Source organism: Arenibacter echinorum (genome assembly GCF_003259375.1).
In the GTDB taxonomy this organism is placed as follows: domain Bacteria; phylum Bacteroidota; class Bacteroidia; order Flavobacteriales; family Flavobacteriaceae; genus Arenibacter; species Arenibacter echinorum.
In genome coordinates this window covers 346,028-393,363 of the sequence record NZ_QLLN01000006.1, presented here as the reverse complement: position 1 = coordinate 393,363, position 47,336 = coordinate 346,028, and the positions used below count along the sequence as shown (strand labels likewise).

32 protein-coding genes and 1 pseudogene (1 of these 33 cut by a window edge) are annotated in these 47,336 nt (G+C 38.5%); 24 read left to right on the top strand and 9 right to left on the bottom strand.

Translation table 11 applies throughout. The annotated features are described in order from the left end of the window. Window positions 1-1,628: Ig-like domain-containing protein (locus LV92_RS17270; RefSeq protein WP_211323010.1), on the bottom strand; the 1,628-nt coding region annotated here is incomplete at its 3' end. A gap of 822 nt (window positions 1,629-2,450) precedes the next feature. Here LV92_RS17270 and LV92_RS17265 point away from each other — a divergent pair. The 4 genes and pseudogenes from LV92_RS17265 (at window position 2,451) to LV92_RS17250 (ending at window position 8,750) form a co-directional block, all read left to right on the top strand. Next, window positions 2,451-3,584, top strand: a complete 1,134-nt coding sequence (locus LV92_RS17265) for a DegT/DnrJ/EryC1/StrS family aminotransferase (RefSeq protein ID WP_111624833.1) — start codon at window positions 2,451-2,453, stop codon at window positions 3,582-3,584. Further along, window positions 3,581-5,535, top strand: a pseudogene (locus LV92_RS17260) (polysaccharide biosynthesis protein). The gene LV92_RS17265 and the pseudogene LV92_RS17260 overlap by 4 nt, the downstream one beginning before the upstream one ends. A 57-nt stretch (window positions 5,536-5,592) precedes the next feature. Next, window positions 5,593-6,351, top strand: a complete 759-nt coding sequence (locus tag LV92_RS17255; protein ID WP_245946425.1) for a polysaccharide biosynthesis/export family protein — start codon at window positions 5,593-5,595, stop codon at window positions 6,349-6,351. A gap of 23 nt (window positions 6,352-6,374) precedes the next feature. After that, window positions 6,375-8,750, top strand: a complete 2,376-nt coding sequence (locus LV92_RS17250) for a GumC family protein (protein ID WP_111624831.1) — start codon at window positions 6,375-6,377, stop codon at window positions 8,748-8,750. A gap of 1 nt (window position 8,751) precedes the next feature. Here LV92_RS17250 and LV92_RS17245 read toward each other — a convergent pair whose 3' ends face one another. Together LV92_RS17245 and LV92_RS17240 are read right to left on the bottom strand one after the other, a co-directional pair. Then, window positions 8,752-9,492, bottom strand: coding sequence for a tyrosine-protein phosphatase (locus LV92_RS17245; protein ID WP_111624830.1), 741 nt, complete (start codon window positions 9,490-9,492; stop codon window positions 8,752-8,754). Between the two features lie 130 nt (window positions 9,493-9,622). Continuing rightward, entirely contained in the window at window positions 9,623-10,363 is a 741-nt protein-coding gene (locus tag LV92_RS17240; RefSeq protein WP_111624829.1) for a tyrosine-protein phosphatase, read from the bottom strand. Window positions 10,364-10,775: 412 nt separating this feature from the next. Here LV92_RS17240 and LV92_RS17235 point away from each other — a divergent pair, with 412 nt between their 5' ends. Both LV92_RS17235 and LV92_RS17230 read left to right on the top strand, forming a co-directional pair. Continuing rightward, the gene (locus LV92_RS17235; RefSeq protein ID WP_245946424.1) at window positions 10,776-12,086 is read left to right on the top strand and encodes a phosphoribosylamine--glycine ligase; all 1,311 of its coding nucleotides are present in this window, start codon (window positions 10,776-10,778) and stop codon (window positions 12,084-12,086) included. A 36-nt stretch (window positions 12,087-12,122) separates the two neighbouring features. After that, complete coding sequence (locus LV92_RS17230) at window positions 12,123-12,584, top strand: GNAT family N-acetyltransferase (RefSeq protein WP_111624828.1); 462 nt, start codon at window positions 12,123-12,125, stop codon at window positions 12,582-12,584. Window positions 12,585-12,621: 37 nt separating this feature from the next. Here the strand turns inward: LV92_RS17230 and LV92_RS17225 are convergent, their stop codons facing one another. Beyond that, window positions 12,622-13,890 (bottom strand): MFS transporter, encoded by a 1,269-nt coding sequence (locus LV92_RS17225; RefSeq protein ID WP_111624827.1) that lies wholly within the window; start codon window positions 13,888-13,890, stop codon window positions 12,622-12,624. A gap of 105 nt (window positions 13,891-13,995) precedes the next feature. After that, a complete protein-coding gene (locus LV92_RS17220) occupies window positions 13,996-14,574 on the bottom strand; it encodes a PhnA domain-containing protein (RefSeq protein ID WP_111624826.1) in 579 nt (192 codons plus the stop codon). A gap of 204 nt (window positions 14,575-14,778) precedes the next feature. On the opposite strand from LV92_RS17220, the gene LV92_RS17215 reads away from it, so the two are divergent. Beyond that, window positions 14,779-15,132 (top strand): pyruvate kinase, encoded by a 354-nt coding sequence (locus LV92_RS17215; RefSeq protein WP_111624825.1) that lies wholly within the window; start codon window positions 14,779-14,781, stop codon window positions 15,130-15,132. A 199-nt stretch (window positions 15,133-15,331) separates the two neighbouring features. Here LV92_RS17215 and LV92_RS17210 read toward each other — a convergent pair whose 3' ends face one another. From LV92_RS17210 to LV92_RS17200, 3 genes are all read right to left on the bottom strand, one after another. Continuing rightward, complete coding sequence (locus LV92_RS17210) at window positions 15,332-17,530, bottom strand: xanthine dehydrogenase family protein molybdopterin-binding subunit (RefSeq protein WP_111624824.1); 2,199 nt, start codon at window positions 17,528-17,530, stop codon at window positions 15,332-15,334. Window positions 17,531-17,562: 32 nt separating this feature from the next. Then, complete coding sequence (locus tag LV92_RS17205; protein WP_111624823.1) at window positions 17,563-18,027, bottom strand: (2Fe-2S)-binding protein; 465 nt, start codon at window positions 18,025-18,027, stop codon at window positions 17,563-17,565. Between the two features lie 317 nt (window positions 18,028-18,344). Then, on the bottom strand, window positions 18,345-18,941 hold the full coding sequence (locus LV92_RS17200; RefSeq protein WP_111624822.1) for an RNA polymerase sigma factor: 597 nt from the start codon (window positions 18,939-18,941) through the stop codon (window positions 18,345-18,347). 110 nt (window positions 18,942-19,051) lie between these two features. Between LV92_RS17200 and LV92_RS17195 the strand changes: the two genes are divergently transcribed. The 8 genes from LV92_RS17195 to LV92_RS17160 all read left to right on the top strand — a co-directional run bounded on the left by LV92_RS17195 (window position 19,052) and on the right by LV92_RS17160 (window position 31,886). After that, complete coding sequence (locus LV92_RS17195) at window positions 19,052-20,218, top strand: FecR family protein (RefSeq protein ID WP_111624821.1); 1,167 nt, start codon at window positions 19,052-19,054, stop codon at window positions 20,216-20,218. A gap of 170 nt (window positions 20,219-20,388) precedes the next feature. After that, window positions 20,389-23,775 (top strand): SusC/RagA family TonB-linked outer membrane protein, encoded by a 3,387-nt coding sequence (locus tag LV92_RS17190; RefSeq protein ID WP_111624820.1) that lies wholly within the window; start codon window positions 20,389-20,391, stop codon window positions 23,773-23,775. 15 nt (window positions 23,776-23,790) lie between these two features. Then, window positions 23,791-25,296, top strand: coding sequence for a RagB/SusD family nutrient uptake outer membrane protein (locus LV92_RS17185; protein ID WP_111624819.1), 1,506 nt, complete (start codon window positions 23,791-23,793; stop codon window positions 25,294-25,296). 186 nt (window positions 25,297-25,482) lie between these two features. Beyond that, window positions 25,483-27,033, top strand: a complete 1,551-nt coding sequence (locus LV92_RS17180; RefSeq protein ID WP_211323009.1) for a sulfatase family protein — start codon at window positions 25,483-25,485, stop codon at window positions 27,031-27,033. Window positions 27,034-27,103: 70 nt separating this feature from the next. Next, a complete protein-coding gene (locus LV92_RS17175; RefSeq protein WP_245946423.1) occupies window positions 27,104-28,678 on the top strand; it encodes a sulfatase family protein in 1,575 nt (524 codons plus the stop codon). 13 nt (window positions 28,679-28,691) lie between these two features. Beyond that, window positions 28,692-30,095: a sulfatase gene (locus tag LV92_RS17170; protein ID WP_111624817.1), complete on the top strand. Its 1,404-nt coding sequence runs from the start codon at window positions 28,692-28,694 to the stop codon at window positions 30,093-30,095. A 628-nt stretch (window positions 30,096-30,723) separates the two neighbouring features. Then, on the top strand, window positions 30,724-31,092 hold the full coding sequence (locus LV92_RS17165; RefSeq protein WP_111624816.1) for a hypothetical protein: 369 nt from the start codon (window positions 30,724-30,726) through the stop codon (window positions 31,090-31,092). A gap of 158 nt (window positions 31,093-31,250) precedes the next feature. Further along, window positions 31,251-31,886 carry an MCP four helix bundle domain-containing protein gene (locus LV92_RS17160; RefSeq protein ID WP_170126349.1) on the top strand — a complete coding sequence of 212 codons (636 nt, stop codon included), beginning with the start codon at window positions 31,251-31,253 and terminating at the stop codon, window positions 31,884-31,886. A 531-nt stretch (window positions 31,887-32,417) separates the two neighbouring features. Here LV92_RS17160 and LV92_RS17150 read toward each other — a convergent pair. Continuing rightward, window positions 32,418-33,017: an RNA polymerase sigma factor gene (locus LV92_RS17150; protein ID WP_111624814.1), complete on the bottom strand. Its 600-nt coding sequence runs from the start codon at window positions 33,015-33,017 to the stop codon at window positions 32,418-32,420. A gap of 123 nt (window positions 33,018-33,140) precedes the next feature. On the opposite strand from LV92_RS17150, the gene LV92_RS17145 reads away from it, so the two are divergent. From LV92_RS17145 to LV92_RS17105, 9 genes are all read left to right on the top strand, one after another. After that, window positions 33,141-34,292, top strand: coding sequence for a FecR family protein (locus tag LV92_RS17145; RefSeq protein WP_111624813.1), 1,152 nt, complete (start codon window positions 33,141-33,143; stop codon window positions 34,290-34,292). Between the two features lie 202 nt (window positions 34,293-34,494). Then, window positions 34,495-37,875 (top strand): SusC/RagA family TonB-linked outer membrane protein, encoded by a 3,381-nt coding sequence (locus LV92_RS17140; RefSeq protein WP_245946422.1) that lies wholly within the window; start codon window positions 34,495-34,497, stop codon window positions 37,873-37,875. A gap of 51 nt (window positions 37,876-37,926) precedes the next feature. Next, window positions 37,927-39,453 (top strand): SusD/RagB family nutrient-binding outer membrane lipoprotein, encoded by a 1,527-nt coding sequence (locus tag LV92_RS17135; protein WP_211323008.1) that lies wholly within the window; start codon window positions 37,927-37,929, stop codon window positions 39,451-39,453. Between the two features lie 494 nt (window positions 39,454-39,947). Beyond that, window positions 39,948-41,189, top strand: coding sequence for a selenocysteine synthase (locus tag LV92_RS17130; protein WP_111624811.1), 1,242 nt, complete (start codon window positions 39,948-39,950; stop codon window positions 41,187-41,189). 250 nt (window positions 41,190-41,439) lie between these two features. Further along, window positions 41,440-42,690: an amidohydrolase/deacetylase family metallohydrolase gene (locus LV92_RS17125; protein WP_111624810.1), complete on the top strand. Its 1,251-nt coding sequence runs from the start codon at window positions 41,440-41,442 to the stop codon at window positions 42,688-42,690. 40 nt (window positions 42,691-42,730) lie between these two features. After that, entirely contained in the window at window positions 42,731-44,362 is a 1,632-nt protein-coding gene (locus tag LV92_RS17120) for an aminotransferase class V-fold PLP-dependent enzyme (RefSeq protein ID WP_111624809.1), read from the top strand. A 47-nt stretch (window positions 44,363-44,409) separates the two neighbouring features. After that, window positions 44,410-45,651 carry an amidohydrolase/deacetylase family metallohydrolase gene (locus LV92_RS17115; protein WP_111624858.1) on the top strand — a complete coding sequence of 414 codons (1,242 nt, stop codon included), beginning with the start codon at window positions 44,410-44,412 and terminating at the stop codon, window positions 45,649-45,651. Window positions 45,652-45,905: 254 nt separating this feature from the next. Further along, window positions 45,906-46,382: a RidA family protein gene (locus LV92_RS17110; protein ID WP_111624808.1), complete on the top strand. Its 477-nt coding sequence runs from the start codon at window positions 45,906-45,908 to the stop codon at window positions 46,380-46,382. Between the two features lie 35 nt (window positions 46,383-46,417). Beyond that, window positions 46,418-47,336, top strand: partial view of an RraA family protein gene (locus tag LV92_RS17105; RefSeq protein ID WP_111624807.1) — the 5' portion only. Its footprint extends 8 nt past the window's final position; 919 of the gene's 927 nt are visible here — the first part of the coding sequence; its start codon is at window positions 46,418-46,420; its stop codon lies off the right edge, out of view.

The following is a 47,336-nucleotide window of genomic DNA, read 5'->3' as shown; positions in this document are numbered from 1 at the left end:
AAAAACTCTTCTAGATTGGTATAGCCATCTCCATTCCTGTCTTTTTGGCCATCGCTGCTGTCCTTTGGGTCGAGGTTGTTCCCAAGTTCCCAGTTATCGTCCATGCCATCCTCATCGGTATCCGTATAGGCTGTACCCCCAGCTATATTAGGGTACGATCCTGATGAAGTAAGAGTTCCTTTACTGTTTTTGTAATTGTCTATAATCCTTAGGTCCACCGCGTCCTTTGTGGGCAAACTAGCGCCTACGTGAGAAAGTATATTGGTTTCTACCGAACTGGCAGGTTTGGCAATTGCAGTAAGTCCAGAAGTGGCAAAGGGAGTAGTCTCTATATATGCGTCGACCCTACTTTTGTTAAGATTCGCCCCTGATGGTATGATATTACCAGATATGTAGGCATAAGTCCAGCTATCGGGTACACCTGGGTCAGCTTCACTTGCCCCTATCATGTCGGAAGCACTACTTCCTATATCATTTGAATATTTGTATTTATTATTTAGAATCGTATATTTTTGTCCGTTGGATGGATTGGTGGCAGCTAACCCAAATCCATATATAAGGTTGTTCACCATTTCAAACTTGAATACTCCTTCTTCTCCATAATTTGCCCTTATTGACCTTTCTGTATTATGGGCAAAAAGATTTTGATAAAATGAAACATTACGGATATTTTTATACAATAGAATCCCATAACCACATTCCGAAATAATAGAATTTTGGACTGTTACATTACTTACAGCAGCACCAGAACCAGCACGCATATTAAAATTCTCATCATCACCCCAAGATAACGAGCAATGATCAATTATTACATTTTCAAGCGTTCCGTTCCATGATGTAATTGAAAAAACATCGTCACCGCTTACCGTAGATGCCCCTAATCTAAACCTAATATATCTTATTATTACGTTGCTATCTTCGACCTGTATCATCCCGCCCCTTATCAATATACCTCCACCTGGGGCGGTTTCCCCTGCAATTGTCAAATTGCCATGCTTTATATATATAGGATCCGTTAATGATATGGTACCCCCAACCCTAAAAACTACTGTTCTGGTTCCATTAGCTTCCAATGCAGCCCTTAAACTCCCTGAACCGCTATCCTTCAAATTAGTGACGAACAGGACTTTGCCGCCCCTTCCGCCAGTTGTGTTCTTTCCAAATCCTTCGGCTCCCGGGAATGCCTTTAATACTCCCATCTCCACAGGTTCTTCCGTAGTAGGGGTTTTGTTGGTCACAGTTACGGTAACCGATCCGGTTTCTGTTGTAATAGTATTGTCTGGATTGGTAACAGAAGCGGAATAATCGAACTCATCGCTGCCTGTTTTGTCGGTATCGGGAGTGTAGGTTATGGTATTATCTTCATTAACGACCGCTGTACCCATTTTAGGAGGAGTTACCTCGGTAATGGCCACTTTTTCAGGTTTTTCAAAAGTATCATTACTTAAAGGAGAAATAACAATTGGATTGTTGGCCAGTGTAACAACCACATCATTTACCAAAAAAGATTGTGGGTTTTCTATTACATATTCTGCCAATAGATCGGAATCCTTATTACAGGAAGAACTTAAGATTAGGGCAGAACATACTAGGGTCACTTTTAAGAGTTTCGTGGGGTGAAATTTCATAAGTTAGGACATTAATTTAATTGTTACATGCTTGGGTTGTGCAATATTATTTATTTTTACCACATCATCGGCAAAAGACCTACTATTTTCGATGAAATGCACAATTCTGTTGCAATGATGGTGTTACGTTTGCTTTTCGTAGTTTGGATTTTTGAAAGTGATATTTTCGATGAAATGCACTTTTCTTTAAGATATTTTAATATTTCTAACACCTAGTCAATATTTTTTAGAAGGTTTCCGTTCAAATTGTCCTACCAGTTTAAAACTTATTATGATGTAGTGGTTGCGATCTGTATTTCTGTATTTCTGTATTTCTGTATTTTTATTGAACTTTTGTGCTTAGGTATTAATTGGCCAATTTTTTTACAAACACAGGAAGTGTAAGTATTTAAATTATTCATCAATACGGATATGACAGGTTAATCCGATTTAATTAATGATTTAGTGTCTTATTTTTTAAACGTAACAAGAAAAAATAGGATTGGTGCGGGAGTTATTATGATATGATACCAATTAATTTGAACCAGCCGGCCTTTAGTAAAGCCAATTGGATTGACATAAGTAGTTCTCAAAAAATTTTGGTTTAGAAAATAGTGGGATAGTACCAATGCAGTTTCTGAAATCTAAAGTTTAAAGGTCAGACAAATGTTGTAGCTTATTAAAAGTGACAGTGGATGAAGGGTTGATATTTGGGTTGAATTTTGTTTTTAGGGTAGTTAAACGATATTTTTTATTCTTAAACGAAATTAAAAGCTATAATGATTTATTACCAAAAAGTATATTTATTTTTGCTGAAGAGATTTAAATAAACCCTAAATTTTAATGACCATTACTACTTCGAAAATTTGGCTTTCCTCTCCTCATATTGGGCAAATGGAACAGCATTATGTGAACGAGGCTTTTGATACCAATTGGGTAGCGCCTTTGGGACCCAATGTAAATGGGTTCGAAGCTAGCATTGAAAACTATTTGGATAACGAGGTAAATGTTGCAGCTTTAAGTTCAGGCACAGCGTCCATCCACTTAGGTTTGGTATTGCTTGGGGTGTCTAGAGGTGATGAGGTAATTTGTCAAAGTTTTACTTTTTCCGCTTCAGCCAATCCAATTTGTTATTTGGGAGCCAAACCAATATTTGTGGATAGTGAGAAGGACACTTGGAATATTTCACCTGTTTTGCTGAAAAAAGCTATAGAGGACAGGATTTCAAAAGGTAAAAAACCAAAGGCCATTATTGCGGTCCATCTTTATGGAATGCCCTATAAGGTTAATGAGGTAAAGGCTATTGGTGAACAATATGGTATCCCTGTGTTGGAAGATAGTGCAGAAGCCTTGGGGAGTACCTATGGAGGTGTGAAATGTGGCAGCTTCGGAGATATTGGTGTATTGTCTTTTAATGGAAATAAAATAATCACCACTTCTGGGGGTGGAGCCTTGGTTACAAAGAATAAGGAATACAAGGAAAAAGCCGTCTTTCTGGCCACTCAAGCTAGGGATAATGCCCCACATTACGAGCACTCAGAAGTTGGTTATAATTATAGAATGAGCAATGTGCTAGCTGGAATTGGAAGAGGACAAATGGAAGTTCTGGACGACCGAGTGGCAGCCAGAAGATCTAATTTTGAATATTATAAACTAAAATTGGGGCATATTTCAGAAATTGAATTTTTGGAAGAAATGCCAGAAATGTATTCCAATAGGTGGCTTACCTGTATTTTGACACCATCTGTACAAATTCGTGAAAAAATACGCCTAGCGCTGCAGGAAGTTGATATAGAATCCCGACCTTTATGGAAGCCAATGCACTTACAGCCTATATTTGAAAATTGTGATAATTATGTTGATGGCACTTCTGAAGATTTGTTTGACAGAGGTTTATGTCTTCCCAGTGGTTCCAATCTGCAAATAGGCGATTTGGACCGAGTAATAGAAGTAATTAAAATAACAATGACCAAATGATACAACACTACTTAACCAATAGGGCACAAAAATATACTTCCAAATGGATCGTATTGGTGATCGATTTAATGTTGGTGTCCATAACCTTTGTGTTTTCCTATCTTATCCGTTTTAATCTCACTCTTAACTTTGATAGTGATAAATTGCTATTGCAGCTGCCTATCATTATAGCAATTGGTGCAATATCTTTTTTAATAACCGGTTCTTATAAAGGGGTAGTGCGGCATACTGGGGTTCGGGACGTTTACAATATCTTTAATGCCATTTGTTTGTCCAGTATCATAACTATTTTTATGGTTATCCTTAATCGGGAGATGGACTATATGGAGGGTTTTACTGTACCCTTATCTATTATAATTATACATAGTCTATTAAATTTTATAGCATTAACAATATCTCGATATGTATTTAAGACGGCTTATTACAACTTTGTGAAGCAGTTTAAAATCACTAAAAATGTTATTATTTACGGCGCCGGGGAATCTGGTATCCTAACCCAAAATGCCTTGACGGGCCACAGTGGTAGTATTTCCAAAGTAGTGGGTTATATTGATAAGGATTATGAAAAAGTTGGTAAAAATATCAATGGGGTACGAGTATATGGTCCAGAGGTACTTACAGACTATTTTATAAAAAGCAATGATATATCCGAGATTATTTTTCTATACAGAATATAGATCACAATAAGCTGAGACAATTGGTAGAAGAATTAGTGGATTTCCCGGTGCAAGTAAAAATTGTACCTCCTATTGAAGATTGGATCAATGGTGAGCTAAAAATATCCCAGATCAAGCAGGTACAGATCGAAGACCTTTTGGATAGAGTACCTATAAATATCAAGAATAAGAGAATAGCCAATGAACTTAAGGATAAGGTGATCGTTGTTACTGGTGGTGCAGGTTCAATTGGTAGTGAACTGGTAAGGCAGATTGCCAATTGCGAATACAAATCTTTAATTGTTATTGATCAGGCCGAATCTGCTTTGTACGACTTGCAGCAGGAATTAAAGCAGAACGGGTTCCATAATTTCATTCCAATAGTAGGGGATATACGGGATAAAAACAGAATGTCTTCTATCTTTCAGGAATATAAGCCCAATATGGTGTTCCATGCGGCAGCCTATAAACATGTGCCGCTTATGGAGTATAATTCCTATGAGGCCATTAAAATTAATGTGGCAGGTACTAAAGTTATCGTGGACCTTTCATTGGACAATAATGTGGATAAATTTATTTTTGTTTCCACAGATAAAGCGGTTAATCCAACCAATGTAATGGGAGCCACTAAGAGGATAGCAGAAATGTACATTAGCTGTGCCGAACAATACAAGAAGACGAAGTTTATTACCACAAGATTTGGTAATGTTTTGGGGTCCAATGGTTCCGTAATTCCTCTGTTTAAAAAACAAATAGAGAAAGGTGGCCCATTAACGGTTACCCATAAGGAAATTACTCGGTATTTTATGACCATACCTGAGGCTGCGCAGTTGGTTTTGGAAGCAGGAGGAATGGGTCAAGGGGGTGAAATATTTATATTTGATATGGGTGATTCTGTAAAGATTTTTGACCTTGCGAAAAATATGATCAAATTATCTGGGCTCAAGTATCCTGAAGATATCGATATCAAAATTACGGGACTTAGACCTGGGGAAAAATTATATGAGGAACTTCTGGCCAATGGGGAAGATACGATGCCTACATATCATAAGAAAATAATGATCAGTAAGTCCAGGGAACTGTTTTATGAGGAGACCAAATCCAAAATCAATGAATTATGTGTTTCTAACATGTTTTTTAATGAGAACACGGTGAAGTTGATGAAAGAGATTGTACCTGAATATGTTTCAAATAATTCAGAACTTTGTAAACTGGATAAAAAAGAATCCAAACCCGTTGAGGAAGCTGAGGTTGCAGCCCATACAATCCTTACAAAGAAAATTTTACAGTCCTAAATTTTCATTATACTTGTATTAGAAATCCGCTAAATTATGTTTAAAAACACGAAAATTATGGGCTTAAGAGTTTTTGCCTTAGTTGTATCTACAGTATTAATATCCTCCTGTGGGTCTAAAAAAGATGTGGTATATTTTCAGAATGCCAGTGCTTTTGAGACCATAGTCAGCGATAATTCCAATTTAAACCGGTTTAAGATTGATGATGTAATCAGTATTAATGTTTCTACCTTAGACCCACAGGCCAGTGTACCTTTCAATATTATGAAAGGTTATGTGGAGGGAGGAATGAGACCTGAAGAGTTGGATTATATCATTGATAAAAATGGTGAAATAGATTTTCCGGTTTTGGGCAAAGTAAAATTATTGGGACTTTCTCCTGGGGAGGCCAAAACCTTGTTAACCGAGCGATTAAAGGATTATTTAAAAGATCCCATAATTAATATTCGTTTAAAAAATTTCACCGTTACTGTTTTGGGTGCCGTTAACAGGCCAGGTACATATCCAGTAAATGGAGAGCAAATTACGGTATTGGAAGCCTTGGGATTGGCAGGGGACCTTAACATAAAGGGGATGCGCGAAAATGTTATGGTTATCCGTGATTTTAACGGAACCAAAGTGTATACCCGTATAGATCTCACCAAAAAAGAAGTTTTAAACTCGCCCGTATATTACCTAACTCAAAACGATGTAGTGTATGTTGAGCCCAACAAATCACTTATTGCCTCCGCAACTCTTGATAGTAGGTCATCTATAGCACTATCCATCGCTTCAATTATAATTACTACCACCGTAGTGTTGATTACCAGAAATTAAATACAATAAAATTATTGATTACAATGGGTTTGAACTCTCAAAATCTATCCTCTGAACTTGGATTAAAGGAAATTATTACAAATTATACCAAACATTGGAAATGGTTTGTTCTTTCTGTAATAGTAGCTTTGGCTATTGGTTATGTTAAACTAAGATATTCCATTCCAGAGTATGCGGCCGAGGCCAAAATTCAGATTTTGGACGATAAAAATTCAACCTCCGAACTTAGTACTTTTCAGGATCTTGGCGTTATGCCAGGTGGTGCAAATAAGGTGGAAGATGAAATACAATTAATTAATTCTAGGTCCAATTTAATTGAGGTAGTAAAGAAGTTGGGCCTTAATGTAAAGGTTACCTCCTTGGGGAAGATATTGGATTCGGAAATATATCGGAATCCTCCATTTAAAGTTAATTTTATAGCACAGGATTCGATAGTGAACAATGCTAAATTTAGCTTTTATTTGACCTTGTCCAATGCAACTACTTTTGGGTACACCGAGGATGAGGATATACCGTTAAAACCCTATGCTTATGGAAAAAACATTAGTACTCCTATGGGCGATATTGTTATTACACCAAATGTAGCTAATATTACAAGTTATGAAGACAAGAAATATAAGGTAAGTGTTACCCCAGTCGTAATGGTGGCACAGCAATACCAGAGAAAAGTAATGGTTTCGCCGGCCGCTGAGTATTCCAATATCCTAAACATTTCCTTGAACGATCCAATACCTCAAAAAGCCAATGACATTATAAATGCTCTTATAGAAACTTATAATAACAATGCCGTTGCGGATAGGAAGGCCATAGCGGATAAAACCTCTGAGTTTATCGATGACAGGATTACGGATATTTATTCCAGCCTTTCTATACAAGACCAAAGTGAGGAAGATTATAAAGCGGGAAGAGGTATTACTGATATTGCATCACAAGCCAGTGTTAATTTAACGGTAAGTGCCAGTAGCCAACAAGAATTGCAAAATACGGCATTACAATTAGACATTGCTTCTTCAATGAAGGACTTGGTAGAGAGTCAGGAGGGTTATGAAATTCTACCTTCCAATGTAGGTTTGTCTGATCCTACTATTGCCAATACCACGGCTAGATACAACGAATTGGTATCGGAAAGAAACCGATTGTTAAAAAGTTCCAATGAAAAGAACCCAATTATTGTAAATTTGGATCAGCAATTGGAGGGCCTAAAGCGAAGTATGCAATCCAGTTTGGGGAGTATGACGAATAACTTGGGACTTCAGGTTAATAGTTTAAGTAGCCAGTTGTCCAAGGTGAATTCTAGATTATATGCTGCACCCAAAAATCAACGTGCGTTAAGGGATATTGGTAGAAAACAGGAAACTACGGAATCTCTTTACCTGTATCTGCTTCAGAAAAGGGAGGAATCCCAGATTTCTTACGCATCGGCCAAACCAAAATCAAAAATAATTGATCAATCCTATAGTGTTAGTCCATTGCCTGTATCTCCCAATAGTAAGATTGTGTACTTATCTTTCTTTTTGTTCGGATTAATTATACCATTTTCAATAATCTATGCCAACGACTTACTGGACAATAAAGTGCATAGTAAGACCGGTTTGGAGAGATTAATTAGAGACATACCTGTATTGGGGGAACTGCCTAAGCTGGGTAAGAAGGAGGCAAAGTTGGTGGGTAAGGATGATCGTTCTATTTTGGCAGAATCCTTGAGGATTATTAGGACCAACTTAGACTACATGATAAAGTCCAAAAGCGACTCTGGTAAGGGCAACTTAATATATATTACCTCTTCTGTTCCAGGGGAAGGGAAAACATTTCTTTCCTCTAACCTTTCCATGATTTTTGCCAGTACCAATAAAAAAGTACTATTAATTGGGGCAGATATTCGAAATCCAAAATTGTACAGTTTCTTTAAAAATAAAAATATCGATGAATTGGGCGGGTCCTCCAGAAATAGAGATACTGGATTAACGGAATATTTGTACGATAAAGATTTGAATATTAAAGAAATTACACATTCCATGTTGGTACACACCAATACTATAGATGTTATATACTCAGGAAAAATTCCACCCAACCCGGCAGAACTTTTAATGAGCAGCCGAATGAAAGAATTATTGGAAGAGGTTTCTGGGAAATATGACTATGTTGTAGTAGATACCGCGCCTTTGATGGTAGTTACAGATACTTTATTGATTACAGAATATGCAGATCACATTATCTATGTAACCAAAGCAGGGTTTACAGAGAAGAAAGTACTGGACTTCCCGGTTAGATTAAAAAAGGAGGGAAAATTAAATGGATTATCCTTTGTTGTGAACAATGTAAAGGTATCCAATTTGGGATATGGCGGATCTTATGGATATGGATATGGCAAATCCCATAAAAAATGGTGGCAGTTCTAATTTAATAGAAATCGCCTATCGTTTTTTCAATAACAGGATAAAGCAATTTTATGAGGTTATTGCTCAGTTGTAATTCCTTTATACTTTGTAACTGTTGTTGATTATGGACATCCGAGGCTACATAATCTATTAATCCGTTTTGTAGAAGTTTGTGTGCCTTTTTTTGTACGTCTTTCCCATAGAATTGACCCAAGGATAATAGATTCATCTGAAATAAAATTCCATTTTTCTTATATTTTTGAAATTTAGAGGATTCTAGATGTAGGAAAGAATATCTTTCGGGATGGGCCAGAATTGGGAAATACCTATGGGCGGCTATATTTAAAATTGCCTCATCAAAATTGATGGGGGGCTGTAAGTAGGACATTTCTATCAATAAATAATTATTTCTTAAAGGCATAACTTTTTCCTGCTCAAGAAGGTGATCAAAATTGGAATCTATCATATGTTCCGCAGCCACATCCAAAGTGATTTCTTTCATGTTTCCACTTAAAAGCTTGTTTTGTAACTTTCCATATGCGGCGTGGATAGATTCATGATCATTGGGATAATAATTATGCATGATATGGGGGGTGGCAATGAATTTTTTTATACCAATATCCGAGAACCCCTCTATTAGTTCAATTGAATCTTCCACAGTTTTGGCACCATCATCAATTCCAGGTAGAATGTGATTATGTATGTCTATAAAATTTTCAAGGGAGTCTACAACGAATTTTTTCTTCTGAAAAAAATAAAACATGAATGGTAATTTCCAGCAAAGGTAGGATATTATTAATTATTATTATTGAATATCCATCAGGGCAATTGTGTTTTTGACTACAAAATTGAAGGGAGTACCAGAGTCTTTTTGTCGGTTTTCAAACGAAAATTTAATAGAAAGTTTCCACGTTCCTGTTTAAAATAGGCATTAACTTATTCAAGGTACTATTACTTAGTTTTATGTCTTTGAGTAATTCCAATTGCCTTACATTGTGTATGTCCGTACCGGCAAAGTCTATATGATTGTCCATCAGAAGCTTTTCCGCGATTTTTGACACTTGCTTTCCATAATAGTTGCTAAGTGACAGTAAATTTAATTGAAGAAAAATTCCTTTGGATTTAAAGTCTTGATATTTTTTGTAATTGCTATGGAGAAAAAAGTAACGCTCTGGATGTGCCAATATTGGATTATAGCCCTTGGTTGCTATTTTAAAAATGGCTTGGTCAAAGTTGATCGGGGTTTGTAGAAAGGGCATTTCCACTAATAAAAATTTATTGCGAATTGGGGCTATGTGTTTTTGGTCCAGTAAATTCTCAAAATTTGGATCTATCATATATTCCGAGGATGATTCCAAGGCAATGTGCCTTAGGCCTAATTCCAATAATTGATTTTGAACCTGGTTATGTGCACAATGAATAATTTCGTCCGTATTTGGGTAGTAGTTTTGACTAACATGGGGAGTAGTTATTATATGCGTAATGCCAATTTCATTAAAACCGTTTATTAAATCCAAAGAGTCCGAAATATTTTTAGCCCCGTCATCGAGTCCAGGTAGAATATGACTATGGATATCTACGAAGTGTCCTAGATAGTCTACCAGAAATTTTTTCTTATTTAATATTTGGAACATTTGTAGTATTTGATACTTATGAAGTATATCAATTGGATAAACACTAGGGTTCGTCAAAACCAACTTATGGTCTTATTAGGACTCGTATGGGGCTAAAGTTGATTATAATTTTTACCATATATTTAATTAGATATTTAATTTTCGCATATATTTGTTTCAAATTTATTCACTATTGGGCACTAGCTTGGTATATTGAAACCTACTCTACAATTCGGGCATATCATTGTTATGCTATACCGTCCCAAACATTGGACGCCGAATTACATTAACGAATATTTATTAAAATTGTTTTGTTTTAGAAGGGAAATAGCTGGTTTTCAGCCTATTTTACATTTGAAAACTTTACTTTGTGCACTATAGTTTCAAATAAATTTGCTAACTAATTCTTGAAAAATTAATATATCTCAATAAATTGAAAAAAGAGAAATTAAAAAGTCAAATAGAAATTAAACGAAATTTCTTGATCGTATCCCGATGGGGGGAAACATTGGATATGGCGGTTGCCATTTTGAACGAAGGCCACTCCGTTAAAATGTATATTGAAGATAAACCCTCAAGGGAAATAGGCTATGGGTTTGTGCAAAAGGCCAAAGACTGGAAAAGCTATATCGATTGGGCGGATGTCCTTATTTTTGATTATACCGGTTATGGTAAAATATGTTCGGAATTAAGGGCACAAGGTAAATTAGTGGTCGGAGGAACTGAATATTCAGATCTTTTGGAATTGGACCGTAATTTTGGACAGGCAGAATTAAAGAAACACGGTATAAAAATATTGCCATCCAAAGAGTTTTTTAACTTTCAGGATGCCATCGACTATGTCAAGGCCAATCCCAATGCCTATGTGATAAAGCCATCTGGCGAAACCCAAGAATATAAACAATTGTTATTTGTGGGCAGTGATGATGAAGGACTTGATGTAATCCGGGTTTTAAAAGCTTACGAGAAATCCTGGGGTAATGATTTTGGCAATTTCCAATTGCAGCGTAAGGTAAAAGGGGTGGAGGTGTCCGCGTCTGCCTATTTTAATGGGAAGGAGTTTATATATCCCATAAATATTACTTTCGAGCATAAGAAGCTTTTCCCAAAAGAATTGGGCGTATCTACTGGGGAGATGGGATCCAGTATGTTCTGGACCAAGGATTCCCCTATTTTTGAGGCGACCTTAAAAAAGTTTGAAGGTTCTTTGGCCAAAGGTGGTTTTATAGGACAATTGGATATTAATTGCATTGTAAACGGTAATGGAATTTATCCCTTGGAATTCACTTCCAGATTTGGATACCCACAGATATTTATACAACGTGCCGGAATTATGGAACCGCTCGGAAACATGTTTTATAAGTTGGCCTCCGGAGAGAATTTTAGGATCAATGTTAGAAAGGGATTTCAGGTAGGGGCCTATATGGTGGTACCCCCATTTCCCTTCGAGGATAAAAAGACCTTTGAACTATTTTCTAAAGATTCTGTCATCGTATTCAAAAAGGACATGAAAGATGGTGTGCATCCCATGCATCTCAAGAAAATTAATGATGAATGGCTGATTACCGGAAATACGGGTATTGCTTTATTGGTCACGGGAACGGGACTTACTATGAAAGATGCTCAAAAAATGATGCAGAATAGGATAAGTAATATCATTATTAATAATGTTTACTATAGAACCGATATTGGTGATAGGTGGTCCGATGATTTTGACCGCCTGTGGTCTTGGGGACTGCTATAGGGAATAGCCAGTCATTGTAGACGTAGATAACTTTATATGGGACTGATAAATTTAGGACTTGACGGACGTAGTTATTTTAAAATTCTTCCAGAAGATTGGCAAGAAGTAATTGAATCTGTTTGGGACGATTACAAGAATAATGCGACTGTCTATGTATTTAAGGATGACTTGGAGATAAGCGCAGGGGGAATTGTATTTAGGACGGCCCCTCCAAATATGACGGATTTTGAAATTGAGGAGTGGCAAAAATATGTGACCGCCAATTTTCATTATATTGGTTTTTTATTTGTCGATACCAAGTATCGTGGTAAGTCCTTGGGTTCAGAATGGCTTACTGCTTTAAAGGACCAATTTCCCGATCAATCTTATTGGCTAACCATAGAGGAGGAGGGGTTAAGGTCATTCTACGAGAAAAATGGATTTAAGTGTGTTTCTACAAGTAGGGATAAGGCTAACCCGGAATGGATTTTAATATATCAACCTGAAAAAGGCAAATAGTATTGGATCTTTTTGAAGGGAATTGAAGTGGTATTTGCTAAATACCATTTTCGTGTTCCTCCAAATCTTTTCTCAGATCCAGTTTTCTAAAGGTAGGGGAGATGGCACCAGTGAATATTACCGTAATTAAGGTCATACAACCACCAAAAACGACCGCTGTGACCGTGCCCATCAATTTGGCGGTAAGTCCACTTTCAAAGGCTCCCAACTCGTTGGAAGATCCAACGAACATGGAATTCACTGAAGCTACCCTTCCACGCATATGATCTGGTGTCCTTAATTGTAAAATAGTTTGTCTAATGATCATGGAAATTCCATCGGTAACACCACTAAAAAAAAGTGCTATTACGGAAATCCAGAACGAAGTGGAAAGTCCGAAGGCAATTATACATAGGCCAAAACCAAAAATGGATCCCAGAAGTTTTAAACCCGCGTGTTTATTTAACGGAAAATAGGCGGAGGTAAACATGATTATCAATGCTCCCACGGCCGGTGCGGCACGTAAAATTCCAAATCCCTCCGGACCCACTTTTAGTATATCCTGGGCATAAATGGGCAACAGGGCTATGGCTCCACCAAAAAGTACGGCAACCATATCCAAGGTGATGGCTCCCAAAATAATTTTAGTTCCAAATACAAATTTTACTCCTTCTTTTAAACTTTTTATTACCGGTTCCCCGATATTGGGGTTCAAAATAGGTTTCTTTTTAATTTTGGTTAAAATAAGGAGCGCCATTAAAGAAAAGGCAAAAATGAGGCACATGGACCAATGTACCCCTATTAAATTTATGCTAAATCCTGCCAAGGCAGGGCCTAGGACGGCTGCCATTTGCCAAACGGAACTACTCCATGTGGCGGCATTGGGATATACTTTTTTTGGGACGATCAATGCAAATAGGGAAAATATAGTCGGCCCTAAAAATGCCCTTACAATACCACCTAGAAATACTAAAAAATAAATGGAATACAAAATGGTGTTTTTAGACCAATCCTGTACTATTTTGGGCCAAGTGAGCAAAAACAATCCCAAGCTTATTACAGAAAAACCTAAAATACATTTTAAGAGCAGTCCCTTTTTTTCCTTTTGATCAACAATATGACCGGCAAACAAAGCCAATGAGACCGCTGGAATGACCTCCATAAGTCCGATCATCCCCAAGGAAAGTGGATTTTTGGTTAAAGAATATACTTCCCATTCTATAACCACAAATTGCATGGACCATGCAAAGACCATGGCAAAACGGACCAACAAAAAAACGTTGAATTCCTTATATCTCAGTGCAGCATAGGGGTCTCTATTTGCCATGAACCATACAATATTAACCTAGATATTAAAGTATATTCCCGTGTTGGACAATAAGTAATACTATTGCCTACCAGTATTCAGATTTCATTTATTGGTAAACAGGAACTATATTTTCTTAACAAATTTTGTTAGGATAACAATTTGTTGGCCATCAACTTTTCCTTCTATGTATTCCGCATTTTCATGATCAAGGGAAACACGTCTTACGGCCGTACCTCTTTTGGCTACCATACTGGACCCCTTTACAGGTAGGTCCTTGATAAGGACAACACTGTCACCTGCTTCAATAACGGCACCATTGCTGTCGCGATGTATTATTTGATTCTCGGAAGGGGCACCTTCACCAGTAGCTTTTGCCCATTCCAATACCTCATCCTCCAAATAAAACATATCCAATAAATCCTGGGGCCAGCCTTCCTTTCTTAACCTGCTCAACATACGCCAGGCCATTACCTTTACTGGTGTATGCTCACTCCACATACTATCATTTAAACAGCGCCAATGATTTGGATCTGTGTTATCAGGATTTTCAATTTGATCCCTACAGATTTCACAAATCAATAGATTGGCTTCCAAACCTCCATTTTTGGGTGGTTGAACTTCAAATACACTTAATTTTTCAGTACTGGCGCATAACTCACATTGGTGATTGCTTCTTTTGCCCAATTCCCTTTCAATATTCATTGTAATAGATTTTATAGGGACAAATGTAAACGAATTGAATAAATGGTTGCTATGGAAATGTAAAAAATGGGTGGATGGATTTTAATGAAAACCAAATTAATGCATTTTATTCGAGTCGTTGTTTTAGTTTGCCATTGTTTATAAGTTCTGGTAGTTTAAGTTTATTTAAGAGGTATAGACCTTTACTTTTGTTTCCTTTTTTTAATGGAAGACTTAAAGGTAGGGGACAGATTATATAATGTAGGTCAAAACGGATTTGGCGATTTTTTTAGGTATTCATTTTCGGAAGTGGTACGTCTTACCAAGACTTTGGCGGTCTTGGAGAATGGGGTTAGATTAAGAAATAAACCCGTAAGATCCTTGATCAACGACGAAATTGGTTATGCGCTTGCCAAAAACAGATGGGTATATTGGCATATAGTGTCCGATGAGATTTTGCGTAAAGCAAAAAAGGAGAATGAAATGATTGCCATACACGACTGGTTTAGGGATCGTTCCTTTAATTTTTTAGAAAAAACAATGATCTATAATATATTTAAGGAAAAGGGAATACTTTAGTTAAATGTAGCTTTTTTAGCTGCTCGCTAATAAATATAGCATATACTAATGCCTGTGATGCTTCATATAGAATAAATATTCTTTGATGGCCACGTGCTTAAATCCTGATATTAGATATTTATTTTCACATTAAAATTTACAGACTTCCATAATATCAGTTTATAAGACCTATACGGGAATTTCACCAAATCCAATTTCCCTATCCCACTACCTGTTTTTCGGTTACAAAGGGTTGATGGTAATGCCGCTGTCCCGTTGCTTTGTACAGGGCATTGGCCAAAGCCCCTATAGCAGGCGGCAGACCTGGCTCACCCAATCCTGTTGGGTCTATTTCGTTTTCAACAAAGAAAACCTCGATTTCCTTTGGTGCCTGTGAATGTCTGATCAACTGATATTTGTCGAAATTCATCTGTTTGGGCGCCCCATTTTCAAAGGTCAGCTGGCTATACATGGAATGTCCAATGCCATCGATAACACCACCTTGAATCATATTCTTGGCGGCATCCCTGTTAACTACAATACCGCAATCTACAGCACACCATACCTTCTCCACAATTGGCTGTCCATTGTTGAGGACCATATCAAATACTTCAGCAACATAAGTTGAATGACAAAAATAGGCAGCTACTCCACGATGAACATTGGGTTTTGTTGTTCCCCAATCGGCTTTTTCCTTGACCAGTTTTAAAACTCCTGCATAGCGCTCTGCTTCGTATTCATGTTTTTCCCCTACGGGGTCTTTTATGGCACGATCAAATAATTCCAAACGAAAATCAATAGGATCTTTGCCTGCGTCTTCAGCCACTTCGTCAAGAAAAGCTTGTTCGGCCCCCGCCGTAAAATTAGATCTTGGTGCCCGCCAGGCCCCAGTGGTAACATTGGTTGGCGCCTTAATTTTTTCGGCGGAATAATTCTCAACTGCCCCAGCCGGGAATCGGTTTGGAAATACAGGACCTTCGGGTAATCCGGCACCCTTTACGGTGAAAGCGATTAGATTATTGTTTTCATCGAGTCCCGCTTTATAGACAGAACGATAGGTTGGGCGATAGGTTCCTTGGGTCATATCATCCTCTCTGCTATATATAAGTTTAACCGGAGCCCCTATTTTTTTTGAAATGGCAGCTGCTTCAACTCCAAAATGTACATAAAGCCTTCTTCCAAAACCCCCACCTATACGAGTCATGTTTACCGTTACATTTTCCAGTGGCAGATTTAATAATTTGGCTACCGAACCTTCCAGGGCTTCAGGAGTTTGTGTTGGACCAATAAGTTCTGCCGAATCCTCCGTGACATTGGCAAAAAAGTTCATTGGTTCCAAGGTATTGTGGGCAATGAAAGGGGCACTATAGGTTCGTTCAATAATTTTAGCGGCTTTTTTAAAGGCGGCTTCCGGATTTCCATCCCTTCTACTTTCCTGTACCTCCCCGGACACCAGCGCTTTTTCCAGTCTTTTTACATGTATTTCGGAACTTTCCAATTCTCCAGTAGTTTCCCAATTAGCTTTTAGGGCCTTTTTGGCTTGCATTAATTGCCAGGTAGATTCGCCAACGATGGCAATTAACTGTTTAAAACCTTTTTCGTCGAACCCACCGGGTTCTTCAACAGTAGTATCAACAATAAAGGCATCCTTTACCCCGGGCATACTTTTTATCTCCGCTTCGTTAAAGTCTTTGACTGTCATACCAAAAGCCGGAGGGTGTTGGATCATGGCCAGATGCATACCATCCCTATGGAAATCCAGTCCAAATAAAGGTTGGCCTGTGACTATTTTTTTACCGTCTACATTCTTGATACTGCTGCCTATTAATTTGAAATCCTTGATTCCTTTTAGCTCCACTTCCTTTGGTACTTCAATTCCAACTGCCTTGGAGGCAATCTCTCCGTAGGTAACTGTTCGTTCTCCAACATTCTCTTTGATTACCCCATTACTAGCGGTCAGATCAGACAACTGTACGCCCCATTCTTTTGCAGCTGCTTCCAATAACATTCTTCTGCCAGTTGCTCCTGCCATACGCAGTGCATTCCAGCTTAACCGTATGGACAGACTTCCGCCTGCAAATTGGTTTTGGTACCATCCTGTGTTTAAGGGCGCCTGTTCTACTACCACATTTTCCCAAGGTACATCCAACTCTTCTGCTACAATCATGGGCATGGAGGTACGCACGTTTTGTCCTATTTCAGGATTGGGGGAATATATGGTTACCATTCCAGTGTCCCCAATTTTAATATATCCGTTGATTTCGAACCATTCTTTAGGCATTGCTACTCCCGCCTCCGGTTCAGGTGTATTTGGCTTACAGCCGTTGAGCCAGCTAAACCCAATGAGCATACCACCACCTGCGGCGGCTGAAACTTTTATAAAGGAACGACGATTATATTGAGTTTTTATCAGTGTCATGATTTTACTTTTTTTGATGTACCTGGTAATTTTTAAGCGATTTTTGAATTAGCGGCGGTCTTGATAGCCTTCTTAATTCGTAAGTACGTGCCACAGCGACAAATATTTCCATTCATAGCTCCTTCGATCTCTTCATCGGTCGGATTTGGATTCTTTTTTAGAAATGCACTCGCGTTCATGATCTGTCCAGCCTGACAATAGCCACATTGATACACATCCTCCTCCATCCATGCCAGTTGCACGGGATGATCGCCGTTTTCAGATAGACCTTCGATGGTCGTAATCTCTTGGTTGCCCACAGCCGAAACAGGCAATTGGCAAGAGCGTACGGCATTATCGCCAAGATGTATGGTACACGCACCACATTGTGAAATACCGCAACCGTATTTGGTACCTACCAATTTCAAATGGTCTCGTAATACCCAAAGCATGGGTGTAGTGGGATCCACATCCAATTGCTGGGTTTTTCCGTTGATTTTTAGATTGAAATTTGCCATGATTTTAATATAAGAGTGTGATTATGTTGAATTTACGAAATTATTGGATTCATATTAGGGGTGTACCAAAGTTTTTATCAAGAATGTACCTAATTTTGTGTTTAATTCCCTGGTTATGATCTAGGTTCATAAGTTCAATTATAATGTGGAGGCCAGTAATTTAATAAGTCCAATGTTTGCCCAATTGTTTATAGAAAGGGATTTAGAATCTTGGTGCAACCAAGAATTTATCCCAAAATAATGGTGATGGCAGTACCAATTTTATGAGCTGAGAGATTTTATCGTCAAATAAAATAGATAATCGTGTAGGAAGTCTTTTAAATAAGACGTTCAGTTTCGCTGCCAAAAACCACCATCATGATCACCTCATATTTCTTGCCCAATTTTTCCCTAAGAATGCCAAAAGCCTTGGTGATCTGCCCCTCTACAGTCTTTTTGGATACGTTAAGGTATTCAGATATTTCAATATTCGTAAGGCCTTCCTTTTTGCTCATTAGAAAAATCTGCTGGCATTTAGGGGGCAGTTCATATATTGCATTAAAAAGTATTCCCAATATTTTTTGTTCTTGTAATTCGTCCTTTTCCTCAACCGCCAACTCCAAGGCTTCTATATACTTTTTTTCGAGGGCCATTACGGCCTTGCCTTTTCTGTACTGGTCTATAAATTTATTATGAACGGATTTATAAAGGTAATTTTCCAAGGAAAAATCATGCTTAAGTTTGTGCCGCTTTTCCCATACCTGCACAAAAACACTTTGAACAATGTCTTCGGCCATCAGGTCATCTCTTATAAGACTGTGGGCATAGACACATAGTCTATTGTGATAATGTTCCACCAAATATTCATAGGCACCTTCATTACCCTGTTTTAGGCCTTCTATTAGAACGGATTGGCTCTCAAAATTCCCCTTCATTTCTCGATTTGGTTTTTTTTGGTTCGATAATATGGTAAATATGAAAAAAAAATGTGAAAAAAATAAGGGTTTCTTAAAATGGCTTCGTATAAATATGAATTGTGTAGCTAATGAAACCAAAAAAGGTATATAAATTAATAGTAAAATATATTACGTCTTCGATTTCAGGTAAGGAGTTGGATCAATTGGAAATTGAACTAAATAAGCCTTCAAATGATCAACTTTTTAAAGATTATATAAGATTAAATTATAGAATTGACCGTAAAATGAAATCCTACGATACAGAGAAATCAAAACGTCTTTTACTTGATAAAATTAAGAAAGACAAAAGCCATCTGGAAAGATTCAAGTACAGAAGTGTTCTGAAATATGCGGCAATTGTAATATTATCAATGACTTTGGGGTACTTTGTCAATGAAAATGTAACCAAAGATAATCCTGTCAAAGAATTCGGCCCTAAAGAGAATTTCATTACGCTGGAACGGGAGGATGGTAATATTCAAGTAATATCTGAAGACGGCACCTCAGAAGTTATTGACTCAGAAGGCAATGTAGTCGGTTCCCAAGTCGGCAACCAACTTGTATATACCAATGGGAGCAAGACTGGTACGGGAGAACCTATATACAACACACTTCATGTACCATATGGCAAGCACTTTGAACTAAAATTGTCGGATGGTTCCGTGGCCTATTTAAATTCGGGTTCGTCCCTAAGGTATCCCGTTGAATTTATTGTAGGCAAAGAGCGAAAGGTGTACCTAACAGGTGAGGCCTTTCTTGAAGTGGCAAAGGATACGGACCGTCCGTTTATTGTAAATGCTGCTGACTTGGAGATCAAGGTGTTTGGAACAAAGTTCAATGTGTCGGCTTATCCGGAAGATCAATTGAAAGAGGTGGTATTGGTAGAGGGCTCTGTAGGGATGTATCCAGGAACTGAATTATCCGATGGAGGTGAAGGAACAGTGCTTATTCCGGGCCTTAAAGGGAGTTATGATAATGCAGAGGGAAATATTACTACGGAAGAAGTGGTCACCAGTATCTATACTTCCTGGGTGAATGGGGTATTGGTCTTCAGGAATATGACTTTCGAGAATATCCTAAAAAAACTAGAGCGACACTACGATGTAAAGATCGTCAACAAAAATTCGAAACTAGCTTCGGCCAAATTCAATGCCAGTTTTGGGGATATGCCTATCCATAAAATATTGGACTACTTTAAGGGAGAGTACAATATTGATTATACCGTAATAAATGACCAGGAAATAATTGTAAACTAAATAATAGAAACTAAATAAATGCAGCCAATGAAGAACTAAAAACAACCAAAAAAACCACTTTGCACCGCCCTTGTAAGGGTTCATAAAAAAATCGGAAAATGCGTCACCATTTCCCGATCGGTAGAAGTGATTAACCATTACGTTTAACCACAATCAAACATTATAAAAGTATGAAAAAAATTCTTGACCAAAAGAGAAGGTCGTACCCATTGCTTAAACTCAGTTTAAAGATGAAGATCAGTATGTTATTCATGTTTTTGGTACTGTTTACCATGCAGGCCAATTCATCCTATGCTCAGCGTACAAAGATTACATTGGACCTTAACAATGTTACCGTAGAGAGGCTTATTGATGAAATAGAGAGTAAAACCGATTTTCATTTTGTATACCAAATAAAGGAAGTTGATCTAAACCGTGTAGTTAGTGTAAAAGCCAATAAGGAATTGGTTACCAGTATCCTTGAAAGGATATTTGGAAATACTAAGACCACCCACAATGTGGTAGATAAACAAATTTTCCTTAAAGAGCGTGAGGCTCGGACCAATACTCCCAATCACGTGATCCAGAATAGTCCAATTAAACTTCAGAGCATAGTTTCCGGACAGATTTCAGATAGCGACGGTATTCCTTTGGCGGGTGCCAATGTGGTAGAAAAAGGTACTACCAATGGGGTTACCGCCGATTTTGATGGTAATTTTTCCATTGATGTAGCCAATGCCAATGCAACTTTAGTGGTTTCCTATATTGGGTACTCTACCAAGGAAGTTCCTCTTAATGGACAGGCCAGTGTTAATATTGTTCTGGAAGAAAGTGCTGCGGGACTTGATGAAGTAGTCGTTGTGGGTTATGGTGTGCAAAAGAAGTCGGATATCACCGGAGCTGTGTCCAATATTTCCGAAGAAAAATTACAGAGTAGACCTACGGCAAACTTTTCAGATGCTTTACAGGGGCGCAGTAGTGGGGTTCAAATTAGACAATCAGGTGGAGATCTGGACGGAAAGTTTCAAATAGCTATCCGTGGTGTTGGATCTGTGACCGGTAGTAATGAACCTTTAATTGTTGTAGATGGTGTTCCATTGGTCAGTGCAAATTTTTCCACGATAAACCCTAAAGATATTTCGTCAATAGACATATTGAAGGATGCTTCCGCCACTGCTATCTATGGTTCAAGGGCCGCCAATGGTGTAGTGATTATTACTACGAAAAAAGGAACAGTTGGCAAACCTCAACTGACATATAGTTCAGATGTAAGCATAGAACATATTTCAGAACGCTATGATGTTATGTCTACAGAGCAGCAGAGATTACTATTTGTGGAGGCTTTTAAGAATTCCAATAGAAGTACTGCTGTTTATGATGATCCAAGTAACCCTATTTGGCAAGTAGATAACGATTGGCAAGACCTAGGTACACGTGCCGGTATTCGTCAAATTCATAATTTAAATTATTCTGGAGGTACCGAGAACACACAATATTCGGCTTCCGCCTCGTACCAGAACCGTACCGGTATTTTGTTGAATACAGATATAAAAACATATTCTTTAAGAACCAATTTAAGTTCACAAGTTAACGATTGGCTTAAAATTAGTACTAATATTACCGGGAGCTTCCAGCCTCAAAACTATTCCGATGGGGATGACTGGGGTGCTACGGGTTATAGAGGTTTTGTTTACCATCATAGTTACACACCGGCATATGATGAGAATGGTGAACTTGCCAATATAGATACCGCATCGGCTCCATATTTTGGTGCAAATTCCAATCCTTTGGTTCCACTTTTATTACCTACCAAAGAATTGAACACTACAAGATTACTGGGGAATTTCCAAGCGAATATCAGACTTATGGATGGGCTTTTTTTTAACACCAATTTGGGTGGCGATTTAGTCCGTGTTGAGGGGTACGCCTATAATCCGATTTATTCAATTGGAAGAATGATCAACACCCAAGGCTCGGTTACAGTATCCAATAACAGTGATACCAACTGGGTGGCAGATGCCACTTTGGATTATACTAAAGAGTTTGATAAGCATGATTTAAAATTATTGGTAGGGGTATCTGCTCAACAATTCCTATTGCGCAGGACTTCTGCGTTTGGAACGGGGACCATTGATAATGCTTTGAATCAGTTATCAAATCAGACCAGTTTTAATAGTACGGGAAGTAACGTGAAGGGGGGACTGGCCTCTACCTTTGCAAGATTAAACTACGGTTTTGATGACCGATATTTATTAACTGCGACGGTAAGGAGAGATGGATCTTCACGTTTCGGACCGGATAAAAGATATGGTGTGTTTCCTTCGGCCTCACTTGCCTGGAGGGTTTCGCAGGAAAACTTTTTGAAGAACAGCACAACTTTGAATGACCTAAAGTTTAGGGTAAGTTATGGCCTTACTGGAAATCAGAATATTGGTAATTTTGAGTTTATAACCAGGGCGGCCTCTACCCCCTATATTTTTGGTAATTCTGTGGTGGTCGGCAACTCGGCATCCAATATCGGAAATCCATCCTTACAGTGGGAGGCAAACAAGCAATTGGATATTGGTGTTGATTTTGCCTTATTTAAGAGCAGAATTAGTGGTACCATAGATTATTACGATAAGAAATCTGAAGATCTATTGATTCAGAATCCTATTCCTTTGACAGCGGGTGTGCCCAATCCTCCTATTGTCAATATTGGTTCGGTGCGAAATTCTGGAGTCGAATTTGCCATCTTCACCAGAAACCTGACAGGAAATTTCAAATGGTCCACAGATTTCAATATCTCTTACAATAAGAATGAAGTGTTGGACATAGGGAGTAATTCCGCTGGGGAACCATTGGAAATACCGGGCCAAAATATACCTCTATCCAATGTCCCAACGAATTTAACGGTAGCTGGGAAACCAGTTGGCGCATTTAATATGTACATATTTGACGGTATGTGGCAGTTGGGTGAAGAGGCGGAAGCAGCTACATGGTTTAATGCGGTGCCGGGAGATCCAAAATACAAGGATCTTAACAATAATGGACTTTTAGATGCTGGGGATAGAGCTTTTGTAGGTAACCCTCACCCAAAATTTATAGGGGGAATGGACAATACCTTTTCTTATAAGAATCTATCATTATCCGTTTTTATGAATTTTGCAACAGGAAATAAACTCTACAACACAGCTAGAAACCTATTCTCTAGGGGAGTTCCTTTTGTACAGAATTTTGCGGAAGCTGCCGATTTTTGGACTCCTGATAATCCATCAGCGACCTCCCCAAGACCTTCCCAAGGAGGTACAACCACTACCTTGGCCACTTTGGCATCTACCCGCTTTCTGGAAGATGCAAGTTTTTTAAGGGTTAAGAACGTTGCTCTAACATATGACCTTCCCGGTAAAATATTCGAGACATCTTTTATTAGTAGTGCCCAATTTACAATATCGGCCACCAATCTACTGACTTTTACAAAGTACACAGGTTTGGATCCTGAGGCATCAAGTAGGGAAAGCCTATTGTCTGCTGGTATAGATTATACACCTTATCCCAATACCAAGCAATATAACTTAGGGGTGAAAATTGGTTTTTAACGTAAAAATGACAACATGAATAATTATATAAAATATATAGGTCTAGTATTAATCGGAATATTGTTCCATAACTGTAGTAAAATTTTGGAACCAGAGCCTGAAGGACAAGTAGCTTTGGATGCCCTATTGTCTACGGAAGAAGGACTGATTACGGGCGTTAATGGCATATTTCAACCTTTGCATAACATTTATGGAGGTACCATGGTGCAGATGGCCGGAAGATCAAGTGACGATACTTGGACTTGGCGTAAAGAAACGGAATCCGATATTTTTAATATTGACGAAGCATTCGGTCTTATAGAGACGACTTGGGAAAATCATTATCGTGGGATTACCCGGGCCAATACCGTGCTGGAAAGATTGCCTTTGGTTGAATCGTTTTCAAGTGATGAAATGAGGCGTTTAATAGAAGGGCAAAGCAAGTTTATGCGTGCATATTACTATTTTAATTTGGTAAGGTTCTATGGAGGCGTACCCTTATTGGTAAATGAGATAAAAACACCTGCGGACGCCGAATTGCCCAGATCTTCCATTGCAGAGATTTATACCCAAATAAAATTGGATTTGGGAGATGCAATAACACTTCTTCCTACTACCTATACAGGTGGCATAGGACAAGAGGTAGGTAGGCCAACGAAATACGCAGCATTGGCATTGATGGCCACCGTAAATCTAGAATTGGAGGAATGGGAAGGGGCAGTTTCAAATACTAGCGAAATCATAGGGAAGGGACGACTTTTAGAGAATTATGCGGATAATTTTAACGGCACACAGGAAAATGGTCCTGGTTCCATTTTTGAAGTGCAATATGGAGGGGAGACCGGGGCTACAACAATTAATTCCCGCGGCACCTATTCTCCACCTGATCTCCAAGGTGGTGCTGCTAATTTGCCCACAGATGATACCTGGAACGGGGAAGGCGGAAGTTTGTCTTCTGGTAATGGTATTGTTCAAGAATACGAACCAGGTGATAAACGAAAAGATGTTACCCTTGCAGGCTATGACCTGGATAATTTCTTGTTTCCCGACCAACCAAAGGGAAGTCTTTTATATATTAATAAGTTTTTCAATGAGGTTGATCAGCCGATAACGCAGAGTACATGGAATTTTCCTATTATTCGATATGCGGATGTGTTACTAATGCGGGCTGAGGCATTAAATGAAATTGGTTATGTGCCTAATGGGGAAGCCTTCGACCTTCTAAATGAAATCAGGGTAAACGCAGGACTCGGAGCACTTGATGCATTATCATTGACCACTCAACAGGAGTTTAGGGAAGCCATTAGAAAGGAACGAAGGGTAGAGCTGGCTTTTGAGAGTAAACGTTATTTTGATTTGAATAGATGGGGTATTTTAAGGGATAAGATCCAGTTTCAAATGGATATCAAAGGAGAACTTACATTTCCCAGCAACAGGTTGATTCAACATCCAATTACAGGTAAGTCGTATTTTCTATATCCAATACCTTTGGTAGAGTTTTCCAACAACGCCAACCTGCAAGAACAGAATCCTGGGTACTAGTATACTATTTCAGGTCCTTACATAACTAAATTTAAATGCCGATGAGGGTTTCTAGACATTCATAGAAACCCTCTACAGGCATATTTTGTATTCTCAAGCTTGGTTTTACAAGGACTTGGTGGCAAAAGTGGAAATTTAGGATGTTAGAGCAATCTTTATATATGAATAATTTTAGATAATTGAAATATGACATTAGTTAATAGAAAATACATTTTTTTACGTCCATGGCCGGTTTTTATAGCGTGCCTTTCTATGGTAATTGTTTCTTGTGGTTCAAACGCCTCCAAAAAATCTTTGGAAGAGGAAAATACGGAAGACAATCGTCCAAATATCGTCTATATTTTAGCGGATGACATGGGATATGGCGATTTGTCTTCGCTCAACGCAAATTCTGGAATTCAAACGCCATTTATGGATAAGATCGTGGACGAAGGAATTCATTTTACCGATGCACATTCCAATTCAGCAGTTTGCACTCCCACAAGATATGGTATCCTCACAGGTCGTTATGCGTGGAGGAGTAGATTAAAGGAAGGCGTTTTGTGGGGTTATGATCCGCCACTAATTGAATCCGATCGTACTACCGTGGCCTTCTTTCTGCAAGATAATGGTTACAATACCGCTTGTATTGGCAAATGGCATTTAGGGCTGGGATGGCAAGCAAAGAATTTGGATAAGCCCATTGCGAAATATGAGTGGGACAAAGTATTTGAAGAAGGAGCCGATAGCAATGTAGATTTCGGTAAAATGGTAAGTGGCCCAAATACATTGGGGTTTAACTATTCTTATATTATTCCGGCTTCTTTAGATATGACCCCATACCTATATTTGGAGAATGAAAAAGCTACCGAACTTCCTACAGCCTACACAAAGGGTAAAAGTCAGGCCAAGGATGGAAGAGGTGTTTTTTGGAGACCAGGAGAAGTTGCTCCAAACTTCGACTTCAATAAAGTAATGGATCATCTAACTTTTAAGGCTACAAATTATATAACTGAACAAAAGAAGTCAAAGGAACCATTTTTCCTTTATTTCCCATTAACTGCACCACACACACCTTGGTTACCAACTGAAGAGGTGAATGGAAAATCGAATGCAGGCCGTTATGGTGATTTTGTATCCCTTGTAGATAATACTGTGGGCGCTATTTTACAAGCTTTGGAGGAATCCGGTAAGGCAGAAAACACATTAATTATAGTTACCTCGGACAACGGTTCTAATTGGACGGAGGAAGACAAGGCCGAATTTGAACATCGTGCCAATTATATTTACAGAGGCCAGAAGGCGGATATATATGAAGGAGGACATCGCATCCCTTTTATTGCGCGGTGGCCGGGAAAAATAAAACCAGGTAGTGTTTCTGATCAAGTTCTTTGTACTACAGATTTATTGGCTACACTATCGGGTATAGTCGGTAAAGATTTGCCAAAAGGAGCAGGGGAGGATAGTTACAATATGTTACCGGCATTTACTGGAAAGGCACAGGAACCAATTCGGGATTTTACAGTGCACCATTCCTTAAACGGCTTTTTTGCTATTAGAAAGGGCGACTGGAAGTTAACCACCTCTCTAGGGTCAGGAGGTTTTACCAAACCCGATGAAATAGTTGCTGAAGGTGGACAGCCAAACGCAACCTTGTATAATTTGAGAGAAGATCCAAAGGAAACCAACAATGTTTATGGGGAGCACCCTGATGTTGTAGCGGAACTTTTGACGCTTTTGGATGATGCCAAAAAATAATTATTTAAGTTGGGGCATATTGGCCCACAAAAAAAATGTAATCGACCTAAACATACAATTATAGAATCAAATGAATAAAATCTTTAAACGTTCGGCGGCATGTTTTTTTATGGTTCTCATTACCTCTTGTGGAGGTAATCAACAATCCAAGAAAGAGGGGGCAATGCAAAAAGAAGACTTGCCCAATATTGTTATAATTTATGCCGATGATATGGGCTACGGAGATCTTAATTGTCAGAATCCAGACTCTAAAATACCTACACCTAATCTTGATCAATTGGCTTCGGAAGGTATGCGTTTTACGGATGCCCACAGTTCTTCTGGAATCTGTTCTCCCAGTCGTTTTGCTTTGTTAACCGGGACATACCATTGGCGAAATCAACATGGAATAGTAAATTCATTTGGCAAACCCTTCTTCAAGGAATCCGATGTTACACTTCCACAGGTTTTACAAAAATCAGGCTACACTACGGCTTGTATCGGTAAGTGGCATTTGGGATGGGATTGGAAATTTAAGAATGAGCCATCAGGAAAAACGGTGCAGGGGGAAAGAGAGGTTAACTACTACCTTCCTGAGGATTTAGATTGGAGTGCTCCAATTTCAGGCGGACCTTTAGATCGAGGTTTTGATTACTATTTTGGTGATGGAACCATAAATTTCCCACCCTATGCATGGATTGAAAACGATAAATTCATAGAACTGCCAACAAAAGATCAAGACATTGTTAAGAGAGGTTTTGAGACTAAGGAAGGGAATTGGGAATTTCGTCCGGGACCAATGGTAGAAGGATGGGACCCTTATAAGGTATTACCTACCCTTACCCAAAAAGCAGTGGAATACGTAAATAGACAAGAGAAGGACAAATCCTTTTTTCTATATTTTGCACTTCCCTCGCCGCATGCACCTATAATTCCTAACGATGAGTTTATTGGAACGTCTGAAGCAGGGGGTTATGGAGATTTTATGGTACAGACGGACTGGGTTGCCGGACAGGTGTTAAAAGCCTTGAAAGAGAAAGGTTTAGATAAGAATACCATTGTTATATTTAGTGCCGATAATGGTCCGGAAAAATATGCTTTTGAACGGGCAGAAAAATACGGCCACTTTAGTATGGGTGATTTTAGGGGTTTAAAACGAGATGTATGGGAAGGAGGCCACCACGTGCCATTTATTGTAAAATGGCCAGGAAAGGTCAGTGCCGGTTCCGTTTCCAGGGAGGTAATATCCCAGGTGGATATCATGGCCACACTGGCAGCAGTCACCAATACTCCCTTGGCAGAAGGAGCAGCTCCGGATAGCTATAATTTACTACCGGTTTTTAAGGGGGGAAAATATACTTCACCCTTACGCGAAGCTACGGTTCACAACACCTTTGAAAAGGAATGGGGGTTGAGGCAGGGTAAGTGGCTTTATATCAATGCTCCTTCTGGAGAACATACAAAAATGCCGGACTCCTTTAAAAAGCTAAGGAATTATACTGACTTTGAAGGAGAAGGCCTATTGTTCGATTTGGAGAAAGACCCCGAGCAACGCATCAATTTATTTGCTCAACATCCAGAGAAAATAGATACGATGGACCAGCTTTTACAAAAATATAGGGAACAAGGATATTCCGTAGAACGGACCCCTGTCACTGCCAAATAAAAACTACACCAAAATGCATGGAATCAAAATTGTTTTAGGAATGATGATCAATAAAACACTTAATAAAGTATTTTTCTTTCTTGTCACTTTAATAACATTGAATTCGGTTTTCTCGCAGGAAAATAAAAGTATAGATAACGATAGGAAAGTCCTTAAACCTAATTTTATTCTTATCATGGCCGATGATTTGGGTTATGGTGACATCTCCTGTTATGGCAATACTTACATCAATACCCCAAATATTGATAGGTTGGCTATGGAAGGAATACGGTTTACGGACTTTCATTCCAATGGGGCAGTTTGTAGTCCCACACGAGCAGCACTATTAACAGGTAAATATCAGCAGCGGACTGGGGTAGGGGGCGTCATTACGGCAGCAAGCCACAGAGAAGTAGGCTTGGCTATTGAGGAGATAACCATTGCCGATGAACTTAAAAAACATGGTTATATCACAGGGATTTTCGGAAAATGGCATTTAGGGTACGACCCCAAGTTTAATCCCTCCCTACAAGGGTTTGATGATTTTAGTGGTTTTGTGAGTGGGAATGTAGATTACCATGCACATCTAGACCAGGAAGGATATTTTGATTGGTGGAATGACACGGAAATTAAGGATGATAAAGGCTATACGACCGACTTGATAACAGAATATGGTTTGGATTTTATAGATAGGAATAACCCTAAAAAAACTGAAAAACCATTTTTCTTATATCTTCCACATGAGTCCCCTCATTACCCATATCAGAGAAGAACTGATAAGGCCCTTCGCAGGGTTGGGGAAAGAGGCACCGATCCTGTACCGGAAGATAGTATACCTGGTATTTACAAGGAAATGGTTGAGGTTTTCGATGAGGGTGTGGGCAAGATCATGCAAAAACTCAAGGACACTGGACTCGATAGGAACACCATCGTAATTTTTTGCTCTGATAACGGAGCCTCACAAAATGGCAGCAACGGGAACCTAAGAGGGTTTAAAGCCGGTTTGTATGAAGGTGGTCATCGTGTTCCGGCCATTGCGTGGTATCCAAAAGAATTTAATGCAGGAACCGTTATCGAAACTCCTGTACTTACGATGGACTTTCTACCCACATTTTTAGATTTTATTGGGGAAGAGCCAGAAAGTACTGTGATAGACGGACTGAGTATTAAGAATCATCTCCTATCCAATGAGGCGTTGCCAAAGCGGGATCTGTTTTGGAATTTTGGAAATAAAAATGCAGTCAGAAGTGATAATTGGAAACTCGTGACTATTAAATCGGACGGCCAGGAAGCAGTTGAGTTATTTGATTTGTCAAAAGATATTTCAGAAAACAATGATCTTGCCGAATACCATCCTAAAATAGTAAAGCAGTTACTTAAAAAACTTAAAAATTGGCAAAAGGATGTTTTTAAAGGTGTAGAGGTGATATCAGAATAATAAATATTCCAGTTAAAGAGCCATAAGATTATAGATATTAAGTTTGGAGTTAGTTGAGTTACAAAAGGAACAATGGGAGGCCATTGTTCCTTTTTTTTTGTAACCGGGAAGAAATATGAAAATCCTATGTTATTTGGTATTGTTGGAATTGAGATAAAAAAATGGAAGTAATGACGGAGATCGATGGTTGAGATACCGGAACAATAAATCCTATCCGTTAAAAATCAATTTGAAATAAAAAGTGTTCCCAGCAAATAAAGAAGGTTAGCATCCAAACTATTAGATTTTAATATTGGGACTAGGCTAAATTGTAGGAATGGATCAAATGAATTCTTCGCAAAAACCCAAATTATGACTGGGGTGAAATTTCCCAATTGATGCAAAATTCCCCAGTTTAAATTTCTGCTTACAATCTTCACATAAAATTTTATTTACTGAATTTCAAGGGATTACGGTTTGTGTTTTTAATATGCCATTTTACATGGCACAGGCTTTGCTCTAGGCCCATAAATATTTAGAGAGCGATTCGCATAATATTCGATTGATATAACAAGCGGATATTAATGAAATTCGGAGACCTAAAATAAAAAAACAGAAAAAATTGAATGAAACCTTTAAAAACAGAGTTATGAAAAAATTATTTTTTGCAGTCTTATTCATGGTGGCAACCTTAAACATTAATGCACAAAGTGGTAGTCCCGAAGTTCTTAAAGAGGTAAAGGCGGGTGATATACTTCAGATTGGGCGCCCAGATGCTCCTAGTTTTAAGCATATTGATTTTCCAAGAGCCAATACTATAATTAAATCCGGGGGTATTGCCAACTATAAAAAAATGGAAGGGGTCAAAGTAGTGGTTACAGATGTTAAGGAAAAAAAGGACGGTACCCTACAGGTCAAGATCAAAAGGACTGATGGTGGACGATTTTTTGGTATCCATAGTGTTGTATCTGCAGATTTAAAGAATGCACTTGAATCAGGCGAACTTAGTGGAATTTAATATTTAAATAGTTGGTTTATCCGTCCAGTTCCGGGTTGTTTTAGTTGCACAAGTTGGTTAGTTAAGGACTGGACGGATATTTTTATCCCATTGTATAATTTGATACTTTTTTAATAATTCCATGTAAACACTAATAAAACAAAAAAATGCACAAAAAAATGCACAAAAAATTGACTCTAAAACAGCGTCTTAATACCGGTTTTATCTTGGCCATAGCATTTTTATTGGTGCTTACATCAAATGAATTAAACAGAAGAAACTTCTCTACCGCAGACCATACCGTTAACTCTGTTTTTGAAGATCGTGTTGTAGCCCTTGAGTACATCTATAGACTTAACAACCTTTTTCACCAGAAAGAGTTGGAGTTGACCTCATCGGAAGGGACTACTGCCCATAATGTTAACGGCAACAGTATTGCGGAACTTCTGGAGAATTTTTCTAAAACCGAATTAACACCCAATGAAGGGGTCCATTTTGAACTGCTTAAGAAAAACTATAATGAATTACAATCCTTGGAAAATGGATTGTCTAAGACACATGCATCTGAGGAAATGGGACCTTCAAAAGAATTCAGTGCACTATTTACAAAAATTAGCGACAATCTGGATAAACTTTCCAAAGTGCAGCTTTCTGAAGGGCGTCAGTTGACTTATTTATCCAATAAGGCATTAAGTATGAATCTGTTGCTATCTAAACTTCAAGTTGCATTTTTGATTGTCATTGGTCTTCTTATGGTACTCATTATTTTTCACGGAGAAAAACCGTTTATAAGGATGATTGGGAAAGATGCTTAAATTATTCCAGTATCTTTTTCTTTGTAGTAATCATTCTATTTCAGTAGACCCTTTGCTGAGGTTATTTCCCGATACAGAAATATGAAAAGCCCATGTTTATTGGGTTAGGTGTAAATTGAGGTACAAAAAGTCGCGGAAAGTACACGGAAATTAGCATTGGGTTAAAGAAGTGCATTTGCACCTGGGCGTACTTAATCCCCTCCTGTAATTTCCCTACCAAGATATAACTTTACTTTGAAAGCAATAGAAAATAATGCAATGAGCCGATTAATAGACCTAATCGGCTCATTTTTTAATAATATATGAGCCATTTAAAATAAAAATTAAAGCATGTCCAGACATTTTGGCAAAAAAATATAGGTCTATCGCCAAAAGTTCCAAAGCTACGGCCACCAGAGATTTGCAGGATATTGTTGAAAAACAATGCTTACATCCTGTAGGTGCTGGACGGGGTGTACATTATGATTTGAATTTAATATTTTGAAAAGAGATTTACTTACCGATTTATAAGTAAAAAATTGTGATAGTTGGTTATTTTGCCAATCCTTTAATTTCGCTACCGAAGACAAGAAACATTATCATCTCATATTTCTTTCCTAGCTTTTCCCTTAAGATGGCAAAGGCTTTAGTTATTTGATTCTCAACAGTCTTACGCGATATTTCCAAGTATTCAGCGATTTCAATGTTGTCCAATCCTTCTTTTTTGCTCAAAAGAAAAATTTGTTGGCATTTTGGGGGTAGTTCGTTTATGGCACACATCACCATATTCATTATTTTCTCTATTTTTTCTGATTCCGATTCCTTTTCAAATTGTAAAATGGTGTCTACATATAATTTTTCTAACGCCAAAAGGGATTTATTACTTCTATATTGATCAATAAACTCATTGTGGACAGCTCGATACATAAACCCCTTGATAGAAAGATTGTTTTTTAGCATTTCCCTTCTTTCCCAAGTTTTTATAAAAACATTCTGTACTATATCTTGGGCTCTCACCTTGTCATTTACCAAACTATTAGCATAAACGCATAACCTGTGATTATAGTTATCGACTAAAAAGGAAAAAGCCTTTTCATTGCCCTTTTCCAACTGATCTATCAAAACGGAATTGATACTAAAATCCCACATCATTTTTCGACTTTTAAAAAAGAATTATTCAAATATGTGAATTTTTTTTGGAAAAAAGTAGGGGATTAGCAAAATGGCTCCGTAATTCAAATAGAATTAACTAAATTATTATAGATTTAATAAGTTATGAAGCCGAATCATAGTGATAGTCTAATAGTAAAATATGTTAACCATTCCATAACGCAGGATGAACTGGATGAGCTTGTTTTTTGGCTGGAACAGCCAGGGAATAAGGAGACGTTTCAGGAATATGTTAAAATTAATTATTCAATAGATTTTAAATTGAGCACATATAATACTGAGGAAGTAAAAAGACTTTTACTTAATAAAATTCAAAAAGATAAAAGGCAGTACAGGAGAAAGCGTGTTTTAAGTATTGCTAAATATGCTGCCATATTGGTAATAGCCCTAGGGGTAGTGTTTTTATTTCAAAAGGAAAAATTAACACCTCCAATTACTGTGCCATTACAAACTGATCAAACAATAACCTTAGAGTTGGAAAATGGGCGATCTGTCATACTGAAAGAGGAGGAAACTCAAGACATTGTTTCGGAAAAGGGTGAAGTTATTGGGAAACAAATAAAACAGGGTATTCAATATGAGGATACGGAACTTTCCGAGCTCGTTTACAATACTCTTAAAGTACCCTATGGCAAAAGGTTTCAAGTGACACTTTCTGACGGGACTCGGGTATTTTTAAACTCTGGTTCAAGTATGAAATTCCCAGTTAAATTTATTCCCAATGCTGATCGGAAAGTTTTTCTATCTGGAGAGGCATTTTTTGAAGTCACCAAGAATAGAGACCCCTTTATAGTTAATGCCGAAAGCATTAATGTCAAGGTATTGGGAACTCAATTTAACGTATCCGCCTACGTAGATGACAGGTCTATGAATACGGTATTGGTCGAAGGGTCAGTTCAGCTGCTAGATAATAATATAGAAAATGCTACAGCTGTTCTTTTACAACCTGAACATGAGGCAATTTGGGATAAAGTTCAAAAACAAATGGTAGTTGCTAAGGCTGATATTCCCTCGACTTTGGCCTGGATGAACGGTCAATTGGTATTTCGAGCAGTGCCTTTCAAGGATATTATTAAAAAATTGGAAAGAAGTTACAACTGCACCATAATAAATAATAATCAGTCATTAAATGACGAAATTTTTAGTGCTACTTTTAATGTAGAAAAAGAAAATATTGAACAGGTAATTAACTATATATCTAAAAATAGCCCTTATCACTTTACTATAAGTGAAAACAATGTTATAACAATAAACTAAAACTGATTGCCTATGAATTAACAAACAGAACTAAAGTAAATTTTGTTATATCACATAAAACGGGGAATGTCCGACCATCCCCCGAATTGAGATAATGTGATTTAACGTTGACTATTGTTAAACCGATTAACCAAACAAAAATATGAAAAATATCTGTTTTAAGGGATGGCCTAGCCCTATTCCTTTCAAAATGACCCTCAAAATGAAACTAACCACCTTCCTTCTTATAGTTTCACTTTTTAAGATTCAAGCCAATTCATATTCACAGAACACAAAGATTTCACTTGATTATGATCAAATATCTATAAATGACGTATTTAAGGAAATTGAAGGTAAAAGTGAATTTAGATTTCTATATAAGAATAAAGAAATTGACCTTGGGCGAACAATAGCAATCCATGTTAAAAAAGAAAAAATTTATGAAATATTAAATCAACTCTTTAAAGATACCCACATAAAGTATGAGGTGTTGGACAACAGACAGATTGTACTTACCAAACAACCTCCGAGTGTTATTAAATTAAAGGATGATATCCCAATAGGTGCGGTAATACAACAACTGACCGTAACTGGAAACGTTGGGGATGGAAATGGAACTCCTTTACCCGGTGCAAATGTAGTGGTAAAAGGAACTTCAAACGGTGTTACTGCGGATTTTGATGGGAATTTTACTATCAACCTAAAGGATGCCAACGCAGTTCTAGTCATCTCTTATGTCGGGTTCGCCACAAAAGAAATAAATCTTAATGGCCAATCTAATATTTCCGTAACCCTTTTGGAAGATGCCGCAGGATTGGACGAGGTCGTGGTAACGGCATTAGGAATAAAAAGGAACGAAAAGGCACTGGCTTATTCTGTGTCTGAAGTAGGTGGAGAAAAATTTACAGAGGCTAGGGAAGCAAATGTAGCAAATGCCTTAACGGGTAAGATTGCTGGTGTAAATGCAACGGGTTTAGCTACGGGTCCAGGAGGTTCAAGCCGGGTCATAATTAGGGGCAATGGTTCCTTATCGGGCGATAATCAACCTTTATACGTTGTAAATGGTATGCCTATCGATAATTCCATACCTGGTGGAGGATCTTCAACTGGTGGTCAGGGAATTAATGTTGATAGGGGAGATGGTATTGCCGGAATCAATCCTGACGACATTGAAACTATAAGTGTACTGAAAGGTGGTGCCGCGGCAGCATTATACGGTTCAAGAGCTGCGAATGGTGTTATTCTTATTACTACTAAAAAAGGCAAGGTTCAGAAGGGCATAGGTGTGGAGTATAGTGGGAATGTTACTTACGATACTCCTTCTATGTTTCCCGATTACCAATATGAGTATGGTGCAGGCTCAAATGGTACTAAACCTACTACAAAGGACCAGGCAATTGAGTGGGGACGTTTGTCATTTGGAGCGCCAATGGATGGAACCCCAGTTATACAATTTGATGGTGTTGAACGTCCATATTCACCAGTATATGTAAAGGATAATATTAAGAATTTCTATAGAACAGGAACAAATATCGTTAATACAGTAGCACTGACTGGTGGAGTGGAGGCTATTAATTTTAGGTTGTCTTTATCAAATTTAGAAGCCAAAAGTGTAGTTCCTAATTCATATTTTAATAGAAAGACGGCGAACTTGAGTTTAAATTCCAAATTAGGTGAAAAACTCAACGTCGAAGCTGTTGCGCAGTATAATCTTGAAAAGGCCAATAACAGGCCTGGTACTGGTTATGCTGATGATAATGCGGCGTGGGCAACACATTTAGTTTCCAATACTGTAGATGTCAGGAATATGGCGCCAGGTTATAATGAGGACGGTAGTGAGATTTTATGGAACCCAGTAAATGTTGCCAATAATCCATATTGGGTTGTGAACAGATATAAGAATTTTGATACGAAAAACCGATTTATTGGACAAGTTAATATTACGTATGACATATTGAAAAACCTGAGTGCCCGAGGTACAATGAGTAAGGATTTTTACTATTTTGAATACGTAGGGATTACACCATCGTACACAGCTTTCAGGCCAGGCGGTAGTTATGAATCATTACAAGCTAATGTATCAGAAACGAATCTTTTATTCACCCTTAATTACAATACTAAATTCTTTGAAAAGTTTAGTTTTTCTGCCATGGCGGGTGGAAATCAACAAAGAAATGTAAATAACTCCACGGCTATAGATGGCCAACAATTTACAATACCCGAATATTATAGTTATACCAATCTAAGTACGCTAACGACAACTCCAGATAATCGGAGAACCGGGGTTAATTCATTATTCGGTTCTATAGATATTGGTTACAAAGAGCTTGCATTTTTAACTTTAACAGGAAGGGAAGATTGGTTTTCGACTTTAAGCCCAGAAAACAACCATATTTTTTACCCCTCTGTGGGAGGAAGCTTTCTATTGTCTCAAGCAGTAGTACTTCCGGATGTCTTTAATTTTGTAAAGTTGAGGTCGTCCTGGGCACAAGTTGGTGGTGGAGCACCAGATCCATATTTAATAAATCAGGCATATGGAATTGTTCAAGGAGGACATAATGGAAGGCCTGTGCAGGAAATATCTTCCTCATTAGTTACTAATCCTGATTTGCGACCTTATACCTCCACGACCTATGAAGTTGGTCTAAATGCGAAAATGTTGGAATATCGTCTTGGTATCGATCTGACTTTTTATAATCGGACTACAACAGACGATATTGTCCAGACAGATATTTCAACGGGTTCTGGATATACTCGAGCTTTATTGAATGTAGGAAAAATTGGTAATAAAGGAATAGAGTTATTAATAACGAGTTCACCTATAAAGAATGAAGATTTTCAATGGGACGTAAGTTATAATATGGCCTATAATAAAAGTGAAATAAAACAACTGGCGGAGGGTTTAAGCACAATTCAGATAGGAAGTGGAATTGGAGGAGGATCTATTCAAAATGTAGTAGGGAGGCCCTACGGTACGATATGGGGTTATAAAATGGCCACTAACGATAATGGAGATAAAATCTTTGATTCCAATAGTGGTTATGAGTTGCGAAGTGAAATAACCGAGATAGGAGAGGGCGTTCCACCATTAACCATGGGTTTTACAAATGAATTTTCTTATAAGGATTTTTCGTTAAATATTTTGTTGGACGGAAAATTTGGTAATTCCATGTTCTCCAATTTGGCACAATACTCGCATAGGTTTGGACTTACCAAGGCAACACTTCCGGGTAGGGAAAATGGTCTGCCGTTATCGGGCGTGGATACTGCTGGCAACCCATATCAAAGGGTAGTGCCCGTTGAAGAATTGGACACTTATTACGATAACCATAAAAGATACACGGATATTTTCGTATATGATGGAAGTTTTGTAAAACTGCGGGAGGTTGTTTTAAGTTATAAGATTCCTGTTGAACGCTTAAGTTTTGTTAATCTGCAATCTGCATCGATTAGTCTGGTAGGGAGAAATATCGCCATACTATATAAAAACACTGATTTATTTGATCCCGAATCCAGTTATACAAATGGGAATGCACAGGGTCTGGAAGCTTTTGGAGTGCCTAGAACAAGGAGTATAGGATTAGACTTAAACTTAAAATTTTAATAATTTATAATTCATTATATCATGAAAATTCATGCACTTAAATATATAAATATGGCGCTAGGGTTCGTCATCATTTCCATAACATTATCATGTGATAGTGATTTGGAAGCTCTAAATAAAAACCCGGATGTATATGGTGAGATTATTCCTGAATATCTTTTTACAAAAGCACAATTGGATGCTGTTAATGTAAGTTATTTTGGGACTGCAGCCTTAACTATTGGTGGTTCCATGCAGCAGTTCGCAACCTATAAGGAAGTGCCTGCTGCTGGAGATAAATATTTTAATGATGGGTATTCCAAAGGATATTTTTCAACTATTTACCCATTGGCGGTAAATGAGATTCAAGAAGTGATTCTAGCGGTCTCGGAAGATACCGAAAATATTAATAAGCATTCCATGGCTAGGATATGGCGAGCCTATATATTTCACCATATAACAGACCTTTACGGAGATATCCCATATTCTGAGGCAGGAAAGGGTGTAACTGAGAAAATTTATACGCCCAAGTATGATGAGCAATCCTTTATTTATCTTGATATGTTGAAAGAATTGGAAGAAGCCGCAAACGCTTTCGATTCCAACAAAGCTACATTCGGGTCATCTGATCTGCTTTACGGGGGGAACGTTGACCAGTGGAAGAAATTTGCATATTCTTTAATGTTGCGTTTAGGAATGCGCTTAACTAATGTCGACTCCCAGCTATCGGAGACTTGGGTTAAAAAAGCTATTGAAGGTGGAGTTATTCTAGAGAATAGTGATTTGGCCGCTATAGCTTACGTTGATGGGTCTCAGGTTTCTAGCCGGAATCCAATAGCACAGGGATTAATGAACGGCGATTATATAAACCCGCAAAGTGTAGAGAATGTAGAAGGAGGGAAATACGCCAAAACTTTTATCGATCACCTCAAGGATACCAGTGATCCAAGGTTAAATGTACTATCTGTGGTTTGGATTGATAACGGTAGCGGATTATATGTTGCCGATACAACCACAGCAATACAAACGGGTATGCCCAATGCTGCTTTTAACAACAGACCTGAAAATTTTGCTACCTTCTCAGAACCACATCCTGAAACTGTTTTGGCCTACGATTCTCCTTTAATGATTATGACAAACGCAGAAATGAAACTACTGATTGCTGAAGCAGCAATTAGGGGATGGTACACTGGCGATGCTGCGGTTCTATATGAAGAAGCAGTAAGAGCAGGTATGCAACAGTGGTCACTATACGGTGATGCGGGTGTTATTTCGGACCAACACATTGATACATATCTTACCAATAATCCCTTTAATGCCGCTGGTTCATTCGAGGAAAAAATGGATCAAATACAAACTCAAAAATGGGTTACACTATTTCTAGATGAGTATGAAATTTTTGCCAATTGGAGGCGCACTGGGTATCCAGATTTAGTCCCTGTGAATTATCCAGGAAACCTTACTGGTGGAAAAATCCCTACACGTTTTGTATTGCCTGATTCTGAGAGCACTATTAATGCCGCTAATTATAAGGAGGCATTAGATCGGCAAGGGGTAGGGGATGCGCTAACGAGTACAGTTTGGTGGGATAAACCTTGAAAGTTATTAATTAAGACAAACTGAAAATAATCCATAAGTAGTATTACCGGTAATTTCAGGAGCAAAGAAGATTATCAATTAATAGAGGGATACCTGGACCTATGGTTTATAAGGGTCAATTCTTGAATGATGTATCAAAAGTAAGGCGGTTAATGAAAAAGTGGTTGGAAGTAGTTTGAACTTTCAAAATAAGCCCTTTCTCTTCGAAACCTATTGGTTCAATATTATTTGTTATATCGTAGACTGAACCTAAAGGGCCATCGGCGATTGGATTGTCTTCTCAGATAGTTGATTATTGGAGCTATTTTGCTTAAAATCATTATCCTAACACGGATGGTTGCTTAAGATTGTATAACTCAATAATCGCCGAAGAGGAGATTCCTTTTGTCTCGATCTACTGTTAATAAAAATCTAAAGTTTTCTAAAACCATATAAATTGATTTGCTTCTGGGATATTATATGCCAAATTGGAAAATATTAATAATTATATAAAGATGAAAAGAAGAAAAATATTCAAATTGATAGGGGCGGCCCCATTGGTTGGGGGAATAGCCGTTGGTTTAGCTCCTATACAGTCGGTATTTGGGGCTCCAACACCAGTATTAGCGCCTAAACGCGATTTAATCAAAGAACTTAACTTACGTACTTTTATTAATGCAGCCGGGACCTACACCACAATGACAGCATCGTTGATGCAAGAAGAGGTCATGGAGGCTATTAATGCTTCTTCAAAGGAATTTATTATGTTGAATGAAGTTCAAGATAAGGTTGGGGTACAAATTGCCAAAATGGTTCATGCAGAGTCAGCAATGGTGACTTCTGGTGCCTTTTCAGCGTTGACCCTCGGGATGGCTGGGATTCTAACCGGTATGGATCGGGATAAAGTGAAACGTCTGCCCCATCGTCTTGAGGAAGCTGGGATAAAATCAGAAGTAATTATTCAGAAAGCTCACTTTGATGGTTATGAACATGCTCTTTCCAATACAGGGATTACCTTGGTTCCTGTAGAAACAACAGATGACATAAATAGAGTTGTGAACGAAAGAACTGCTTCCATGCATTTTTTAAACTGTAATACCCATGAAGGGAAGATTAAGCATGAAGAATGGATAAAAATGGCTAGGAAATATAATCTACCTGCGACTATAGATATAGCTGCTGATGTGCCACCGGTGTCGAATCTCTGGAGATTTAATGATATGGGATTCAGTTTTGTGGCATTATCAGGAGGTAAAGCAATTCGAGGTCCGCAAAGTGCTGGTATTTTAATGGGTAATAAAAGTGTTATTGATGCGGCAAAATTAAATAACTCCCCTAATGGAAGTACTATAGGCAGGGGAATGAAAGTAAATAAAGAAGAAATGCTTGGGATGTATGCCGCATTGGATAATTATATAAATCAAGATCATGAAAAAGAGTGGAAGATGTGGGAAGACCGTGTTGAAGTCATTTCCAAAGCTATCTCTAAAATAGAAGGAATTAAAGTATCGGTAACAGTCCCGCCAATTGCGAATCACAGTCCTAAGATTAATATATCCTGGGATAAGAATATTATAAAATTGACTCGTATGCAACTTGGTGAAAAAATGCGTTTTGGGAACCCTTCTATTGAAATTATTTCATGGGGTAACGATGAAAATAGTATAGATCTTACTGTTTTTATGTTAAAGCCCGGGCAAGAGAAAATAGTAGCCAGAAGACTCTATGAAGAATTGTCGAATGCGACTTTTGGTTAGTAATCGATCTTTGGGCAGCAAATTCAAAATTAAATGCAATTATTTACAAGTCCATTGAAAATTAAAAGTACTAATACTGGGCCTTCGAGATAAACTCAAATAATGTTTGGTGGGCTGGTAATGCCAATTGGTTTCATGTACACTTTAGAATAATTGTAATAGTGAATCCTTTTCATTCGGCACCTAGTAATGAACGGATTTCAAATGATAAAAAACAAGAATTAATAAAAACCTTATACCTGAATTAAATATGAAAATCTATAACTATAAATTTTTAATTGGCTTTGTAATTGTATTATCTGTATCAAATCTAGCCAGTAGTCAAGAATTTGATCTTCTTATTAAAGGAGGTCATGTAATTGACACAAAGAATGGTATTGACAAGGTCATTGATGTGGCCATAGCAAATGGAAGAATAGCGGAAGTTGCCACTAACATTTCGGAAAAAAAGTCCAAAACTGTTATCAATGCTAAAGATCTATTTGTGACCCCTGGTTTAATCGATATTCATAGTCATAATTTTTATGGCACTGAACCAAACGCATATTTGAGTAATGGATTTTCCGCGGTTGCCCCGGACGGGTTCAGTTTTGAAAGTGGAGTAACCACATTAGTGGATGTGGGTGGAGCAGGGTGGCGAAATTTTCAGCAATTCAAGGATCAGGTGATTGATCAGTCAAAGACCCGGGTCCTGGCGTTTTTAAATATTGTTGGTTCGGGTATGAAAGGCGGTGCCATTGAGCAGAACATAGCTGATATGGATGCAAAGCTAACTGCTATGGTAGCCAATCAATTTCCAGGAGAAGTCGTTGGGGTTAAACTGGCACATTACCATGGGTTCGATTGGACACCTACTGAGCGTGCGGTTGAAGCGGGCAGGTTGGCGGATATACCTATAATGGTGGATTTCGGCGGGAGTGAGCCAGAATTATCATTGGAAAAACTGATGTTGGAAAAATTGCGTCCTGGTGATATTTTTACCCATACCTATGGCCATGTTCAAGGTCGTACGCCAATTGTGGATGAAAGAGGAAAGGTACGAGACTACGTATTTTTAGCTCAAAAAAGAGGCGTGATTATGGATGTGGGTCACGGTGGAGGAAGCTTTTTATTCGAACAGGCCGTACCAGCGATGAAGCAAGGGCTTAGACCTAATTCTATTAGTACCGATCTCCACACCGGTAGTATGAATGGAGGAATGAAAGATATACTCAATATAATGTCGAAATTTATTAATATGAATATGCCCTTGGTAGATGTCATTGGTACAGTTACTTGGAATCCGGCACAAATCATTAAACGAACTGATTTGGGACATTTATCAGTAGGCGCTGCTGCAGATATTGCAATTTTGAATATGCGAAAGGGTGATTTTGGATTTGTTGATGTTAAAGGAATGAAATTGAAAGGAGATAAAAAATTGGAATGTGAAGTTACAATAAGAGACGGTAGGATAGTATATGATTTGAATGGTTTATCTAGTGAGGAGTGGGATAAATAATTCATCGTTGTGAATTGAGCAAAAACTAAAACTATAAATCATGAAGCGTAGAGATATAATTAAGCAATTGGGCGTTGTTCCCATTGCGGGGAGTTTAATGGCCAGTGAAACCATGTTTGGGAATGTAATGAGCACAGCCGCCCCGATGGTTGCCAAGCCCTTCACAGCTGAACAGAATATATATGAATCTATTGGTGTAGATACCATTATAAATTGCCGAGGTACCTTTACCATTCTAGGTGGATCTACCGAACGTCCGGAAGTATTGGAGGCCATGGAAGCCGCAACAGGCTATTTTGTCCAGTATGATGAATTGGCCTTTGCAATAGGTCGGCGCTTGGCGGAGTTGACCAAGGCCAACTGGGGAATGGTATCGGCGGGTTGTGCCGCCGGCATGAAACATGTTACGGCCGCTTGTGTAACCGGGGGAAATCCAGAGAAGCTAATTAGAATACCCAATTTGGAGGGCTTCGAAAAAAATGAGGTTATAATTCCACGTAGTTCTAGAAATGTTTATGACCAGGCCATTCGAAATATAGGGGTCAAGTTAATCATGGTAGATACGCCAGACGAGTTGGAAAAAGCTATAAATTCCAGAACTGCCATGATCTATATAATGACCGGAAGGGATAATGAAACAGGTAAACCACTATCCTTGGAGGTTATTAGCAAGATTGCCAAACCAAAGAATATCCCTATTTTGGCTGATGCCGCTGCCGAGAATTTGAGTATTCCCTGTGTGCATCTGGAGAGGGGTGCTACGGTAGTTGCTTACAGTGGGGGTAAAGCCATGTGCGGACCTCAATGTGCTGGACTTTTGTTGGGAGATAAAAATTTATTGATGGCTGCTTGGCAAGCCAGTTCGCCCCACCACGGTCCGGGAAGGGACAACAAGGTTGGGAAAGAGGAAATGTTGGGGATGTTGGCTGCAGTAGAGGCTTGGACTACCAGGGACCATGATAAGGAGTGGGACACCTGGCTGGCCTGGTTGGAGAAAATTTCATCGAAAATCACCAAAATAAAGGGTATAAGCTCAGAAGTTCAGCTACCGACGAGTTTAGACAATAGGGCTCCCAGATTACTTCTAAAATGGGATCCGGAAAGCTTGCATATTACTGGGGAGGAAATAGCAGAAGAGGTGGCCTGCAATACACCTAGAATAGCTATTGGAGGAAATACGTCCGACGACGGGACAACAATGATTTCCATTACTCCCAGTCAAATGAGACCTGGAAATGCCAAGGTGGTGGCCAACCGACTTCATGAAATATTATCTGCAAAACGGGAACCCCGTTCGGAGGATATGGTTAAGGCGAATGCTGACCTTGCAGGCCATTGGGATGTAGAAATGGAGTTTTTCACTAGTAAGAGCAGCCATAAATTCTTCTTGGAACAAGAAGGAAATTGGATTAAAGGTACACATACCAGCGACTATTCTATGCAAGAAATGGCGGGAATGATCGAAGGTGATGAGGTAAAACTTAAAAGTCATTTTAGTGTCCCTGGAAACTCCATCAATTATTGGTTTTCGGGAAAGGTGGCGAACGGAATCCTAAGTGGTTCCGTGTTTTTGGGCGAATACCTTACGGCCAAATTTACCGCTAATCGAGTGACCTATCAATCGGGTAATAAAAGGATTTCGATACCAGCAGGGGCGCCGTTGGCAACATAGATTAGAATTTAAGCCGAATTTTAAATTTTGTAAAACAAATGAAAAAAATGAATATAATCTTTGCTTTGCTAGTTATCCTATCCTTTGCTGTAAAGGGACAGGAAATTGATATTCTAATTATAAATGGTCATGTATTTGATCCTAAAAATCAAATAGATAAACCTATGGATATAGCCATAGCCGATGGTAAAATAATTAGAGTGGCACAGCATTTAAAGACAGAAAAAGCTAAACAAATTATTGATGCAACGGGTCTCTATGTAAGCCCTGGCCTTATCGATATACATACTCATGTTTTTGTGGGGCCAAAACCTGGTAAGTTTGCGGATGGGATCAATAGTATATCCCCGGATGACTTTAGTTTCAAATCTGGGGTAACAACAGTTGTGGATGCAGGCACTTCTGGTTGGCAAAATTTTCCACAATTTAAAAGACAGGTAATCGACGTATCCAAAACAAGAATCCTTGTTTTTTTAAATATTGCCGCTCATGGCATAAGCGGGACAGAAGTCTCTTTAACTCAAATTGAGGATGCTAAGCATGATCTTGATGAAATGGATGCCATCAAAACCATGGAGATAATTAAGGCATACTCAGATATTATAGTTGGAGTAAAGATAGGTCATTATGATGGGGAAAGTTGGTTGCCCTTCGAAAGGGCTTTAGAAGCTGCTTCAAAAACTGACAGGCCCTTATTCGTGGAATGCCACCTTCCACAATATTCTTTGAAAGAACAACTCGAGCGTATGCGACCAGGAGATATCATTACCCATTCATATGAGAATATTGTTGAACGCATGCCGGTGGTGGATGATAATGGAAAATTAAGACCTTTCGTATTGAAAGCCAAAGACAGAGGCGTCCTTTTCGATGTGGGCCATGGTGGAGCTGGTTTCTGGTTCGACCAAGCGTTACCCTCATTTGAACAGGGTCTGTGGCCCAATTCATTCGGTACTGATTTCCACAGATTTAGTATGAACGCGGGGATGAAGGACATGCTGAATTTAATGTCTAAGTACCTTAATATGGGTATGCCTTTGAATGAAGTGTTACTCAGGGGAAGTTGGTACCCTGCAAAGGCCATAAAACGTGAAGATCTGGGTAATTTGGACATAGGGGCAGTGGCGGACATTGCTATATTAGGAGTGAGGGCGGGTAGTTTTGGTTTTGTGGATGCCGCTGGCAACAGAATCAAAGGAAAACAGAAATTAGAGGCTGAACTTACTATAAAGGGGGGTAAGGTACTTTGGGATTTGAATGGCCTTGCAGCGAACGACTTTCAAAAATAAGTAGCATGAAATCCCGAAAAAGTATGATTTATAGTAAGGGATAATTGCAAAATAATGCATCATAAATAAGGCTATAAACAGGATAGAAAGTTATGAACGTAGTAATGGAGCACCATTTGCTGAAATAAAATTTTATAATTCATACACCCTAAATAACCTATGAAGCGACTTTATATATTTTATGACCTCAGATTAAATTTTTACAGCTTATTATAATTAAAACTTTTTTGTATTAAATCTTAAATTTTATAACCATGGAAAACAAAACAACTAGAAGGGCATCTTTTAAAAAATTAGGAATGGGATTGGCGGCCATGTTTGGCCTGGGTGCCGCAGCCAAGGCAATGGACGGAGGTTCAAAACCAAAAAAAGAAGTCGTAGGTGACATCGTCATGGATCAGGATATTCCATTATTTTCAGGAGGCGTAAAACACGGGAATACTCTTTATATTGCAGGGAAGGGCGCGCATGTGGAACCTTATGAGATCAAGGCACATACCGAAATTGTACTGCAAGAGCTGGAAAAGGAGCTAAAAAAACATGGTTCTTCCATGGAAAAGGTACTCAAGGTAAATGTATATTTGGCCGATTTGGCGGATTACAAGGGAATGAACGAAGTGTTTAGGGGTCGTTTTGGACCAAACCCTCCGGTAAGGACTACTGTTGCTACTTATGGTGGCGTTCCCGGGAATTCCTTAGTGGAAATGGACTGTATAGCCGCGTTGGACTAGTAAACCGATCAACATCTTATAAACCTTTTTGCACAATGAAGTTCAATATAATTGTACTATTCCTTTTCTCATTTTTACTCACTTTTAATGTATTGGGACAGACCATTCCCAAGGAGGAACTTATTTTTTTGACCTCCGAATGGAAAGGGGAACGGTTTAACGATGGGCGTCCAAAAATTCCGGACGATCTTTTGGAACGGGCAAAAAAAATTGGTATCGATGATGCATGGACCGTCCTGGAAAACGAAGGATATAAAAATCAGTTCGAGGGCAATTGGAAAATGGTACACGATGAGGTTCCTGTTGTGGGTAGGGCACTTACGGCATTGTTCATGCCGAGCCGCCCCGATGTGGAGAAGAGCGTTAAGGAAAGGGGAATAAATTCGCAGGGTAGGAAGGGAAATACCAATTCATGGCCCATTGAGGTACTCACTAAAGGCGACGTTTATGTTGCGGATAGTTTTGGCAAGATCGATACGGGCACCCTTATGGGAGCTACCCTCGCAACTTCCATTTACAGCAAGTCCGGCAACGGAGTGGTTTTTAATGGCAGTGCAAGGGATCTGGAGAGTATAAGCCAGATAGAAGGATTCAATGCCTTTGTAAGGGATTTTCACCCATCCTTTTTGGAGGAAGAAGTACTTATGGGACTCAACACCCCAATACGGATAGGCCAGGTAATGGTATTGCCCGGAGATCTTGTCCTTGCCAAAAGGGAAGGTGTACTTTTTATTCCTGCGCATTTGGCCGAACAGGTAGTAGGCACTGCGGAGTTTGTAGCTCTTAAGGACCAGTTTGGTTTTGAGATGGTAAAGACCAAAAAATATTCTACAGGAGAGATAGATAGTGATTGGAACGAAAAGCTAAAAGCGGAATTTTTTGAATGGCTGGACAAACATCCGGAATTGGTAAAAATGTCCAAGGAGACTTTGAATAAGATTTTAAGTAAAAGGA

Coding starts and splice junctions, on each gene's coding strand:
- LV92_RS17265 (WP_111624833.1), top strand. CDS start 2,451: ATGACCATTACTACTTCGAAAATTTGGCTTTCCTCTCCTCATATTGGG.
- LV92_RS17255 (WP_245946425.1), top strand. CDS start 5,593: ATGGGCTTAAGAGTTTTTGCCTTAGTTGTATCTACAGTATTAATATCC.
- LV92_RS17250 (WP_111624831.1), top strand. CDS start 6,375: ATGGGTTTGAACTCTCAAAATCTATCCTCTGAACTTGGATTAAAGGAA.
- LV92_RS17245 (WP_111624830.1), bottom strand. CDS start 9,492: ATGTTTTATTTTTTTCAGAAGAAAAAATTCGTTGTAGACTCCCTTGAA.
- LV92_RS17240 (WP_111624829.1), bottom strand. CDS start 10,363: ATGTTCCAAATATTAAATAAGAAAAAATTTCTGGTAGACTATCTAGGA.
- LV92_RS17230 (WP_111624828.1), top strand. CDS start 12,123: ATGGGACTGATAAATTTAGGACTTGACGGACGTAGTTATTTTAAAATT.
- LV92_RS17225 (WP_111624827.1), bottom strand. CDS start 13,890: ATGGCAAATAGAGACCCCTATGCTGCACTGAGATATAAGGAATTCAAC.
- LV92_RS17220 (WP_111624826.1), bottom strand. CDS start 14,574: ATGAATATTGAAAGGGAATTGGGCAAAAGAAGCAATCACCAATGTGAG.
- LV92_RS17215 (WP_111624825.1), top strand. CDS start 14,779: ATGGAAGACTTAAAGGTAGGGGACAGATTATATAATGTAGGTCAAAAC.
- LV92_RS17210 (WP_111624824.1), bottom strand. CDS start 17,530: ATGACACTGATAAAAACTCAATATAATCGTCGTTCCTTTATAAAAGTT.
- LV92_RS17205 (WP_111624823.1), bottom strand. CDS start 18,027: ATGGCAAATTTCAATCTAAAAATCAACGGAAAAACCCAGCAATTGGAT.
- LV92_RS17200 (WP_111624822.1), bottom strand. CDS start 18,941: ATGAAGGGGAATTTTGAGAGCCAATCCGTTCTAATAGAAGGCCTAAAA.
- LV92_RS17195 (WP_111624821.1), top strand. CDS start 19,052: ATGAAACCAAAAAAGGTATATAAATTAATAGTAAAATATATTACGTCT.
- LV92_RS17190 (WP_111624820.1), top strand. CDS start 20,389: ATGAAAAAAATTCTTGACCAAAAGAGAAGGTCGTACCCATTGCTTAAA.
- LV92_RS17185 (WP_111624819.1), top strand. CDS start 23,791: ATGAATAATTATATAAAATATATAGGTCTAGTATTAATCGGAATATTG.
- LV92_RS17180 (WP_211323009.1), top strand. CDS start 25,483: ATGACATTAGTTAATAGAAAATACATTTTTTTACGTCCATGGCCGGTT.
- LV92_RS17175 (WP_245946423.1), top strand. CDS start 27,104: ATGAATAAAATCTTTAAACGTTCGGCGGCATGTTTTTTTATGGTTCTC.
- LV92_RS17170 (WP_111624817.1), top strand. CDS start 28,692: ATGCATGGAATCAAAATTGTTTTAGGAATGATGATCAATAAAACACTT.
- LV92_RS17165 (WP_111624816.1), top strand. CDS start 30,724: ATGAAAAAATTATTTTTTGCAGTCTTATTCATGGTGGCAACCTTAAAC.
- LV92_RS17160 (WP_170126349.1), top strand. CDS start 31,251: ATGCACAAAAAATTGACTCTAAAACAGCGTCTTAATACCGGTTTTATC.
- LV92_RS17150 (WP_111624814.1), bottom strand. CDS start 33,017: ATGATGTGGGATTTTAGTATCAATTCCGTTTTGATAGATCAGTTGGAA.
- LV92_RS17145 (WP_111624813.1), top strand. CDS start 33,141: ATGAAGCCGAATCATAGTGATAGTCTAATAGTAAAATATGTTAACCAT.
- LV92_RS17140 (WP_245946422.1), top strand. CDS start 34,495: ATGAAACTAACCACCTTCCTTCTTATAGTTTCACTTTTTAAGATTCAA.
- LV92_RS17135 (WP_211323008.1), top strand. CDS start 37,927: ATGGCGCTAGGGTTCGTCATCATTTCCATAACATTATCATGTGATAGT.
- LV92_RS17130 (WP_111624811.1), top strand. CDS start 39,948: ATGAAAAGAAGAAAAATATTCAAATTGATAGGGGCGGCCCCATTGGTT.
- LV92_RS17125 (WP_111624810.1), top strand. CDS start 41,440: ATGAAAATCTATAACTATAAATTTTTAATTGGCTTTGTAATTGTATTA.
- LV92_RS17120 (WP_111624809.1), top strand. CDS start 42,731: ATGAAGCGTAGAGATATAATTAAGCAATTGGGCGTTGTTCCCATTGCG.
- LV92_RS17115 (WP_111624858.1), top strand. CDS start 44,410: ATGAATATAATCTTTGCTTTGCTAGTTATCCTATCCTTTGCTGTAAAG.
- LV92_RS17110 (WP_111624808.1), top strand. CDS start 45,906: ATGGAAAACAAAACAACTAGAAGGGCATCTTTTAAAAAATTAGGAATG.